Below are 57671 nucleotides of genomic sequence, written 5' to 3'. Positions count from 1 at the left end.
ATTCTCAACGTCAAAACCAGTCAGAACAACTCTCCGACCAAAACGAGCAGCTGCATCGAAGACCTGCTGAATACGAACCAAGTTGGAAGCAACCGCAGCCACAATAACGCGTCCCTGCGCTTCTTCGATGACATTATTCATCTCAACCCCAACCTCAGCCTCGCTAGCAACTTGAGCCGTACTACTTGCATTGGCAGAGTCTGACAGTAAGGCAAGGACGCCTTCACGCCCGATTTCAGCCAGACGCCCTAAATCGGTTTCATAAAATTTGCGTGCAGCCTGATCAAACTTGAAGTCGCCTGTATAGACGATATTTCCCCGATCAGTCCCCACGACAATACCCAAGCTCTCAGGGATAGAGTGAGTGGTTTTAAAGAATGAAATTGTCGCATCTTTAAACTCAATTTCAGTTGCACTGTCAACCACATGGAAATTGTTGAACTTCTTAGTTGCATTGTTATTTTTAACCATCAATTTTGCTAGTTCAATGGTCAATTCCGAACCAAAAATAGGAACCTTAACTTCTTGCAAGAGATAAGGTAAAGCTCCGATTGCATCGGCATGTCCGTGTGTCAAGAAAACGCCCTGCACACGTTCCTTATTTTCCACTAAGTATTCCAGATTTGGGATAACCACGTCAACCCCCAGTTGCTCATTTTCTGGGTATTTAAGACCAGCATCCAAAATAAAAATGGATTCGTTGACTTCAGCCAGGTAAAAGTTTTTCCCGTTTTCACGAACTCCACCTAAAGCAATAATTTTAATGTCACTCATATGTTGAGATACAAGGGAACTTTGGATTTCCTAATCTATGTTTACTACAAATGCCAAAGGTTCCCCGTTCAGTTAGAGTTACTAACTAAACTCTCCTTTCTCGTTAAATTAGTTAAATAAGTTTACAAACGTTCCTTACGTCCACGTAGAAAGTGGTTGGTAAGTCGAATTACAGTCCATTGTATTATACCATATTTAGTGATTTTTTTCTGAAAAGAGATGTAAAAAGTCTGCCAAAGACAGACCTGTTTTCTTATTCAAATATTTTGTAGTAATCAGCAATAGTCATTTGAGCTTTTTCGATTGCTGACACCTCTTTGATAATTTTTCCATCCTTCATAACCAAAACCCGATTACCATAAGTAAGAGCGTCCTCCATACGGTGGGTTATCATGAGCGCAGTCAGCTGATCTTGATTCACAAAGGTGTCAGTCAAGGCCATGAGGGAAGATGAGGTCTTGGGGTCAAGGGCAGCGGTGTGTTCATCCAGAAGCAAAAGTTCTGGGCGTTTCAATGTTGCCATCAAAAGACTGAGCGCCTGCCTTTGACCTCCAGATAGAAGACCTGCTGGCGTATTCAAATGACGCTCCAATCCGTTGCCAGTTTTAGCCAAAAGGCGTAAAAATTCCTCAGAAAAGTCGTGGATTTTTCTTGGCAAAAGGCTGCGCTTCTCACCACGATACTTGGCAATGAGAAGATTTTCAGCAACAGTCATACGAGGGGCCGTTCCCATTTTAGGATCCTGAAAAACACGTGATAGGTATTTGGCGCGCTTTTCCGCAGGCAAATTGGTCACATCCTCACCCATGATAAGGATACTTCCGCTTGTTAGCATAAGTGTCCCAGCAATCACGTTAAAGAGAGTTGACTTACCAGCGCCGTTGCCACCCAAAATGGTTAGAAAATCATGTTCGTAAATATCCAGACTAACATCATCTAAAATCGTCTTAAAGTCATCAAAACCGTTGTTGACACGGACCGTTGCATTTTTGAGTTCTACAATTTTTGTCATCGTGATAAGGTCACTCCTTTGAAAAATTTTGCTTTAAGAGTTGGGAAAATCAAGCAGAGCGCAAGTACGATGGCGCTATATATTTTAAGGTAGTTACTGTTAAAACCAAGAGCAAGAATCGTCGTAATCAAAGCCCAGTACAAGATACTTCCTACCACAATGGCAATGAGGCGTTCTAATAAGGTTAAATTGTTATAAAGAACTTCCCCAATGATAATGCTTGCTAGACCGACAACGATAATACCAATCCCCTTTTGAACGTCCGCGTAGCCATCTTGCTGAGCAATCAAAGCACCAGACAGTGCAATGATTCCATTTGAAACGACCAAACCCATCACTTCCATACCATCCGTGTTGATACCAAAGCTCTTTGCCATATCGCGGTTATCTCCCGTAGCGATATAAGCCTGTCCTAGTCGCGTGTGCAAAAAGAAAATCAAACAGGCAATCACCAGAGCAACAGAAACCAAGCCAAGCACTAGAAAATTAGCGTCTTTACTGAAAGGCAACAAATCAACCAGGGTTTTCTTTCCCAAAAGTCCCAAGTTTGCTCTACCCATCACCATAAGCATGATTGAATTAGCAGAAGTCATGACTAAAATCCCTGATAAGATTGTCGGAATTTTCCCTTTGGTATAAAGAAGCCCTGTCACCAAACCAGCCAAACACCCCACCAACATACCAGCCAGCGTCGCCAACAAAGGGTGAACCTGCTGATTTATCAGAGTGACTGTCACTGCTGCTCCAAGTGGAAAGGAGCCCTCCGTTGTCATATCTGGAAAGTTTAAAATCCTAAAAGTCAGGTAAATACCTAATCCTAAAATACCATACAGAAGCCCCTGCGATACGGCTGAAATAATCATAATGAAGATATTAGGGACAAAACTCAGTCCCCTGCCCAGCTCAGAGGAATAAGCCGAGCAATCCTTTCTGTTAAATTTTGCTTATTATTTAAAAAATGAGGAACAAACTGACCTTACTCTGACGTCTCAAGAACATCCGCTTGTTCCAGAACCTCTTTCGGAAGGCTGATCCCTAAAAGCTCGGCTGCCTTAGGATTGACAATCGGTGTCCCAGTATCAATGACATTGACTGGAACATTTTTTACCTCTTGACCCGCCAAAAGTTTGACAGCAATTTTAGCAGTTTCACGGCCAAGTTCATATTGGCTTTGAGAAATAGCAGCTAGACTGCCTTGAGCAACCATGGTATCAACGCTAGAATAAACCGGAATCTTAGCTTGGTTGGTCGCGCTGATGACAGTTGGAAAAGCTGACGCAATAGTGTTATCTTGAGGAACAAAGATGGCATCTACCTTACCTACAGCTACGCTCATGGTCGCAGCGATGTCATTACTTGATGGCACAGCAAAGTCAATAACTTCTATGCCAACTTCAGTCGCAAATTCTTTGAAAGCTTTAACTTGCGACACAGAATTATCCTCGCTACTTGCGTAAAGGACACCCACTTTTTTTACATTAGGAGTGACTTGTTTGATGAGCTCCACCCCTTGTTTGATAGGCACTTGGTTTGAGGTTCCCGTAACGTTTGCTTCCGGTTTGTCTAAATTTTTGACCAATTTTGCACCGACTGGGTCAGAAATGGCTCCCATAACTACTGGGATGTCACTGGTTGCGTTAGCTAGACCTTGTGCCGCTGGCGTCGCAATTCCGATAACTAAGTCGTTATCTTTAACCAGTTGATCTGACATCGTTTTGATTTTGCTTTGATCTGCCTCTGCATTCATCTGCGTCAGCTCAACTGTCGCTCCTTCATATCCCGCGTCAGCCAAACCATCGACGATTCCTTGGTTAATAGCATCCAGAGCATCATGGGTAACAAACTGTAAAATACCAATTTTAACCACCTGATTTTTTGACGCTTTTTCAGCTCCGCCATTTCCCTTAGAAATAAACGAAAAGCCAACCAGAAGCGCAATGGCAATAAGTGTCCCGATAAGTCCTTTATTTTTCATCCTGTTCTCCTATTTATTTTCTAAATAATCTGCAATAGCTGCAACGTCTTTGTCACCACGTCCAGAGAGGTTTACAATAATAATTTGATCCTTAGTCATCTGAGGAGCCCGTTTGATAGCTTCTGCTAGGGCATGGGAACTTTCAATAGCTGGGATTATTCCCTCCGTTTTTGAGAGCAAAAGCAGAGCTTGAACCGCTTCATCATCTGTAGCAGGTACATAAGTGACACGACCACTCTCTCTCAAAAATGCGTGCTCTGGACCAACTCCTGGATAATCCAAACCTGCTGAAATGGAGTACACAGGTGCGACAGAGCCATCCTTTTCAAAAAGGGCAATGGTCTTCATCCCATCAATGATGCCAACACTTCCCTTGGTCATGGTTGCAGCGTGTTTCTCCGTGTCAACACCGTGTCCAGCCGCTTCAACTCCAATCAAAGCTACAGTTTCATCAGCAACATATTGTGAGAAGGCTCCAATAGCATTTGAACCACCACCGACACAGGCAATGACTGCATCTGGAAGACGACCTTCCTTGTCCAAAATCTGTTGACGAGATTCTTCAGAAATGATTTTTTGGAATTCATGCACGATACTAGGGTAAGGGTGTGGTCCAACTGCAGAGCCAAGTACATAGAAGGCATCCAAATCAGCCATCCATGCAGCAAAAGCAGCATCTACTGCTTCTTTAAGAGTAGCTGTACCAGCTTCAACCGCGTGTACCCTAGCTCCCATCATTTCCATGCGGAAAACGTTGAGGCGTTGGCGTTTCACATCCTCAGCACCCATGTAGACATCACAGGCCATGCCGAATTTGGCTGCTGCTGCCGCTGTTGCTACACCATGTTGACCTGCACCTGTCTCAGCAATCACACGGGTCTTACCCATGCGTTTTGCTAGGAGAATTTGCCCTAAAACGTTATTTAACTTGTGTGAGCCTAAGTGATTTAAATCTTCACGTTTTAGATAAATTTTGGCACCACCAAGATGATTACTCAAACTTTCTGCAAAGTAGAGCGGGGTTTCTCGACCCGAATAATCCGTCAGGTAATATTGATACTCAGCTAAAAAGTCTTCATCATTTCGATACTTTTCAAATACTTCTTCTAGTTCATTAAGCAATGTTTGAATTTCTTCTGAAACAAAAGAACCACCAAATTCACCGTAAAAACCTTTTTCTGTCATAACTTTTCCTTCTTTCTTTGTTGAGACTAGGCTATCGATTAATGATAAAGGAGGTATGCAAAAAAGCGCCTAGTTTCCTATGACGCTTTTCTTTTATGGATAAACCCAAGACAAGCGGCACAGATACTTTTTTGAAGTACTCCAAAAGTCGTATCTATGCCAAAACATAAACACAACTTTACAGACGCCAGCTTTGCCAGTTTGCAGATGTGAATGTTTTCATGTCTTAGCTTCCTTTCATGTTTGATTTTCTTAATTATAACTTAATTTTTTGAAATTGCAAGCCCTTTATCATAAATTTTCTAAATTTTTTGGCAATTATGAGAAATTTTAACGCTTTATCTCTTGGTGAACCTCTCTTCGGAGACTTTCTAAGTCACTTATGCCATACTTATCCATCACCTTTGGTAGGTCAGCGATGATGTTTGGACAGGCAAACGGATCTGTGAAATTAGCAGTTCCCACCCCAATAGCTGAGGCACCTGCAATCATCATTTCAAGCGCAGCTTGAGCCGAATCCACACCTCCCATACCAATGATGGGAAGGTCGGTTGAAAGTGCAACTTGGCGGATAAGTTTGAGAGCTACAGGAAAAACTGCCGGACCGGACATCCCACCCTGACCATTGGCAATGATGGGTTTTCGCGTTTTCAAATCAAAGCGTGTGCCGACCAAGGTATTTATCATGGTTAGACCGCTTGCCCCCGCATCTTCAACAGCTCTTGCGACCGTTGTTATATCGGCAACACTTGGGGTCAGCTTAACATAGACTGGCACTTCAGACACTTCAACGGCTGCCTTGACCGCCGCGTAAGCTAATTCTGGGACTTGTCCAATTAGCAGCCCTGCATTGCCATGATCCACGTTGGGACAGGAAATATTGAGTTCAATAGCTTTGACATTTGGCGCTTTGGAAATCTGAGCAGACACATAGGCATATTCCTCATTTGAAAAACCTGCCACATTGGCGATGATGGGAAGGTCTGGAAAATGCTGCGCTAACCAAGGCAGTTTTTCAGATAGGACAGCATCAACACCTGGATTTTGAAGGCCAATAGCATTGAGCATACCAGACGGTGTCTCGGCAACTCGAGGCGTAGGATTTCCAAATCGTGGTTCACGGGTCGTTGCCTTAATCATGATAGAGCCGAGTTTGTTTAAGTCGTAATATTTGGCATACTCTTGTCCAAAACCAAAACAGCCAGAAGCTGGAATGATAGGATTTTTCAGGTCAAGTCCTGGTAGGGAAATGTTCAAACGATTGTCAGTCATAGTAAGCTCCTATAAGACGATAGTGCCTGTAGGAAAGACAGGGCCGTCCTCACAGACACGTTTATTAGCAGATTCGGTGGCATTTTTGAGTGGAACAACGCAAGCGTAACAGGCCCCCATACCGCAGGCCATGCGTTCTTCCATAGATATGAAGGCATGTGGATGCTTTTCAAATTTTTTGTCTACATAGTTGAGCATGCCTGGTGCACCGCAGGCATAAATGGCGTCCGCCACCCAATCAAAACCATCGATGATAGTGGACACATAACCTTTGATACCGTAGGAACCGTCATCAGTTGTGACAAAAACATCACCGTATTGGCGCAGCTTTTCTTCTAAAATCACAGCCTCTTTATGGGCAAAGCCGATGACTGAAGTCACTTTAACCCCTTTAGCTGCCAACTGTTTAGCCGTCTCAAGTAAAGGTGGAACACCAATGCCACCACCAATCAGGAGCGCTGTCTGATCTTTGCTGATAACCGATAAATCAAAACCATTCCCCTGAGGTCCCATGGTATCAACTCGGTCGCCAGTCGTAAGTTTTGACAAAACTTCCGTTCCAGCCCCCTCCACTCGATAGATGAGCGTCGCTCTGCCCATTTCCCTGTCAATCTCAGAGATAGAAATTGGACGGCGCAGCAATTTCGAAGGGTCTGGAACCCTCAGATGCAAAAACTGTCCTGCTCTCATCTCCTCAACCATCTTTCCTGAAAGCACCATTTCAAAAATCTTTGGAGCAATCTCTCTTTGACTGACAATAGTCATATCTTCTTTCAAAACTGATTTTTTACAAAATGCCGAACCCATCCTTACCTCACTTTCTTTATGCAAAAAAAGACCTTGTCCATGAGAACAAGGTCGCTGGCGCACAAAAACAGCCTAAAATCTTAACTGAATTTAGCGCTTTTTCTACCTTGCCGCCTCTCTGGACGTCTTAAAGGTTTATTAACGTTTGGGGTATTATACCGTAATTGTTCGAACTTGTCAAAGCAGAATTTTATGTTACTTTTTGGTATAATAGCACGTGCGACAATCTGAATTTTAGAAACACGAAAAGAAAGGAAGACCCATGTCATTCGACGGCTTTTTTCTCCATCATTTAACACAAGAACTGCGTGAACAAGTCCTTTTGGGACGGATTCAGAAGGTCAATCAACCTTTTGAGCGGGAACTGGTTTTAACCGTTCGCAATAATCGTCAAAATTATAAACTTCTCTTATCAGCTCATCCAGTCTTTGGACGGATTCAAACGACCAAAGCTGATTTTCAAAATCCGCAGAATCCCAACACCTATACTATGATAATGCGCAAGTACTTACAAGGTGCCGTTATCGAGGATATTCAACAAGTTGAAAATGATCGCATTCTTGAAATTTCGGTCTCCAACAAAAATGAAATCGGTGATGCCATCAAGGTCACTCTTATCATGGAAATCATGGGTAAACATTCTAACATCATCTTGATCGATCGGAACGAGAACAAAATCATTGAATCTATCAAGCACGTTGGTTTTTCACAGAACTCCTATCGTACCATCTTGCCTGGTTCGACCTATATTGCACCGCCAAAAACTGACGCGCAAAATCCTTTTGACATCTCAGATACAAAGCTCTTTGAACTCTTGCAGACAGAGGATCTGTCACCTAAGAATCTGCAAAAACTCTTTCAGGGGCTTGGTCGCGATACCGCCAGTCAATTAGCTGCACAGCTAGGGGAGGACAAGCTCAAAAAGTTCCGAACTTTCTTTGCTCAAAAAACTCAGCCGAGCCTGACTGAGAAAAGTTTTGCTGCTCTGCCATTTTCCGATAGCATACAGAGTTTTGAAACCCTATCTGAGCTAATGGACTTTTTCTACGGGGAAAAAGCTGAGCGGGACAGGATTGCCCAGCAGGCTAGTGACCTGCTTCACCGCGTGCAAAATGAGCTCGAGAAAAATCGTAAAAAACTTAGCAAGCAAGAGGTCGAGCTTGCAGCTACTGAAAATGCTGAAGAATTTCGCCAAAAAGGGGAGCTTCTGACCACTTATTTGAGTTTGGTGCCCAACAATAAAGACTCTGTGGTGCTGGACAACTACTACACAGGAGAAAAAATAAGGATCGCTCTTGATGTCGCACTGACGCCAAACCAGAATGCCCAGCGCTATTTTAAAAAATATCAGAAACTGAAAGAGGCGGTCAAGCACCTGACTGGCTTAATAGAAGACACCAGGCAGACTATTGAGTATTTTGAATCGGTAGACTACAATCTCTCCCAAGCTAACATGGATGAAATTGAAGACATCCGTGAGGAACTTGTTCAAGCAGGTTTTATGAAACGACGTGCTACGGACAAGCGTCATAAGCGTAAAAAACCAGAGCAATATCTGGCTTCAGACGGCAAGACCATCATCATGGTCGGTCGTAATAATCTACAAAATGAAGAATTGACTTTTAAGATGGCTAAGAAAGGAGAACTGTGGTTCCACGCCAAGGATATTCCTGGATCCCATGTCATCATTAAGGACAATCTTAATCCTTCTGATGAGGTCAAAACAGATGCTGCTGAGCTTGCGGCCTATTATTCCAAAGCACGCTTATCCAATCTCGTTCAGGTCGATATGATTGAAGCAAAAAAACTCAACAAGCCAAGTGGCGGAAAGCCTGGATTTGTAACCTATACAGGGCAAAAAACCTTGCGGGTCACACCTACTAAAGAAAAAATTGAAAGCATGAGGTTAAACTAATGCGGATTCAACAACTCCACTACATTATCAAAATCGTAGAAACTGGCTCTATGAACGAAGCGGCCAAACAACTCTACATCACCCAACCGAGTCTGTCAAATGCTGTGCGTGACTTAGAACGTGAGATGGGCATTGATATTTTCATTCGTAATCCTAAAGGCATCACCCTGACAAAAGACGGAGTGGAATTTCTCTCCTACGCTCGTCAAGTTGTAGAGCAAACATCACTTCTTGAAGAACGTTACAAAAATCCTACGGCCAATCGCGAACTCTTTTCTGTGTCATCACAGCACTATGCCTTTGTGGTCAATGCCTTTGTCTCACTCCTTAAAGGAACAGACATGAGTCGCTACGAGCTCTTTCTACGTGAGACGAGAACTTGGGAAATCATTGATGATGTGAAAAATTTTCGTTCAGAGGTAGGCGTTCTCTTTCTCAATAATTATAACCGTGATGTGCTAACTAAGATGCTGGACGATAATCGCCTAAGCTATACACCACTCTTTACAGCTCAACCTCATATTTTTGTTTCAAAAACCCATCCCTTGGCTCAAAAAGAATTAGTCAACTTAGAAGATTTGGAAGAATTCCCTTACTTCTCCTACGACCAGGGAATTCATAACTCCTTCTACTTTGCAGAAGAAATTTTATCACAGATTCCTCACAAAAAATCAATCGTTGTATCTGACCGCGCGACTCTTTTCAATCTCTTAATTGGTCTAGATGGCTATACAATCGCTACAGGTATCCTCAATAGTAACCTCAATGGCGATAATATTGCTTCCATTCCACTTAATGTTGATGACGAGATTGAGCTAGTTTACATCCAACACGAAAAGGCCAACCTCTCAAACATGGGCGAGAAATTTATTCAGTATCTTTTAGAAGAAGTCAAATTTGATTGACAGACTCTATTTGATTTTCATTAATACTCAATGAAAATCAAAAGTAGCCTAGGAAACGAAGCCGACGATAGAACTTGAGTTCATCAAGACAAGTTGACAACGGATAATTTTGATTTTCGAAGAGTATAAACACAAAAAGGAAGTCCTTGGCACTAACCTCCAATAATGGAGCTAGTGCCAAGGACTCCCTTTTATTTCTATGATAAAAGCTGAGCTTTAATCAACTGATTGACCTTATCATAGTAAAATTCTTCTGTCTCATAAATAACACCAGCCTGCTGAGCTAGGAAAATAATTTTCTCTAAAAAAATCTGAGACGAAAAATTAGCGGTTCGATGGAGTTCCTCTTCATCAAAAGGCTTAATCAGATGAGCCAGCGGATTTCGCACCGCTTTTTCCAACTGACGAAGCTGAGCAACAGTATCCTTAATCGTCTGCGGAAAGTCCGTGACATCAATCAAGTCTGCCAAACTTTTCGTGGTCACCTTACTGTCGCGACGCTCTGACACGAAAGCCTGAATGAAGATGTTATCTGAATGCTTCATCTCGTCAAATTTCCAACTGTCATACTGGTCAGATTTGGTATCGTGAATAAACTGCCTTAAATCCGGTACCTTCTGTTGAGCCAAACGCAAAAAGAGGCGATATAAAATCGGGCTAACCGCACGCACAAAGTCAATGATGTTGGCGTTTTTGACCTTGGCTTCTAAATCCATGATGTAATTAGCCAGAAGTTCTTCCTCATAGTTGTTTGGTAAAAGGCTGAGTTGGTAGATAGCTTCAATTTGGCGAATCTCACTTTCGCGCTCAAAAAGATAGGCAACATTGAGCTCGCGGCGCTCTTTTAACATTTCTAGAAGAAGCTGGCTGTCAGGAGATAACATGCTGGTCTGCTCTGCAATTTTCCAAGCCTGATGATAAGCATAGAGATCCAAAAGCAGACTTAAGGTTTCATTAGTCATTGGCAATCAGGGTCTCTAGACCCACTTTCATCATGTCTGTAAAGGTGTTTTGACGTTCTTCGGCAGTCGTATCTTCCTCTAGGTGAACAAGGCTGTCGCTGATGGTCATGATACCGAGAGCTTTGACACCGTGCTGAGCAGCCAGATAGTAGAGAGCTGCGGCCTCCATTTCAATGGCTTTAACACCAAGTTCACCCAACTTCATGTTGCGCTCTGGCATGTTTGAGTAGAAAACATCAGAGGACAGCACAGAACCAACGTGAGTCGTCATTCCCATGTCTTTAGCAATATGATAAGCTGTATCAAGAAGACCAAAGTCTGCGATTTGGGGAAAATCATATTCTGGAAAATCATTGCGGATAATATTTGAATTGGTGGCAGCAGCTTGCGCTAGAACCAACTCACGAACATGGACATTAGGATCAATGGATCCGGCAGTTCCCACACGAATCAATTTCTTCACGCCATAGTCAACAATTAATTCACGCGCATAAATGGAAATAGAGGGCATCCCCATACCCGTACCCATGACAGAAACACGGTGACCTTTATAAGTACCAGTATAGCCAAACATGTTGCGGACTTCGTTGAAGCAGACAGCATCTTCAAGGAAATTTTCTGCAATAAATTTAGCACGCAAGGGATCTCCTGGCAGCAAGATTTTATCGGCGATATCACCAGGTTTAGCAGCAATATGGATAGACATTTATTATTACCTTTCGTTTTGAAAACTGATAAAAGGAGAGTTCAAGTTCAAACGCAATGAACTTGAACAACTTCACTTTGTGTTAGTTTACAACTCCGCTAAGATAGCCTTAATAAGGCCTTTGAAGTTGCCTTTGATTTGTTGAGTGACTTCGACCACTTCTTCGTGATTAAGCTCGGATTGGAAGCCAGCCGCAAAGTTGGTAATGGCTGAGATTCCCAAGACCTTGAGCCCAGAATGGGCTGCCACAATGACTTCTGGCACAGTAGACATACCAACAGCATGGGCTCCCATAGTCTGGAAGGCACGGATTTCAGCAGGGGTTTCATAGGTCGGACCTGTCACACCAAGATAGACACCGTCGTCCAGCTTGATACCCATTTTTTCAGCAATAGCGTGGGCTTTTTCGCGGTATTCTTTGGTGTAGGCATCAGACATATCAGGGAAACGAGGGCCAAAATCTTCCAAGTTTTCACCAATCAGCGGATTTTGACCAGTCAGATTGATGTGGTCTGTAATGGCCATCAAAGTCCCTGGACCGTAGCCGATACCACCTGCAGCGTTGGTGACAATAACACCTTGACAGCCAAGGGCTTTCATGACACGGACTGGGAAGGTCACGACTTCCATTGGATTTCCTTCATAGAAATGGAAACGTCCTTGAAGAGCCAAGACCTTGCGGCCTGCCAAATCCCCATAAACCAGTTTCCCAGCATGGCCAACAACGGTTGATTTACCCCAGTTTGGAATATCTGCATAATCGATGACAATGGCATTTTCCACTTCGTCAGCCAGTTCACCCAGACCTGATCCCAAAATCAGACCAAATTCCGGCTCCTTGATTCCTTTACTTTCCAAGTAAGCCTGAGTAACGCGAATATTTTCAAGTAATGACATAATATTATTCCTCTTATTTCAATTAAAATTCATTTGGTGTTACATCTTTGGGTAATACTGTTCCATCTCCGAAATCAATTCCTTCTCTGGTAAAGGTTTTCTTAGCGAGAGATGCAATGGTCAAAGTTGTTGCAGTATCAAAGGTACCACCAATTATCCCCCCCACAACTGGAACCATTTTCCCTAAATTTATTGCGCCAGTGGTTCCGAATTTTGTAGCTAATCTGAATCCTACTGCTTGGTTAATTTTCTTTAATAAATTTCCCGGAATCTTCTTAATCACACCAATAGCTATCTTATTTCCAATATTAATACCAGCTTTTTTTGCAATCTCAGAAACAGAGGTTCCAGCTAAAGTAGCATATACAAAAGACTGAACTTGGTCACTTTTTACATCATATCCTCTTATTTGAGCAATAGCTGCTATCATTCTCATTTGAAACAATATTACTGTAGCAATATTAGCCGGTATAGCAATTGGCATAGTGATAACCCCTCCTAAACCAGCTATAAAACCTGAGGTAGCCGCCTTAGTTGTTTGAAATTGAATAAGTCTTTCTATTGCAGTATCCTCATCATACTTATTAATATAATCAGCAACAAATTCATCCAAACGTGATTGCCCAGGAATACCATTTATTGTTGAGCTATATGCCCAATCCAAAGTAGACATCATGGTTTCTTGTGAAATATTACTTACATTATTCAATTGTTTAGAAACAATATCATTGGCGCTGTTAACTAAATCGCCAGCTTGCTTTCCAAAATCATTCAAATTTTTACCCAACGATTCAAAAAAATCCATAAAACTATCCCCACTATTAGACCAATTGATCCAAGAATGATTCCCCAATCATAGCCTTATCCACTCCGAAGTTCTCTGCGATGGTCGCAGAAATGTCAGCGAAGTGACCTTGTGGGATGACTCCATTTCCTGAAAAAACAGGGCTGTAAGCCAAAAGTGGGATATACTCGCGGGTGTGATCTGTCCCAGCGTAAGTCGGATCATTGCCATGGTCAGCTGTAATCAAAAGCAAATCATCTTCACGCATAGCTGAGATAATTTCTGGTAAGCGAGCATCAAATTCATGTAAACAGTCACGGTAGCCATGTGCATCGCGACGATGACCATAGAGAGCATCAAAATCAACTAAGTTAGTAAATGAGAAACCTTTTTCAAACTCAGGCAAGCCCATGGTCTTAATCAAGGTATCGATACCATGGCTATTTGATTTGTTGTGTCCCATATCATTGGTAATACCAGAACCGTTGAAAATATCACTAATTTTACCGACAGAATAAGTCGGAACACCAGCATCTGCTAATTTATTCAAAACAGTGTCCTCAAATGGTGATACAGCGAGGTCACGGCGATTAGCAGTACGTGTGAAGTTACCAGGCTCACCCACATATGGGCGGGCAATGATACGTCCAAGTAATGCAGGTCGTTCTAGAGTGATGGAACGTGCATACTCGCAGATACGGTAAAGTTCATCAAGTGGAATGATATCTTCATGAGCTGCGATTTGAAGCACTGGATCTGCTGAAGTATAAATGATTAGCTCACCCGTTTCCATTTGGCGAGGGCCAAAGTCATCAATAACAGCGGTTCCAGAGTAAGGTTTATTAGCTTCACGAATGACTTTACGGCCAGAAAATTCTTCGATTTTAGTCAGAATTTCCTCGGGAAAACCATTCCAGAAAGTATCGAAAGGCTCAGTGATGTTGAGACCCATGATTTCCCAGTGGCCTGTCATGGTGTCCTTACCAAGGGACACTTCCTCTAGCTTAGTGACATAGCCAGTCGGATTATCAACAGCAGGAACGGTTTTCAAAGGCGTTTCGCGAGGGATATTTCCAAGACCGATCTTAGCCATGCTTGGCACATCAAGACCAACTGTTTTGGAAATATGTCCCAAAGTATCTGATGCTCCATCTGGAACACCAGCGTTTACAAAATTATTAGCATCTGGAGCCGCGCCAATTCCGACTGAATCCAAAACGACTAAGTGAATACGATTAAATTTAGACACAATGTCTCCTATCTAGGGTGGTTACGGTTGGCACCCAAAACCTATAATAATGATTTACGTTAAGATTTTCTGGTAAATTAAGCTTCTAAAATGCGAACCCCATCTTTGCCAGCTACAATAACCTTATTGACCATGCCATTGAACAATCCGTGCTCAACTACACCTGTCATGGCTTTTAGCTCATTTCCAAAAGCCACTGGATTGTCAATTTTCCCAAGATCAAGGTCAATGATGAAATTTTTCATATCAGTAATGAAGCGCACCCCGTCTTTTTCACGGAAAGAGGGATTGTAACCTTTAGCCAAAAAGTCACGGAAAAGACGCTCGGCACCGTATTGCACCACTTCAACAGGAAGTTTAAAAGCTCCTAAAGTGTCAACCATTTTTGATTCATCGACAACCCATATATAGTCTTTGGTTGGTGTAGCTACAATTTTTTCCATAAGAAGGGCTCCGCCGCCACCTTTAATGCCATTAAATTCTGAGTCAACCTCATCAGCACCATCAACGGTCACATCAATAGTGTCAATATCATCAACCGATTTAAGTGGAATGCCCAGACTTTCTGCCTGAGCCGTGGTCACACTTGACGTAGTCACACCAATGACATTAAGCCCCTCTTCTTTGATGCGGCGACCAATTTCCTCCACAAAATAATAAGCTGTTGATCCCGTTCCAAGTCCAACAATCATACCATCTTTAACATATTGGGCAGCTGTCACCCCAGCAATTTTTTTGAGCGCTTCCATTACATCCTCCTCATTTCTATACTCCTTCATTATATCATGAAAAAGGTTTCAGAGACAATATTATTACCAAAAAACGAACATTAGGCATGCGCTACTTCTAATCTTATCAATACCTCAATCAAAAAACTAGCCACATAGGCTAGTTTTGCTCAAGGATATAAGTCAAATAATAGGTTGTAACCCCTTCGAAAGGAACATTTTCTAATGCTCCATAGATATCAAAACCGTGTCGAAGGTAGAAATCTTTAGCCTGATAAGATCTAGTGGTCAGAATAATGGTCTTAATCTTATTATGGAGAGCATAACTTTTGATTTTATCTAATAATTGACTCCCCAACCCTCGTTTCTGCTGGCTGGATGCAACAGCCAAATTATTGATTTTCAAAGTTTCATAGAGTCTTTCACAAGAAGCTGCCGCTACAATCTCCTCAGCCTCTTCAAGGACAAAGTTCAACTGTTCATGGGCATCGTCAGGTCTCTTATTTTGAAAGGTTCGTTCAAACTGTTCATCAAAAACCTGAGCAAAAAAATCCGATAAGCCCTCATTATCTTGATGAATGCGAAAAATCAACTCCATCACCTACTTTCAAAGATACAATTTTTAATAATCAGTTACTTCTTTACGGTCATGAACATTACTTTTCTTTCCCTGACGGGCTTCAAGAACCGCATTGACATCATCAATGGTGACGCCCGTCTCTACCAACATGACTGCCAAGTGATAGAGAAGGTCTGCGGTTTCATTGGCAATCTCTTCCTTGTCGGCATTTTTGGCTCCAATAACAACCTCAGTCGCTTCTTCACCAACTTTTTTCAAAATCTTATCCAAGCCCTTGTCGAAAAGGTAGTTGGTATAAGACCCCTCTTTAGGGTTATTCTTACGATTTAGCGCTTCTTTATATAAAATATTCATCACCTTAGTTTTCCTCCATATTTAGACTTAGAAATAACAACGGTAAGCCAATCTCATTGTTCAAACAAGCAGTTCTGATAATCTCTTTTATTTCAATATTCTCAATTCTATCAATTAAGTTTTTCGATTGAGAATCCAGTTTAGCTCCTATCGTCTCCTTAAAATCATTTAGGTTCCTATTTTCACTGCTATTCAACATTTCATCCCCACGAGAACCTGTATTCTTTGAAACACTTTGACCATTAGTTCCCCCAGTTTTTTGATTACCTCTTGAAATTTGATTTGGATTGATGTTTGACCTATAGCAAGAATGTCTCAAATATTCTTGTAGTGTCTTGGTTGACTTACAGTCAACAATATCTGAAAATTTTGGACTAGTATTTAAAAACGGGTACAAGTCATTTGCCTCTGTAAACAAAGTTCCAAAAATTTCTTCATTATTATTTCTAAATTGGGAATCAATTGTTGAATAGTTATGCAATAGCGGACAGTTACATCCATTATTGATATGGTTACTACCGCTAAAATCAGTATTATAAAACAAATAATATGGAGAATACCCTTTTCTTTGGGCATAGTTTATCAGTACAGACCACTGATGGTTTCCGTTAACAATATGATTAAATGCTTTGTAACGATTAGCACATGGTGAGATATTTGTTCGCCTGTTATTATATAGTTTTTTTGCCTGTACCAAGTGTAGTCTTTGAAAACCACATTGACTACAATGCAACAAGAACAAAAAGTCTGCGCCACTTACCTTTTCTGGGTCACCTGTATTTTGAAATGTCAAAATTAAGGCGGTATTCTTAATACTACTTGAATTACAACTATCTACAATTTTATACAATAAATAAGAAGTTAGCCCTGTTTCCTGTGCAGTACCATGATGAATCGTTTGGGCACGATACATCCACTTCCAAATTTCTACTGAAATATTTTCCACAATACTAGCTAAAGTCATAATAGATTTCCAATACTATAAAATTTCCTCAAAAAAGCAGGAATAAGCCCCCGTATGACAGGCTGCACCTTCTTGCTCAACTGCGATAAGCAAAGTGTCTCGGTCGCAGTCAGTTTTAATAGACTTGACATGCTGGTAGTGGCCTGAGGTGGCTCCCTTGTGCCAGAGTTCATTGCGCGAGCGACTCCAATAATGCATCTGCTTGGTTTTCAACGTCAGTTCATAACTTTCTTCATTCATGTAGGCCAGCATAAGGACTTGTCCACTTTTATGGTCAGTTACGATAACAGGAACTAAACCACCTTGCTTATCAAAATCTAGTTTGATTGCTGTCATAGGCGCACCTCGATTCCCGCGTCAGCCATAGCTTTTTTAGTATCAGCGATAGCCACTTCTCCAAAATGGAAAATAGAGGCTGCCAAAGCTCCTGTGGCAGGGGTTTTCTGGAAGACTTCAACCATGTGCTCAATATTGCCAGCACCACCTGAGGCAATGATAGGAACATCCACCACAGCAGCAACGGCATTAAGCATATCAAGATCAAAGCCAGACTTAGTTCCATCCTTGTCCATGGAAGTCAGAAGGATTTCACCAGCCCCAAGACTGACTACTTCCTTAGCCCATTCAATCAGGTCCTTACCTGTGTCTTTGCGACCACCAGCCACATAGACATGCCAGCTACCATCTGCTTCCTTTCGAGCATCGATGGCTGCCACAACACACTGATTTCCAAATTTCTCAGAGCACTCCTTAATCAGTTGCGGGTTAGCAACCGCTGAAGAATTGACGGCCACCTTATCTGCGCCTGCCTTTAGCATCTTGTTCATGTCTTCAACGGAGCGGATGCCACCTCCGACAGTAAAGGGAATGAAGACCTGATCTGCCACATGACGAACCATCTCGACAGTGGTGTCACGCTCTTCATGGGTGGCTGTGATGTCTAGGAAGACCAACTCATCACAGCCAGCTTCATAGTAGGCGCGAGCTGAATTGACAGGGTCACCGACATCGGTCAAATTCACAAAATTGACCCCCTTAACGACTCGCCCATCCTTAACATCCAGGCAGGGAATAATCCGTTTTTTTAACATATCAGCCTCCGAATTCCTTGAGTTCATCAAGGGAAATGTTACCATTATAGTAGGCTTTCCCAACGATTGTTCCCGCTACGCCAATGTCTTGGAGTTTCGTCAAATCGCTGAGCTCTGCTATGCCACCTGAAGCGATGACTTTAGCAGTTGTTAATTCAGCCACCAAGCGTTCATAGTGATCAAAGTTTGGTCCAGTCAGGGTGCCATCACGGTCTACATCCGTGTAGACAAAGAGTTCCACACCCATTTTTTCCATTTCCTTAGCCAAGCTGATGTAGTCAACAGTACTGGTTTCAAGCCAGCCTTCTGTAGCAACGTATCCATCCTTGGCATCAATACCAACCACAATCTTGTCACTACCAAATTTATCCAAAGCAGCTTTAACGAAATCAGGATTTTTCACAGCCATGGAACCAATAATCACACGGTCAATGCCAACATTCAGGTAGTCCTCGATTTGTTCCAATGTTCTGATGCCGCCCCCGACCTCAACACCAAGACCAGTCGCAACCTTAAGAGCTGCGATTAAATCACGGTTGGTCGCTTTACCATCCAGGGCACCATCTAAGTCAACCACATGGATGAATTCAATACCAGCGTCTGCAAAAATGCGGGCTTGCCCCAATACATCGGGATTAACAACCGTTTCCTGGCTGAAATCACCTTTGAAAAGACGGACAGCTCTGCCGTTTTTTATATCAATTGCAGGAAGAATTTGCATAATTAAGATACCAAGAGCGTTAAGAAAGCAAGAAGAAAATAGGAGGCTACCGCAGTGACCTTGGTCACAAGGAAGTTTATCTTTTTCTCGATGCTTTTAGCTCGGGTTCAGTTCAGAAAATATCTGAACGAACCTCCCTTTCTATTTTTTAATCTCTACATATTTCCACAAATTTTTCAATAATCCCCAATCCGATGTCACCTGATTTTTCTGGGTGGAATTGGGCTCCATAGACATTGTCCTTGTGTATCATAGCTGGTACTTCAATGGAGTAGTCAGCTGTTACGTCGATATAATCGGCTGGGACATCTGTGTAATAAGAATGAACAAAATAAACAGCCTGTCCTTCGAGCCCATCGGTTAGGGCAGTTCCTTGTTTGACCTTCAAGTCATTCCACCCCATGTGGGGTACTGGTTTGTCTTTACTTGCTGGGATGTGGCGACAGACTCCTGGAATGAAACCGAGTCCCTTGGTCTCTTGGTGCTCAAGTCCAATCTCAGTCAAGACTTGCATTCCCAAACAGATACCCAAAAGGGGAACACCATTGGCAACGGCCTCCTTGATGGCAGTTACTAAGCCACGCTTCTCCAGCTCTGCCATTGCCGCAGGATAAGCCCCAACGCCCGGCAAAATCAAGCCAGAGGCTGACAAGATATCCTGCGGATTGGCTGATAGTTTAGCCTCAACTCCCAGCTTATCCAAGGCTCGTAAAACATTGGCTGTATTTCCAGCATCGTAATCAATGACAATTAGCATATTAGAGCATTCCTTTTGTTGAATTGACACCCTTAATTTCTGGGTTTAGGGTAATGGCTTCGCGCAGAGCACGTCCAGTCGCTTTGAAAAGACTTTCTGACTTGTGGTGGTTATTTTTACCGTGTAAGATTTTCAAGTGTAGGTTCATTTGGACGTTGAAAGCAAGGGCTTGGAAGAATTCTTCTACCAATTCTGTGTCAAAGTTACCCAGTTTTGGATTGTCAAATTGGCAATCAAAGACTAAATAGCTGCGCCCTGAGAGGTCAAGACTTGCCATCCCAAGGGTTTCGTCCATAGGAACAAAAGACGTTCCATAGCGGTTGATACCAGCCTTGTCCCCCAAGGCTTCTTTGATGGCCTGACCCAGCACGATACCCACATCTTCAACCGTGTGGTGGCTATCAACATGAAGGTCGCCATCTGCTTTGACCACAAGTGACATACGACTGTGGCGAGCAAAGAGGGTCAACATGTGGTCAAAAAAGCCAACGCCAGTATCAATATCAACTGGCTCTTGGGCATCCAAATTAATGGCTAGCTTGATTTTGGTTTCAAAAGTATTGCGTTCAATTTCTGCTTGTCTCATGTATGCTCCTTTTTATTTTAGGCAAGCTAATGCCTACCTATTTTTATCACTCTAATTTTTTATGAGATGGCGGGTAACTGTTTTCCGTTTTTCTGGTGCTAGTCTTGGGCATTTGACAGATGGCTGTCATGGTAGCAGCTCTTTTTAGTCTCTCCTCACCTCAATGGCTTTGGCGTGGGCTTGTAAGCCTTCAGCATAGGCTAAGGTTGTAATATCCTTCTCAGCCTTATTAACTGCTGCTTTTGAATATTGCGTGTACTGAATGCGTTTGATAAAATCATGAACACCTAAGGCTGATGAAAAGCGGCTAGTTGCTGTTGTCGGTAGGACATGGTTGGTCCCTGCATAATAGTCCCCGATAGGTTCACTTGTGTGGTGCCCAAGGAAGATAGAGCCAGCATTTTCAATGCGCCCCAGATAGTCATAGGCATTGTCCATGGCAATCTCTAGGTGTTCTGGGGCTACCAAATTCATGAGGTCGAACATGCTGTCAGCATCTTTTGTGATGATGAGTCGTCCATTATTTTCAACCGAAGGTCTTGCGATGGCTTCGCGTGGTAACTCTTTCAATTGTTTTTCAATTTCCACTTCAACAGCGTCAGCCAATTCTTCCGAATCAGTCACCAAGATGGCGCGGGCAAGAACATCGTGCTCAGCTTGTGACAAGAGGTCTGCTGCCACATATTTGGCATTGGCAGACTTATCAGCAATGACACCGATTTCTGATGGACCAGCAATCATATCAATGCCAACAATACCGAAGACCTGCTTCTTAGCAGTGGCGACGAAGATGTTACCAGGACCAGTGATTTTATCTACCTTAGGAAGAGTTTCTGTCCCGTAAGCCAGCGCAGCAATCCCTTGAGCACCTCCGACTTGGTAAATCTTATCAACACCAGCCAATTTAGCCGCCACCAAAATAGCAGGAACAAAGTGCTCTTGAGGCGGTGTAATCATGATGATTTCTTTAACTCCAGCAATTTTAGCAGGGATGACGTTCATGAGAACTGACGAAGGATAGGCTGCCGTTCCTCCTGGAACGTAGACCCCGACACGTTCGATTGGTCGAATCAGTTGACCACGGATAACGCCTTCAAAAGGGTGGTCTTCAAAACCCTCTTCAAGCTGCTGCCTATGATAGGATTCGATGTTAGACTTAGCATTTTCAAGAGCTATCAGAACGTCCCGATCAACCTCCTCAAAAGCCTTGTCAATCAAGCCTTGTCCAACTTCTAAACTGTCTAATTCTACCTTATCAAACTTGGTAGAATAGTCGCGAAGAGCTTGGTCTCCACGAGACTTCACATCCTCGATGATGCTACGGACTGTTTCTTCAACATCAAGGTTTTGCTTGGAAAGCTCTAGCTGCTCCTGATAGAGAAGCTGAGCGATTTCTTCATTTGTTCCAGTTAATCGTTTCATTGGAAGGGTACCTCCTCATTTCCTACAATACTTTCAATCTTGCGGATAAAGGGCAAGACTTGGGGATTATTTTTCAGCGCAGCTTTGTTTACAATAAGCCGAGCAGAGATGCGGCAAATGTCCTCGTAAACCTTGAGCCCGTTGGCCACCAAGGTACTTCCTGTCTCTACAATATCGACAATGGCGTCCGCTAAACCAATGACAGGAGCAATCTCAACAGATCCTTGAATAGAAATAATTTCCACATCTTCGCCCCGTTCATTAAAGAAATCCGTCGCTACCGTTGGATACTTTGTCGCAATCCGTTTGCGTTTGTGATCATTAGGCTCATAATCATCCGTGGAAGCAACCGAAAACTTACAAAGTCCGAAATTCAAATCTAGCATCTCAAGGTAACCCGTCGGGTGTTCCATGAGGACGTCCTTGCCAACCACACCAATATCAGCCACACCGTGACGCACATAAGTGGTCACATCAGGCGCCTTGACCAATAAAAATCGGAATTTCTTATCCGGACTTTCAAAAATCAAATTGCGTCCCTTATCTGCCATAAAGGCCATATCAAAACCTGCCTTTTCCAGCAAGGTCACTGTATCTTTCTCGATACGCCCCTTAGTAAGTGCAATAGTGATTTGATGATTAGTCATGGCCGACACCCCCAAATGCTAAATCTTCACGAATGGCTTGGTAAACCGAATCAATATCAATGGCCCAGCCAACCGCTGTCAATTTTTGAGCACCAAAGCGCTCGAAAAGCTTGTCATAACGCCCACCTGACACAAAGGCGTCGGGCACCTTGTCCCCAAAAACCTTAAACATAACGCCAGTATAGTAGGGCATGGTGGATAATTGCGCCAAATCTACAGTCGTTTGAGGCAAATGCTGAGTAAGGGATAAAACAAGGATTTCCAAGCTATCAAGAGCCGCTAGGATAGCTTCGTTTTGCACCAACTGACGCGCTCGATTAAGCACAGTTTGACTCTCACCAAACAAGAATGGCAACTCTTTCAACAAGTCATCAAACTCACTAGGATGACACTTGGTAAATTCATTGAGCCCCGTTATATTTTTATCACGAATCAAATTGCTCAAAAGATCACTGTCACTGGTAGATAAATCAAGTTCAGCAAAAACCACCTGTAAAATCCGAGCGTGGGAAAATTCAAACTGATAATTTTTAAGCCCAGCCACATCTAGAGCAGCTTTAGCGGTCTTAATAGCTTTAAGTAGCGCTTCTTGAGCTGGAAAACCGATAATCTCAACTCCCGCTTGCGTGTGCTCGTTAGACAGTCCCCGCATTTCTTCGTTGTAATTAAAAACCTTCCCAGAGTAAGAAAAAGTAATCGGTGTCTGAACTCTGGTCGAAGCGATGACACGGCCAATTTGACTGGTAATATCTGGACGTAAGCTCAGCAATTCCCCCTGTTTATCAAAAAGATTATAATGAGTCGTGCTAACCTCATCAGAAAAAACTTCAAAGTGCTCTAAGGTCGGTGTCTCAATACGATTAAACCCTTGAGACATCAAAAGATCCGAAATATCCCTTTCAATGGTATACATGGCACGCGCACGCTTGAAAAGCTTATCGTGCATGCCGAGCGGCAAAGTCGTCTTCTTCATTCAACCAACTCCTTTATCACATCTAAGACTCTTTCCATCTCTGCTTGAGTTCCAATGGAAATACGCAGTTTATTGCTAATACGATCAACTTTCGGGAAATAACGGACATAGATTTTATGAGCTTCTAGGTAGCTAAATAAAGCTTGCGCCGTCACCCCCTTTGGCTCAACTAAGACAAAATTAGTTTTTGATGGTAAAACATCAAAGCCAAGCGCCTGCAATTCCCCAGCAAACCAATCACGGGTCTGACAAATAGTCTGACAAGATTTCTCATAATAAGACCAATCCTTGACCGCCACTGTTGCTATTTCCTCAGCCAAGCTATCCACATTATAAGGATTGACCGAATTTTTCACCGCATTGATGATCGCAATCAACTGTGGACTGCCAATGCCATAACCTACACGCAGACCTGCTAGCGCAGCATCTTTTGAAAAAGTTCTTGTGATAAAAACATTGTCATATTTTTGGAGCAATGGCAGAGCAGACTGACCACCAAAGCTGACATAAGCCTCATCGATAACCACAACCACATCTTGGTTAGCTTTTACAATCTCCTCAATCTCTTCAAGCGGTTTGAAAATCCCGGTTGGTGCGTTAGGATTAGCTAAAATAATCCCACCATTATCCGCAAAATAATCGACTGTCTCGATTTCAAATCGGTCATTGAGTGGAATTTCGTGGTAAGGAATATGGTACAAATCAGCCCAAACCTTGTAAAAGCCATAGGTCAAATCTGGGAAGACTACAGGCTCATCACTATTGAAAAAAGCCAGAAAAGCCATGGATAGAATATCATCCGAACCATTTCCAACGATGATCTGATCAGCAGACACTCCCAACTGCCCCGCCAAAGCCTCACGTAAATCAGCTTGGTCTAAACTGGAGTATCTGGTCAAACGATTGACATCAAAAACCTTCAAAAGCTCCTGAACCTTGGGACTTGGGCCATAAGCATTTTCATTGGTGTTTAGCTTAATCATATCCTTTTCCTTTGGCTGAAAACCAGCCACATAGGGTTCAATCTGACGAAGTCCTTTTAACATATCCATTCTTCCTTTCTCTTTAGCGACAGCCATTTCCCTTAAACGATAGCAAAAACGCCCTCACAAAAACACAGGTTTTTGCAAGGACGTTTCCACGTGGTTCCACCTTTTTTCACTGTTCAGTCACCTCAACAGCCTCAATGAGTTCAAAACTCTAGTCTCTAACGGAACCACCCGTCGTGCACTACTCTCATAGATTTCGCACACGCACTCAAGAATGTGTCGTCTAAGGATTGCATGCCTTCTCACCCTTGGGCACTCTCTGTCTGTTGTCTTAGACTTTTTCTCTCATCGCTTTACTTATTGCTCAATATTTTACTTGAAAATTCAGATTATTGCAAGCATTAACAAAAATTTTTTTAAATAAGTTGGCTATCATCGATACCAAATTCAACCAGCAGAGCTAAAATCTTATCAAAACCCAACTTATAATGCTCCAACTTGTGACCATCAGACCCCACCGAATAGCGCCTGCAACCCAAATCTTGCAACAAACCAAGAGCATATCGGTAAAGGTGCTCATGCTGGTAAAGATACATACTTTTGGCGTTGAGCTCAAAGGCTAGATTTTCAGCCATCATTTTTTTGAAAATGCGGAGCAGTTGTTCCTCATAGCTTTTTAAGTCATCAACGGTCAGGTCAAACAGCCTAAAACCATAATCAAAATGCGCCAAAACATCGGCATCAACACGACCAATAGCATACTCTAAGCGATCCAAATAATCTTGAATGACCTCATCCTTGTCAAAGGTCGCCACTTCTTCATCCAAATAATCATTAACCCCGTTATGATGAACGGACAAAAGCTTCAAGTCGTAGTCCTTATCTGACAAAAAAGCAAGAATATCGGCTTCCCTAGGTTCATAATAACCAATCTCAATTCCCTTTTTAATGCGATCTCCAAATCGAGACTTAAGCTCTTCTATTTCCCGACTATAGATGTCATAATCAGGAATATCATCCTGTTTACTGTAAGGATTCGATAAGTCAAAGTGCTCAGTCGTGACAATTTCTCCAGCATCATGAGTCAAATAGTCGATAAACGTAGCCTCAGAATCATAAGAATGGTGAGTATGTAAGTGATTATCTCGCATAAGAAAGCCTCGATTCTCTAAAATTACTAATATTATACAATGGTCTCCTCAACTTGACAAACAGAAAAGTCAAGACTCCCTTAAACACCAATTTAGCCATAAAAATTTGCTTTCTGCCCTGCTTTTCTTTAAAATAAAAAGGAGTAAACACAAAGGAATTAACATGAGTATAACCAAAGAATTTGATACGATAACAGCCATCTCAACACCGCTCGGAGAAGGCGCCATTGGGATTGTCCGCCTGTCAGGGACCGACGCTATCCCTATCGCCAAAAAAGTCTTTCGAGGAAAAAATCTAGATAGTGTCCCATCTCATAGCCTAAACTACGGGCATATCGTGGAAAATGGCAGAGCCATTGATGAAGTCATGGTTGCTGTCATGCGTGCTCCCAAGACCTTTACTCGTGAAGATGTGGTCGAGATTAACACACATGGCGGTGTTGCTGTAACCAATGAAATTTTACAGCTCTTGATTCGTTCTGGTGCCAGAATGGCAGAGCCCGGTGAATTTACAAAACGCGCCTTCTTAAATGGACGTATCGACCTAACACAATCCGAAGCCGTTATGGATTTGATCCGTGCAAAAACCGACAAGGCCATGTCAAATGCCCTCTCCCAACTAGACGGTTCCTTGAAAAATCTCATCAATAACACGCGCCAAGAAATTCTAAACACTTTAGCACAAGTGGAGGTCAATATCGACTATCCAGAATATGATGATGTAGAAGAGATGACCACCGCACTGATGCGTGAAAAAACGCTTGAGTTTCAGGAACTTTTGGAAAACTTGCTCCGCACAGCCAAACGTGGCAAAATTCTTCGTGAAGGTCTTTCAACTGCTATTATCGGTCGACCAAATGTCGGAAAATCAAGCCTTCTCAATAATCTTCTCCGTGAAGACAAGGCTATCGTCACCGACATCGCCGGAACCACTCGCGACGTTATCGAAGAGTATGTCAACATCAAAGGTGTTCCTCTCAAACTCATTGATACTGCCGGTATTCGGGAAACTGATGATGTGGTTGAAAAAATCGGTGTCGAGCGCTCTAAAAAAGCCCTACAAGAAGCAGACTTAGTTCTTCTCGTCCTCAATGCTGCGGAGCCTTTGACCCATCAAGACAAGACTCTCCTTGATATTTCCGAGCAGAGCAATCGTATTATTTTGCTCAATAAAACTGATCTGCCTGAAAAAATCGAAGCTGACCAGCTTCCAACTGATGTCATCCGCATTTCAGTCCTTGAAAATCAAAATATCAATGCCATTGAAGACAAGATTAATCAACTCTTCTTTGAAAATGCAGGCATGGTCGAACACGACGCCACCTATCTTTCAAACGCTCGCCACATCAGCTTGATTGAAAAGGCAGTAGAAAGCCTCAATGCGGTTAACCAAGGGCTTGAAATGGGCATGCCCGTTGACCTCCTTCAAGTGGATATGACACGCACTTGGGAAATCCTTGGTGAAATCACAGGCGACGCAGCCCCTGACGAACTCATCACCCAACTCTTTAGCCAATTTTGCCTTGGAAAATAAGCCAAAAAAGGAGCTCAACCGAGCTCCTTTTATATATAACTTCATCTAAGGTTGATTTGAAAAGGCAACACTTTTCATTAGATCTCATTACTAGAGAAATTGTGAGCTTTAAGAGTGCCTATTCCCATTTACTCGCCATTACTATATCATTTCCATACATCTATTTCCTTTATTTTCTTTTAAAAAAACGTTCCTCTAAAAAAGAGAAACTTTCTAAATTTTTTATCTTTTTTTTGCAAACTTCAGAGGTGTTGGATTTCCTCAGGATCACTTGGATATAGAAAAAGTGAGTTTAAATCTCAAATGATTGATGTTAACCATTAGAACTTTCTTGTTTTTTACATCTCCTTCAACTCATTCAAAAACAAAGCCGACCATCAGTCGACTTTGTTTCTTCTTAGGCTAAAATGTTCAGGCACTGGATCTTCTCCACCTTCCACAAAAGGATGGCAACGCAGAATACGAGCTATTCCCATCAAAACTCCCTTGACGCCATGTTTTTCAATCGCTCCAATCATGTAGTTTGAACAAGTTGGTCTATAGCGACACGATGGAGGAAAGATCGGGGAAATAAACTTTTGATAACATCTGACAGGAGCAATTAATAAGTTTTTCATTTCTTTTTATAAGTAGCTGCGTTGTGAAGTTGGCTGATTTCTTTCTTGTTTAGGCGACGTGACTCACCTGGACGAAGTCCCGTCAAATCAAGGGTCCCAAACTGAATCCGAGACAATTTATCAACAAGAAGTCCACAAGCTTCAAACATTTTCTTAACCTGATGATTTCGACCTTCATGGATAGTCAATTCAACAACCGAACGATTTTTATCAGCTTCGACCTTGATAATATTGTAACGCGCAGGCTTTGTTTTCTTACCATCAATGACCAGACCACGTGTCAGAGGACGGAGGTTCTCCTTATTAGCTATCCCTTTAACCCTAGCCAAATAAACCTTGTCAATTTCATTTCTTGGGTGAATCATTTTATCTGTAAAATCACCATCATTAGTGAGAATGAGAACACCAGAAGTGTCCCAGTCCAAACGACCAACAGGATAAATGCGCTCTTTGACTTGAGGCAAGAGGTCAAGGACTGTCTTTCTCCCCTTGTCATCGCTGACGCTTGAAATCACACCTTTTGGCTTATTGAGCAGATAATAAACCTTTTCCTCATTGTAGATAGGGCTTCCCTCTACCTCAACCTTATCTCCAGCTTTCACAGTGGTGGCTAATTCACGTACCACTTCACCGTTGATAGTGACAAGACCTGCTTTAATCAATTCCTCCGCCTTGCGACGACTGGCAACACCCGCATGGGCAATGTATTTATTTATACGCATAAATGCTACTTAGAAGCAAGCTTGCTACCATTCTTTTGGAAATGGCAGAGCAGACTCCTTCTTTTCTCCTTTTTCTACTGACTCACGTCGGTATTTTTATTTTCTATATTGTAACACGGATCACTAAAAAAGCAAAACACAAGGGTCGCTCATATTTTGCTACTCATCTTCCATATGAAATAAGGTAACTTCTTCATTTTGCAACTGAATGGTTGACACATCTGGCAGTTCTTCCAAACGATTGACCCCCATGTAGTCCAGAAAGTAATCGGTCGTCACATAAAGATTGGGACGCCCCAGAACTTCTTTCTTACCATCTTCACGAATCAGGTCAAAAGCCTGTAGCTTGGCAAGAGCACCGCTTGAATTAACCCCACGAATCTCATCAATCTCCACCCTTGTGATGGGTTGCTTGTAAGCCACGATTGACAGCACTTCAAGGCTGGCACGGGAGAGACTTTGATTGATAGGCGTGCTGGAATAGAGGCGTAAAAGCTCAGCATGTGTCTCTTTGGTCACCAACTTGTAGGTCTTACCCGTCTCCACCAGACAGAGGGCGGAATGAATATCCGAATCATATTTTTCAGCCAATTTTTCAAGCTGTTGGGTTAAAGCTGACGCAGACAGTTGTGTCAACTCAGCCAACTGCCTTAAACTAAGCCCGTCTTCACCTGCTACAAAGAGCAGAGCCTCAATGCTAGCTAAGTGGCTCATTGACATCACCTCCAAAATCCTCAGGAGAAATAGACACCGAAGGGTAATGCGGCAGGCTACTCAAATCCACATCCAAGGGTAGCTGATAAATAGCCAGATAATCTTTCGGAAAAGCCCTCTTTAGCTCTGCCATTTTATCTAATATCGCCGTCTCATTTTCAGAGGCAAAAAGCACCTCGACTACTGCCTCTGTCGGTTCCGCAAAAGCATGCACGATGATTTTAAGCATGACTATCTCCTTTCTTTAAAATGATATCTCCAAAGTTTGCTTCTTGTGTGACGACGATTTTCTGTACCTTAATCAGCTCCAAAGTCGCTAGAAAAATGGTAATGATTTCCTGCTTATCCGTCGCCTTTTCAAAAAGTTCTGCTAAGACCAAACACTCTTTTTGCGCCAGCTCTTCCTCCACAAAAACCATCAAATCCTCAATTCGATAATCATCACGAGCGATGGTGGTGTGACTATTTCTAATGTCCGCCTGCTTTTTAGCCATAATCTGTGAAAAAGCCAGAAAAAGATCGACACTTGTTTTGTCATGTGTTAAGGTCACATCATCATAGATTAGTTCTTGTTTTGGTTTTGAAAAATGCTGCGCACGTATCTGGTGTTGAGCGGCCAATTCTTGACTGAGGAGCTTATATTTTCGATACTCCTCAATCTGACTCAGTAAGTTGAGTTCTGGGTCATCAGCTTCTGGCTCTGCTTCCACAATTTTCGGTAAAAGCTTGCGACTCTTAATCAGCATGAGCTGACTAGCCATGAGCATGTATTCGCCCGCCACCTCCAGACGCATGGTCTGAAGCGTTTCAATGTAGGCCAGGTACTGCTCAATGACCTCCACGATTGGCACATCATAAATGTCCATTTCATATTTGGAAACCAAGTGCAGAAGCAAGTCCAGCGGTCCTTCAAAATCTTTTAGTTTAATGTCCATGTTTGTAGTATTTTTCCAGAGTGGCTGTTTTTTTGAGCCCTAATGTCTTAGCCAATTCCATCATTGAAAGCCCTGCTCTTTCTTGCCGCAAGATGTATTGTTCCCGTAATTTTTGAGCGGTCATATCAGCCAATCCAATCTGTCCCAAGAAAGCAGATAGTTGCGTAAAAAACCATTGGCGCGAGTAAGGCTGACCCTCCCTATCAAAAAGGTAGGTCTGCCCTTCTTCCCAATTCAAATAAGGGAGCAATCTTTCTGAAAGGGGTAATACCCTAACTGCACCTGCTCTTTCCACGGTCATAACTTGGAAATTCTTATCAATCCTATCCACCTTCAAATTTTTAAGCTCGCTAGGTGTCAGCCCCATTTCCACAATCAAAAGGGCAATCAACTGTCCAGTTGTCTGCTCATTTTTTTCATAAATCAATGCCAAATCAAGCAAGGGATTAGGTTTTGTCTGAGCAGGTGCCTTATCAACTGCTTTAAGTTTGTAAAAGTGATCGCTGACTCCATTGTCATACAAAAAATAGAGAAATTGATTGACGCTAGAAACCTTGCGCTTTTGAGCAGATGCCTTCATCGAGCTCAGACTTTCTTGATAGAGGCGCAGGCTATAATCGTCTAGCTTATCAGCAATTTGCTGACAGAACTGTTCCAAGTCATATCGGTAAGATTTTTGAGAGTTGAGCGTCAGCTTTTTTCCAGCCAAAAAATCGGAAATATAAGCGGTAAAATCAGTCATTGGGGTGAATCGAGTAATCCTTTGTAAAGTTATGGAGGAGGTTATTGATAGCTTTTAGGATAGATTTGCGGGTGATAATGCCAACGAAGGTCTGCTGGGCATCTACCACAGGCAAGAAGGGAAAATCAACCAGCTTGTGGAGAACTTCCGTCACATCAGCATTGACAGAAATTGTAGGAATCTTGCTGTTTGCCATATGAGCAATGTCCGTTTGCACCATCTCCCAATCCTGCAGACCATTCTCCGTCTGATACTTCATAATATCAGAGATGGAGATGGTTCCCACATATTTTTTATCCTTCGTGATGACGGGAACACGGGAAAAGCCGTTGCTAGCAAGGAGCAAGAGCACATGGTCGGCGTTATGAGTGTCCACAAAAATAGCTACTTCTTCTGCAGGAGTTAAGTAGGTATCCAATTGTCCTTTTAAAAAAAGCTCAAATTCTTTTGCAATCATCGTGAAAATTCCTTTGATAGTTCCGCAAAAAGCGTGTGATTGAGTCGGTAAAAATCAACTAGGATTTTACTGTCAGTTACCGTCACCTTAGCATAGAGTTTTTCTGAAATCTCACCGCGTGGCTGTAAAACGGATCCTGGATTGATGAAAACTGTCTTACCATTCTGCCAAGCCGCAGCTCTGTGTAAGTGCCCATAGAGGCAAATATCAGCGTCCGCTTCTTGGGCAAAATAATCTAGTCTGTCCCAGCCAAAATTAATACCATAAAGGTGACCGTGAGTCTGAGCAATAGTCAGATTCGGCAAGATCATCAGACGAGAATCCTCATAACCAGAGTCGTAGTCACAGTTGCCACGAACCACAGAAATATCAGACCAAATCGGATCCTTTGAAGCCAGCTCAGAGTCACCATTGTGAAAAATCGCATCAACCTTACCAAGATAACGTGCCTTAATATCCTCTACAACCCGTCTATCGCCATGAGAATCACTCATGACAATCAAAGTGTATTCAGCCATGATGGAAAGACCTCCATGAGTTTCCTAACCGCCAAACCGCGGTGTGACATTGTATTTTTTTCTTCTGGGGAAAGCTGCGCTGCAGTCCGACCAGACTCTCCAACTAAAAAGAGAGGATCATAGCCAAAACCGTTTTCACCCTGCGGTTGCACAGCAATGTAGCCCGGCCAGTCAGCTTCGACTACCAATGATTCCTTGTCAGGACTTGCCACGACTAAGCAACAATGGAATTGGGCACTCCTATCTTTTTGCTCAAATACCATCTGCAATTCATGTAAGAGTTTGGCATTATTTTTGTCATCAGTGGCATCCGGCCCTGAAAAACGCGCTGACCAGACACCTGGCAAACCACCCAAAGCATCAACCTTGAGACCAGAATCATCTGCTAAAACCATTTTACCAGTCAACTTGGCAATAGTCTCAGCCTTGAGCCGTGCATTTGCTTCAAAGGTCATGCCAGTTTCTTCAACATCTGGCAAGTCTGGATAGTCGTTGAGATTTTCCACTGCAATGCCTAGTTTTTCAAAAATCTTGCGAAACTCCTTAGTCTTACCTTCATTTTTAGTGGCAATCAAAATCGTATCACCGATACTTGCCATACCCTTGTCATATCCGAAGAAATCAGACGTGGCCACCCCTTCTTTTGGTAAATGAACCAATAGAAGTTTGTCCCCTTCAGTCACTAAGATAGTCCCTTGGTGTTGGAGAACTTTGAACTGACGATTGTTTAACTCATTCAAAATATCACAGGCAAATTGAAAGAGGGCAAATTCAGACTGAAGCTTAATCACTTCAATGTTGACACACTGGTTGAAGTTGTCATCTTCATAATTTCCAGTAATGAGCTGATCAAATAACTGACCTATTTGATAGATTTCTTGTTCTCTATTATTGTCTCCAAATGAACCAAATAGATTGGCAAAGCTGGCCTTTGCAATAAACCAATTATGTTCATCTCTATATTCGTAAATTTTGTCTGTCATAGGTCCACATGCTCCACATGAATGTCTTGTCCCAGCCAACTTTCAGCGATGTCTCGGAAACTTGCCACACCTGCAGTGGTGTAAAAACGGTGCTCCCCAGTCGCCACTTCGCGGCTGCGATTGATTTGAAAGTAATTGAGAAGAACTGACACATCACGGATGCACTCAGCTCCGCTGTCAATCAACTTGACCCCATCCCCCATCACATTCTGAATGATGGGACGTAAAAGAGGGTAATGCGTGCAGCCCAAAACTAAAGTATCAACCTTGCCAACAAGCGGTGCCAAGGTTTCATAAACCACTTTTTTAGCCAGAGAAGAACTTGCCTCATTTGATTCCACGATTGGGACAAATTTGGGACAAGCTAGGCTAGTCACTGTCATTTGAGGGGATAGTAGGTTGATTTTCTCTCTATAAATGTCTGATTTAACCGTCATCGGTGTCCCGATAACCCCAATCTTACCTGACGTCGTCGATTTGATTGCAGCGCTTGATCCCGGTAAAATAACCCCTAAGACAGGAATGTCAAGAGCTTCCTTAACTTCTTCCCAAGCCACTGCCGTTGCCGTATTGCAGGCAAAAACAATCATTTTAACATTTTGGGTTAAAAGGAAATTGACTAGCTGCCAAGTATATTCTCTGATTTGACCAGCAGGTCTAGGCCCATACGGTGCCCGTGCTGAGTCCCCTATATAAACAATTTCTTCGTGCGGTAACTGACGCATGAGCTCTCGCACCACCGTCAATCCACCAACACCAGAATCTAAAAAACCAATTGGTCGATTATCCATGTGAATTTTTCCATTCTTTTCCCCTTATCTTGGGTGATGGGGGATATCATTGCTTTACCGCCCTTCACTAGCCATCGTTTGATCAATGAGTTCCCAAAATTCCCGATTAAAACATCTCAGTTTTTAAAGGAATAAGTAAAATTGATACTATAGCAATAAATGTCATTCAAAATCTCAAAAAGTACGACGTCTAGCTTAGAAAGTACTCAGATAAAGCTTTAAATCTGGTAACTACCCTGGATTTTCGTTAGGTAGGGCTAAAGAAAGGGAACGGGAATCCTGCTCCCACTCCCTTATCATTTATTTTTTCTTTTTGCTAGCCACTGCCGCTGCTTTTGAGTGTTTAATGATATTGCGGTAAGCTTGTTGTACCTTAGCTTCACTTGGCTTTTGACCCATCTGACTCATCATTTCACGAACAGCATTCACATCCAAACGTGGGTTTTCAGCAAATTCTTTTTCGACTTGCTTACGCAGGATGTAGGCACCCACAAACATACCACCCACAAAAGCTGCTACTACTAATAAAATCCAAAAAAATGTATCCATGATAATTCCTATTCTCTCTAAATGTTTTTACCGTCATATTATAGCATTTTTAAGAATAAATGACAATGGGAAAACGCCTACTCAAGCCCGACTTCCTGTAGGCTCTCTCTTTTCTTTCGATAGGAAAAATAAAGCTGCGCAGCCATTGGCACCCAAAGAAGAGGCTCACAAAGGATAACTCCCAGATAACCCAAGTTCGGAATAATGGCAGCCACAAAGAGGATTTTCCCAAAGAGCTCTATAAAACTAGAAACCAATGGTAGTCTCTTAAAGCCTAGCCCTTGTAAAGTATTTCTCAAGATAAAGAGCAATCCAAGAATTGGATAAAATGGTGTTGTCAACCGTAGATAAAGCTGAGAAGCTGATAGTAGCTCTGCTTCTTTTGACCCAGAAATCAATGCGGTCAAAAATTCCCCAGACACAAAAAGAAGGAGAAAGGCAAAAAACGCCCAGGCAATGACAAGACCACTAGCCTTTTTCACCCCTTCGATAATCCTTTCATATTGTCTCGCTCCAAGATTTTGCGAGGTGAAAGTGGCAATGGCCGACGCCGTAGCCGTCATTGGCATGATAAAGAAAGACTGAATCCGTCTAGCTGTCACCTGAGCACCAATGATATAAACCCCAAATCCATTGATAGCGGTTTGAAGGATAACCGTCCCGATGGAAACGATTGAAAACATAAGTCCCATTGACAAGCCTTGCCCCAACATGTCTCGATAGAGTTTTCTTTCCGCTGTAAAATGGTCCTTATCTGGGATTAAAAATGGGCGCCTACGATAAATGTAAAACCAGCAAAGAAGAGTTGATAGAGATTGAGCTATCAAAGTGGCATAGCCAGCACCACGAATGCCAAGCTGAAGTGATCCAACAAAAAGCATATCAAGCCCAATATTAATCAGGGCTGAAAACATCAAAATATAGAGAGCCATCAGACTATCTCCCACAGCCCTCAACAAAGCTGCGCCCAGATTATAAAAAACGGTTATCAAAAGCCCTGACAAGATAATAATGATGTAACTATAAGCCTGATTGAGAATGGTCTTTGGTGTTCCCAGAACTTGTAACAAAGGATACAATCCCAGCCAACCTAATATTGTGAAAATCAGGGCGATGAGAAAACTAATAGTGATAGCCACCGCTACTGATTTTTTGAGCATGTCGTCATTTTTAGCCCCATAATAACGGGCAATAACAATCCCCATACCATTTGTAATACCGATTGTAAAACCGACAATCAATTCAAAAACCGAAGCCGTTGAACCGACCGCTGCCAGAGCCTTTTCCCCAAGAAAATTTCCTACAATCATGGTGTCAGCGGTATTGTAAAGTTGCTGAAAAATATTGGAAATCATAATGGGCCAGGCAAAGACCAAAATAACCTTCAAAACTGAACCCTTGGTCAAATCAAGACCTGAATGCTTCATCTTTTCTACCACTCCTTTCTTTGTTTGAGCAAAAAGGGCACTCTAACCTCTCACCATGAGGCTCTGTGAACTTCTTTACTCCTCACAAAGAGGCTGAGACAAAAGTCCTAGCCTCTTAACATGATTGCAGATAGGCGCATCAGCGTAGTGGTTGATTGGAAATTCTCATCCCTTCCTACACAATGGATAGCGACTTCCCTAATCAACTATGCGAAGGTGGGATAACAAAATCGAAATCAGCAAAAATGCCGATTTACCGATTTTTATCCCACTCTCAAATCCTTATCATTATTTTTCAAAATCAAATCCGTAGAGAGTTGCAAAGTAGTCTTCCGGTGTTTCTGCACGGCGAATGAGTCGAGCTGTACCGTCTTCTTGATAAAGAATTTCCGCAGAACGCAGGCGAGCATTATACTGGTAACCCATCGAAAAACCATGCGCTCCGGTGTCATGGATGACGAGGGTATCGCCAAGTCGAGCCTCGGGTAACTCACGCTCTTTGGCGAATTTGTCGTTGTTTTCGCAGAGTGAACCAACCACATCTACCACCTCAATTTTCCCGTTTGGATTGGTCATATTGGTAATGTGGTGATAGGATCCGTACATAGCAGGACGCAGCAAATTCACGGCTGATGCGTCAACTCCCACATAGTCACGGTAAGTTTTCTTGCGGTGGAGAACCTTTGTCACCAAAAGACCGTGAGGGGCCAACATAAAGCGTCCCAGCTCTGTAAAAATTTTGATATCGCCAAGACCAGCCGGCACTAGAACCTCATCAAAGACCTTGTGAACACCCTCACCGATGACGGCGATATCATTAGCAGTCTCTTCTGGACGGTAGTTGACCCCGATGCCTCCTGAGAGGTTGATAAAGCTAAGTTCAACGCCCGCCTCCTCCTTGATTTGGACAGCTAGGGTAAAAAGCTGACGCGCCAATTCTGGATAATAGTCATTAGTCACAGTATTTGACGCCAGGAAAGAATGGATCCCAAATTCTTTAACGCCTTCAGCCTTCAAATCCTTAAATCCTTGAATAAGCTGGTCTCGGGTCATCCCAAATTTAGATTCCTCTGGATTGTCCATAATGTCAGTTCCAAGGGCGAAGATGCCTCCTGGGTTGTAGCGCAACGAAACTGTATCAGGAAGCCCTGCCGTTTTTTTCAAAAATTCAATCATTTCATAAGCATCAAGATTGATGGTTGCTCCTATTTCACGGGCGTATTGATACTCCCGAGCAGGGGTGTTATTCGATGAAAACATGATATCCGTAAAGCCCAGCTTGTGACTCATGAGCAGTTCCACTTCTGTCGCACAGTCCACACCACAATTTTCCTCTTTCAAGATTTTCAAAATAGCTGGGTTTGGTGTTGCCTTGACAGCAAAATACTCCTTAAATCCCTTGTTCCAGGCAAATGCTTTGTTTAAAGCACGTGCTTTTTCACGGATACCTTTTTCATCATATAGATGAAAAGGTGTAGGAAATTGTGCTGTGATTTTATCCAGCTCCTCCATTGAAATAAAAGGTGTTTTCATAATCTGTCCTCGAATTTTCAAAATATTATGACTATTGTAACACGAAAAATCACATCTGGCTAGCACCAGATACTGATTATAGCCGTATTAAGCAAGTTCAAATCTTAAGCTCACAAAAACACCCTGCATCAACAGAGTGCTCGAATCAAAGATTACTCACCTTTGTGACGGATAGTAAAGCCACTACCTGAGTTGTTTGATTTATTTGAGGTGTTAAAGTCGTTGTTGCGACGTGACTTGCGTTTAAAATCACTACGCCCGTTACCATCGTGGATGTCACGGCGTTCACGACGCTTACCTCCACGATAGTCCCCATCACGGTCATCACGACGACGGTCACGTCCACCACGACGCTCCTTATCACGATTATTGCGGTTACGTTCACGATTACCACGACCATTTTTGCCAGAATTTTTGCTACCATGTCCGCCACCGACATACTTAAACGGAAGTGGTTTTTCACGGGCAATTTCCACTTCTGGAAGTGAGTCTGGGTCCTGCACTGTTAAACTAAAAATATAGAGAGCAAGTTCTTCAGGTGTGAATTCTTGAGCTAATTTAACAGCGTCAGCTTTAAACTTGTCAAAGTTACTACGAAGATTTTCGTCTGCAAAATCGCGTTCAATCTTTTTAAGGGCAACCTTTTTCTTAGCCTGAAAAGCTTCCTCAGCGGTAGCTGGTTTCAAACCAGTCATGCGCTTTTTAGTCAGATTTTCAATGATAGTCAAATAACCCATTTCGTTTGGTGACACAAATGTGATTGACTGACCTGATTTTCCAGCACGACCAGTACGACCGATACGGTGAACATAGCTCTCTGGATCTTGCGGAATATCATAGTTGTAAACATGTGTCACACCAGAAATATCAAGTCCACGCGCAGCAACGTCTGTTGCGACAAGAATGTCAATTTGATCGTTTTTGAAATCACGGATAACACGAAGACGTTTGTTTTGGTCAAGATCCCCGTGGATGCCTTCTGCACGGAAGCCACGAATCTTAAGGCCGCGAGTCAACTCATCAACACGGCGTTTGGTGCGACCAAAAACGATTGAGAGCTCTGGCTGATCGACATCCATAAGACGAGTCATTGTATCAAACTTTTCTTGTTCTTTAACGCGAACATAAAACTGTTCAACGTTCACATTTGTCAATTCTTTAGCCTTAATTTTAACGTGTTCAGGCTCTTTCATGAATTTAATACCAATTTGTTTGATTGGTTCTGGCATAGTTGCTGAGAAAAGCAGGGTTTGACGCTCTTCTGGCACACGGCTGATAATCGCTTCGATATCTTCAAGGAAGCCCATGTTGAGCATTTCATCTGCTTCATCCAAGATTAGGGTTTCAACATGATCCAGTTTTAAAGCCTTACGTTTAATCAAATCTAAAAGACGTCCCGGTGTCCCTACAACGATGTGGGCTCCTGATTTAAGGGCTTTGATTTGCTTTTCAATAGATGACCCGCCGTAAACTGAGCGTACCTTAACGCCCTTATCGCGTCCAAAACGGAAAAGTTCTTCTTGAGATTGAACTGCAAGCTCACGCGTTGGTGCAATGACGAGGACTTGGATAGTGTTTTCTTCCGTACGGATCTTGCTAAGTGTTGGAAGTCCAAAAGCTGCTGTTTTACCAGTTCCCGTCTGCGCTTGACCGATAACATCTTTGCCTTCAAGAGCAAGTGGAATCGTCATTTCTTGGATAGGTGATGGCGTTTCAAAGCCAGCAGCAACAATAGCTGATTGAATATCAGCCGACAAATTAAGTTCAGTAAATTTCAATTGTTTCTCTTTTCTAAAAAGACGGTGCGAAGCCGTCTTATATCACTTATTTGATGCAGACCTACTCTGCATAGTTTGTCGTCTTGATTAACAACTTACCTAGTGTAACATAATCATCTGTAAAAGGACAGAAAAGACTACGATTTTCTTATAAACACGTTTTCATTGTTAGAATCTTAGACTATTTTACCTTTTCCCCCTCAAATAGCTCTGCTTTGTCTGATAAATGAAAGAGGCTAAGACAGAAGTCCTAACCTCTTAACATGATTACAAATAGGCGTTTTGGCACAGTCCTTATTTGGAAGATTTCACCTCTTGCTAGGCAATGGATAGCGACTTTCCTAATCAACTGTGCGGAGGTAGGATGACCAAATCGAAATCGGCAAGAATGCTGACTTTTCCCACTCTCTTTACCATTATTTTTTAGCGTATGCTGCTGCTTGTGTCCCAGCTTGACGACCAAAGATAACGATATCCGCAACGGCATTTCCACCCATACGGTTATTTCCATGAACACCACCAGTAACTTCACCTGCTGCGTAAAGACCTGGGATAGCTTGCCCGTCTTCTTTTAAGACTTCAGTGTTGGTGTTAATTTTCAAACCACCCATTGTATGGTGAATTCCTGGAGATACTTTAATAGCGTAATATGGAGCTTTTGACAAATCACGATCCATACCTGTTGTACGACCAAAGTCTGTGTCTTTTTTATCTGCAACATACTTGTTCCAAGATTCTACAGTCGCCTTCAAGTTTTCTTCAGAAACTCCAATAGCCTTTGCCAATTCCTCAATGCTATCTGCTTTGACAGTCATGCCTTTTTCTTCGTAAGTATCAATTGATTTTGAATGCTCACGAAGTCCTTGGTCAAAGACAACATAAGCATAGCCTTCTGGAAGAGCATTGATAGCTGCTGATACGTTATCACGTGTTTCCATTTCATTGTAAAAACGATTTCCTTGAGCATTGACAAGGATAGCACCTTCACCACGAATAGCTTCGGATACTAAGAATGGAGCTTTGCCTTCTTCTTGATAGACGGTTGGGTGAATTTGGATTTGCTCCAATTGAACAGTTGCAGCGCCCAATTTTTGTGCAAGGGCAATACCATCACCAGTTGCACCTTCATGGTTTGTGGTGACATAGCCTTTCAATTCAGGTTTCAACTCAGTAATCATATCCATATTGGCACCGAAACCACCTGCAGCATCAACAACAGCTTTAGCAGAGATTGTTTTCTTCTTACCATCAACTGTCACTTTGATACCAGATGCTGCACCATCTTTTTCAATGATTTCTGTAACATCAGCATTTACAAAGATTGGAATTTTGTTTTCCTTCAAGTTGTTGTAAAGACCATTAACAAGGTAGCCACCTACAGCTGAACCATCTGCTGGACGGTGGATACGAGCTTTAGAAAATCCACCTGAAAAGCTAACGTCACTAAGAGTGATACCAATACTGTCCAACCAGTCAATGGCTTCTGCTGAGTTATCTACCAGATAACGAAGCAGTTCTGGGTCGTTAGTTCCTTTACCACCCTTAAGGCTTTCTTCATAGAAAAGGTCGTTAGTGTCGTCGATACCTTGCTCTTTTTGGAATTTAGTCTCAGAAGCATTCATACCGCCTGATGATTTGGTTGTATTACCACCGATGACTGGCATTTTTTCAAAAATAGCTACATTTGCACCTGCTTGTTTTGCAGAGATTGCTGCTGACATCCCAGCACCTCCAGAACCGATGACAACAACGTCATAGCTATCTTTTAATTCTTTTGGATCAGTGTATTCTTTTGCAGACGCGCCTGAAACTACCTCTTCCTTTTTAGCTTCTGTGGTCGTTGTTTCAGTTGCCTTTTCAGACTTACCCCCACATGCAACCAGCACTAATATAGCAATGAAGCTCATAAAGAGCGTCAACCAAAACTTTTTCTTCATCTTTTTCCCCTTTCTTTTTATGAGATGAACATACTAATATTGTATACTTTTTCACAAATTTACTCAAGATAGTTTCTAATTTTTCAAAAGCAAAAAAGTATTCTATTGCTCTAACCTAATTCGTCATATCAATGTAGAACAGCCGCCGCTAAGGCCTGTTGAATTTCAACAACATTGCGGTCACTGTTGAATTGAAGAACTTCAGATGGCTCTGTTGCCGATGAAATCCATATTTTTAACTCCGCATCTAAATCAAAATGGCCTGATGTCTCGACTGTAAAGCGTGAAATAGAGCGATAAGGAATAGACTTATAAGAAGTCTTTTTACCCGTCATGCCCTGCTTGTCCACCAAAATCAAACGTTTCTCTGTAAAAACAATCAAATCTCGCACCAAAGCATAAGCCAAACGTACCTGCTCGTTTGGAATTAAAATATCTGCTAATTGCTCCTCAACCTTGTCACTATCTTTTTGAGAAGCATTACCAATCAAACCTGAAAACAGACCCATAACTTAGTACCCTAGGGACGAATACATCCCTTTCCTTTCCCTTTATGATGTTATGTAAAGCGTTTTCTTCATTATACCATATTTTTGATTAGCATAACAAAAGCACCTGCTCAAAAATGAACAAGTGCTTTCTTAGGAGATATGAAAAAGTTTTAGGATGCTTACATTATATAGAGCATTCCTTAAAGAATTCTTAAAGTGAATCCAAATAGGAAAGTTACATCTTCTCTTCCAACTCTACATCAGGATATTTGTCCGCGAACCAGCGGAGGGCGAAGTCGTTTTCAAAGAGGAAAACGGGTTGGTCAAAGCGGTCTTTGGCAAGAATATTACGGCTTGAAGACATCCGTTCATCCAGGTCTTCTGGCTTGATCCAACGGACTGTCTTTTTGCCCATTGGGGTCATAACTACCTCAGCATTGTACTCACCTTCCATGCGGTGTTTGAAGACTTCAAACTGGAGCTGACCAACGGCACCCAGCATATACTCGCCTGTCTGGTAGTTCTTGTAGAGCTGGATAGCTCCTTCTTGCACCAGTTGCTCGATTCCCTTGTGGAAGGATTTTTGTTTCATGACATTTTTAGCAGAAACTTTCATGAAAATTTCCGGAGTAAAGGTTGGTAGCGGTTCGAACTCAAACTTGTTCTTGCCTACGGTCAAGGTATCTCCTACCTGATAAGTCCCTGTATCGTAAACCCCGATAATGTCACCCGCCACTGCATTTTCCACATTCTCACGGGACTCGGCCATGAACTGCGTCACGTTGGACAACTTGGCTCCCTTACCTGTACGAGGCAGGTTAACCGCCATACCGCGTTCAAATTCGCCCGAAACCACACGGACAAAGGCAATGCGGTCGCGGTGACGAGGGTCCATGTTTGCTTGGATTTTGAAAACAAAACCTGAAAAATCTTTGTTGAGTGGATCAATGACATCACCAGTTGTCGTCTTGTGTCCATGTGGCTCTGGAGCAAATTCCAAGAAGGTGTCAAGGAAGGTCTGCACACCAAAGTTTGTCAGGGCGGAGCCGAAGAAAACAGGTGTCAAATCGCCGTCCAAAATCGCCTGTTCTGAAAATTCATTCCCAGCCTCCGCCAAGAGCTCGATATCGTCCAGAACTTGGGCATAGAATGGGTTGGAGCCAAAGAGCTTATCACCTTCGTCCAAGCTTGCAAACCGCTCGTCACCACGGTAGAGTTCTAAACGTTTGTTATGGAGGTCATAGAGTCCCTCGAAGGATTTCCCCATACCGATTGGCCAGTTCATTGGATAGCTGGCAATACCCAAGACTTCTTCCAACTCCTGCAATAAATCAAGTGGCTCACGACCGTCACGGTCCAACTTGTTGATAAAAGTGAAAACAGGAATGTTGCGGTGCTTAACAACCTCAAAGAGCTTTTTGGTCTGAGCCTCGATACCCTTAGCAGAGTCCACCACCATGACAGCCGCATCGACCGCCATCAAGGTCCGATAAGTGTCTTCTGAGAAGTCCTCGTGCCCTGGTGTATCTAGGATATTGACCCGCTTGCCTGCATAGTCAAACTGCATGACAGATGAGGTAACAGAGATACCACGTTGTTTCTCAATATCCATCCAGTCAGACTTAGCAAAGTTACCAGTCTTTTTCCCCTTGACTGTACCTGCTTCACGAATCTCACCCCCAAAGTAGAGCAACTGCTCGGTAATAGTGGTCTTACCCGCGTCCGGGTGAGAGATAATCGCAAAGGTGCGGCGTTTCTTAATTTCTTCTTGTAGTGACATAATGTTTCCTTTTCATTTTTTGTATTTTGATTCATAGCAGAGCTGAGCCTGATTTACTTCAATCTACATCGGATTCGTCCTTATTTTTTCGAGATAACTCTCTTATTATATCGGAAAAATAGGCTGATTTCAATCCGTAAGACGTGACGTCCTATTGCTATAACTATTGGGCACTATTTAACCTAAAAGAGCACCTAAACTTGCTTTCCCGCATCATTTGGCGTAAACTAGAGGCATGAAGATTATAAAACACCTAAACCCCGTCGCTGGGGAAAATACTTATCTTGTCGCAAATGAAGAAGCCCTGCTTGTCATCGACCCAGGCAGTGATACTCAAGGGTTGATTCAGAAGATTTCTAACCTCAAGAAGCCCGTCGCTGCTATTCTTTTGACTCATACCCACTATGACCATATTATCAGTGTGGATGTTATCCGTCAAAAATTCAATCAGCCACCAGTCTACGTTCATCCTCTGGAGGCGGATTGGCTAGGCGATCCTAGCTTAAATGGGTCAGCTCGTCATCCAGAGCTTGGAGACATTATTATTTCTCCTGCTGATGTTCTTTTTGAAAATGGCAGAGCTTACGAGCTCGCTGGTTTCCATTTTCGAGTATTACCGACACCAGGACATTCTCAAGGTAGTGTCTCCTTTGTCTTTGATGAAGAAATGGTCGTCTTCTCAGGTGATGCCCTCTTTAGAGAAACTATAGGACGTACTGATTTACCAACAGGTGATTTTGACACTCTGATTAACAGTATTAAGAGTCAGCTTCTCGTCTTACCAAGTCGCTATGATATCCATCCAGGGCACGGCTTTAGTTCCACCATTGGCCACGAAAAGACCTTTAATCCCTTTTTACGCTGAGCGAATTTCCAAAGCGTCAGCTTTTTCCATAATAAAAGTTATCGACAAACTTTATCAAAAGCACCTGAAAAAGCCTTCCATTGAGGAAAGGCTTTTTCTTTAGGCTTTGAGATAGCGTCGAATGGAGAGCACTGAACCCATAGAACCTACCAAAATACCAACTACAAACAAGGCCGCAATAGCATAGTAGCTGTATGGATTTGGATCGTACATAGATAGATGTTCGATGGAAAGGTTTTTCTGGAATCCATTGTAAGCGTATTGATATCCAAAATAGAGAATAACAGATGGGATAATGGCCCCAAGGAAGCCAACCCATGCACCTTCCATAAAGAAAGGACCTCTGATATATGAATTTTTAGCACCAACCAAACGCATGATTTGGATTTCATTGCGGCGTGAGATGATGGTGATACGAATGGTATTTGAAATCATAAATAGAGCTACAAAAGCAAGCAAAGCAATAGCCGCGAATCCCCAAACACGGATGAAAGCTGCCATTTTAAAGATTCGTTCTGTATCTGCTTTACCGTAATCGGCACGGTCAACTCCCTTGATTTTACTGATTTTTTCAGTTACTTCAGCAACTTTCTTAGGAGAGGTTGTTTGAACAACATAAACATCAAATAGAGGATTGGCATCTCCATCAAAGAGTTTCCAAGAGTCACCTAAGCGTTCTTGAAGTTTCTTCAATTCTTCTTCTTTACTTGAAAAAGTAACTGTTTCAACGCCATCAATGGCTTCGATGGCTTTTTGAATGGATTGATAGTTTTCATTAGGCACCATCTGACCAACTTCATTTTTTACTTCTGTATCTTGGTCATGACTATCCACTTGGAGAAAAACATTGATTTGAATATTTTCTTCAATGCCACGCGCTAGCTTTTCCGTATTAAAAAGCACAGCAGCAAAGATACCAACCAAGGTCAAGGTGACTGTTACTGAGAAAATAGAGGCTAGGGTCATGAGGCCATTACGCTTGAGGTTTTTGATTGCCTCCCACATGTGGCGGAAAAATCGTCTAATCATCGTATCCGTAGTCTCCTTTCTCTTCATCACGAACTACTCGGCCGCCTTCGATGGCAATAACACGATGGCGAAGGGTATTTACGATTTGACTATTGTGAGTCGCCATCAAGACGGTTGTCCCTTGAAGATTGATACGCTCCAAAAGGTTCATGATTTCCCAAGAATTTTCAGGATCAAGGTTTCCTGTTGGCTCATCAGCAATGAGGAGTTTTGGATTGTTGACAAGTGCACGGGCAATGGCTACACGCTGTTGCTCACCACCAGATAACTGATCTGGGAAGGACCGCATTTTGTGCTTCAAACCAACTAAATCGAGGACTTCTGGAACACGTTTTTTGATGTTACGTGGCTTTTCTCCAATAACTTCCATAGCGTAAGCCACATTTTCAAAAACGGTCTTACGAGGAAGAAGCTTGTAGTCCTGAAAGACTACGCCGATGGAACGACGCAAGAAAGGAACATCTTTCTGACGTAGCTTGGTCAAGTCAAATTCTCCGACTCTGATACTTCCTTTGGTCGCTTTTTCTTCGCGATAGAGCAGTTTGATAAAAGAAGATTTACCAGCCCCAGATGGGCCAACTAGATAAACAAACTCTCCCTGATCTACGCTAACCGTAATCTCACGAAGAGCCGTCGTCGAACGATGGTACTTTTTGGTAACATCGTGTAATTCAATCAATGGCATGTCTTTACTTACTGAGTTGTGAAACTCATTTCCTTTCGAAAATATTTTCTTTTGGTGCATTCAGTGACGTTGGGCGGGCACAAGCATTTCGCTATCGTCATTCTATTGCAAAATGTTGAGACCTAAATCTTACCATTTTCTTTCGATGTCATAGGATTTTCCTGATGACACCATTTTTACTGTGAATGCACCTTGTCGGCGATAACATCACCTTGTCATTTTTGCTAAGAATTTAGTCCCTAACCTAAGGAGCTACGTAGTGCTGGTATTTGTTACAACAAAAACTAGCTAGCAACGAGTTAAGGCAAAATGCTCCCTCAAGCTTAATCAATCAACCACTTAAGATAAGCATCGATAAAGCCTTCAATGTCCCCATCCATAACCTTATCCACTTGAGCAACTTCGTAGCCTGTGCGATGGTCTTTTACCATGGTATAAGGGGTGAAAACGTAAGAACGAATTTGGCTTCCCCAAGTGATTTCACGTTTATCACCTTTGAGTGCGTTGACTTCTTCTGCCTTCTTGTCCTGCTCCATTTGGTAGAGTTTAGCTTGAAGCATCTTCATGGCACGGTCACGGTTTCCGTATTGGGTACGGTCAACAGTTGAGGCAACCACGATACCTGTTGGAATATGGGTCAAACGGACACCGGTTGAGACTTTATTGACGTTTTGCCCACCAGCACCCCCTGAACGGAAAGTGTCCATTTTGATGTCGTCATCGCGAATTTCCACTTCAATCGTATCATCAAGTTCTGGCATCACTTCCACAGAAGTAAATGAGGTGTGACGACGCTTTGCTGAGTCAAATGGCGATATACGCACCAAGCGGTGAACACCCATTTCAGATTTGAGAAGTCCGTAAGCATTCGGCCCTTCAAATGACAGGGTGACAGACTTAATACCTGCCTCATCTCCTGCCTGATAATCAAGGGTTTCAACCTTGAAGCCTTTCGCATTTCCATAACGAGTGTACATACGGAAAAGCATATCGGCCCAGTCCTGCGCCTCGGTACCACCTGAACCTGGGTGAATCTCTAAGATAGCATTGTTGTGATCGTAAGATCCAGATAAGAGCAAGGTCATCTCATAGCTAGTCATGATTTGATCAAGTTTTTCCAGTGTCTCAACCAAATCATCATGAACCGACTCGTCTTCTTCTAACATTTCCAAGTAGAGTTCTGTCTCATCCGACAACTCCTCCATGTTATGAAAAGTCTCATAAGTGTTCTTGAGTTCGTTGAGTTCTTGAGACGTTTTCTGAGCCGCCAAATTATCATTCCAAAAATCAGGCTCTGTCATTCGATTCTCTAAAAGAGCAATGTCTTCCTCTAACCTATCCAGGTCAAAGAGACCTCCTGAAGCTAGTCAACTTCTCTTTATTGTCTACTATTTTCTGGCGAATTTCTGCCAATTCCATGGTTTTCTCCATTTCTTTATACAAATTCTACTTATTCTATCATATTTTTAAGCGCTCTGCCATTTTTCCAAGACCAAAGCCAGTTCTTTTTGGCTATCTTCTTCTTTTGGAGAAAGGCTACGCATAAAGTCCAACATGGTCTGTTCAGGTTTTTTTATTAGCTCACCCAAGGCCCAAATGGCTGTCGCGGTATGAATAGGATTGTTATTTTTATCGATGATTTCTAGAAGTTTTGGAATAGCGCTTCTATCGTGGGCATTGGCAAGGGCAATGATAGCGTTGCGCTGTAAAATATTTTTCCCGCGCCAACTACCTGCAATGAGACCAAACTTTTCTTTGAAAGACTTATTGGTCAATTCTAGGAAGGGAACGAGTTCCGGCTGTGCTAAGTCTGGATCAATCTCAGAAGCTAATGGATTATCGATACCTTTATTGTAAGGACAGGAAATCTGACAAATATCACAGCCGTAAATAACTGTCTTGATTTTCTTGCGAAATTCCATATCCATCATCCCCTTGTCCTGTGTCTGGAAAGACAAACAACGTCTGGCATTCATCGTGCCATCTCCGATAAGACAAGAGGTAGGACAAGCATCCAAACAGCGCCTACAATCTCCACAGTCGTAATCCACTTCCTGATCAGGCTCAATCTCCAAATTGGTAATAAGCTCACCGAGATACATATAAGAGCCGAATTCTTTGGAAATAACAAGACCATTTTTTCCGATAAATCCGATACCTGCTCGTTTGGCAACTGCTGTGTCAACCAGAGCTCCCGTATCGACCATACCCTTGTATTCAAAGTTTTCAGTTAATTGCTCAATCCCACGCGCCAAACGTTCCAGCTTATCTTGTAGAACGTAGTGATAGTCCAAGCCCCAAGAATTAGGCGTTATTTTTCCGCGCTTATAGGCTGTTTTTTGAGGCTGGACGGGTAATTTATGAGGATAAGCGACAGCGATGGAAATGATGGTTTTAGCAGAAGCCAAGGATAGCTTAGGTTTGATCCGTTCTTCAATGTTTTTATGTTCAAAACCTGTCGTTCTACCCTCTTCAACTCCCAAGCGCAGCGATTTTTCCAAATAAGCAAAGTCATCGGCCGTTGTAAAACCGATCTTTGAAATACCAATTTCCTTAGCAAGTTTCTGAATTTCTGCCTTAATGTCCATATTAGTATTTTAATGAAAATTTATGTTGGTGACAATACAGATTTATTGCTTTCTTATGACAAAAAGTATTGAAAGCGGTATAATAAAGACAACTATTCAAAGGAGAAAACTATGACCTTATCACATGAAACCATTCGTCAGATTTTCGACCTCGAGTTGCCGTCCGTGTCTATAATGACCAAAAAATTCCTCGCGAGGACTTAGAGACTATTCTTGATGCCGCTTGGCTTAGTCCCTCTTCCGTTGGACTGGAGGGGTGGCGCTTTTTGGTTTTGGAAAATGGCAAAGCTGACAGCAAGCTAGACAGCATCAAAGAGGACTTGAAAGAAGTTGCTTGGGGAGCTAAACCTCAACTGGATACCGCAAGCCACTTCATCTTCTTATTGGCAGAAAAAAATGCTCGCTATGACAGCCAAGCTATCTGCCAAAGCCTTATCCGAAGAGGTCTGGATGAGTCTGGTGTGGCCAGTCGCCTCCCACTCTACAAATCCTTCCAGGAAAGCGACATGAAAATCGCTGACAATCCTCGTGCTCTCTGGGACTGGACAGCTAAGCAGACCTACATCGCTCTAGGCAATATGATGACAGTGGCTGCTGCACTTGGTATTGACTCTTGCCCTATTGAAGGCTTTAATTATGACAAAGTTAATGCCATCCTAGCCAAGAGCGGTCTTATCAATCCCGAAAAAGAGAGCATTGCCAGCATGTTATCCCTAGGCTATCGCCTCAAAGATCCAAAACACCCGCGCTCACGCAAACCACGCGAAGAAGTCGTGACTTGGGTGGAGTAAAACGAAGAACTGAGTTGACAATCAACTCAGTTCTTTTTATCTTCTGGCAGCTCTCCAATCACTTCATAGCTGGTAAGACCTGATTTAACCTGACCTTGTTCTGTCATTTCTTGGTCAAAGGCTTGCGCTTCTTTGCTTTCATAAGCATTGATGATTTCAGCAACTACAGGATGGCGTACGACATCCTTAGCAGATAGGTAAACAAAATCAATCTGCTTAATATGTCTCAACTTTTCCGTCGCATCGATCAAACCCGACTTGACATTACGCGGCAAGTCAATCTGGCTAACATCTCCATTAACAATCATCTTGGAATTAAATCCAAGACGAGTCAGAAACATTTTCATCTGCATAATGGTCGTGTTCTGGGCCTCATCAAGGATAACAAAAGCATCCTCCAAGGTTCGTCCACGCATATAGGCCAGCGGAGCAATTTCGATAATCTCACGCTCCATCAAACGAGTCGTCTGTTCCTTGCCTAAAATCTGATAAAGAGCATCGTAAACAGGGCGCAAGTATGGATCAACCTTCTCCTTCAAATCACCCGGCAAGAAACCAAGACTCTCACCAGCCTCAACAGCAGGGCGGGTCAAAATGATTTTTTTTACCTGACCACGTTTTAGGGCAGTTACTGCCAAAGTCACCGCAAGAAAGGTCTTACCGGTACCTGCAGGCCCAATTCCAAAGACCACATCATGCTTTTTCACGCTGTCCACATAAACTTTTTGACCTAGCGTTTTGACACGGATAGGCTTACCGAAACTATCCTTGATAATTTCTTCTTCATAGAGGGCAACAAACTTATCAATATTACCACTTTGTGCCATAGAAAGAGCCGTCACCACATCAGAAGTGTTGACCATCATGCCACGACCGACCAGAACAAGCAGAGCAGAAATGGTCAATCGAGCCAACTCAACAGCCTCTTCATCATCACCCAAAATCTGCACACGCTCCGTTCTAGCGTGAATGATAACTCCTAAATTCTCCTCAATCAACTTCAAATGACGTTCATTAGTTCCAAAAAGTGCTAAGATATCATCAGGATGATTTAAGACAACTTCAACAGAATACTCTTGCAACTAGAGTACCTCTTTCTTTTCTTATTTTCTCCATTATACCAAAAAATCGCCACTAGGACGATTTCTGAGCTATTAAAGATAGACTCCTTTGATAACAAAGAATGAACCGCGGATTTCACCTGCTAGTTTGGAGCGTTGACGGGCAAACTTGAATTTTCCTTCAAACTCTTTGGGTATCTCAATCCCATTTGACAATTTGAATCCGACCGCTCGTTTTCCTCCTTCTTCTAGTGTATAAAGGACATTGTCATAAAAGACAAAGGACCAGAGAATACCGTCCACTTCAAATTGGGCCACATTGAGCGGAGTGTAGGGAAAAACCATGTCCCGCTCTGCCAAGACCTTTTCGATAAAAGGTAGGACTTCTGGTTTTTCTTCAGGTAAAAATACCTCAAATGGAATTTTGTACTTGTTCCAGAAATAGCAGGCTTCATTGGCACGCAAACCTGCCAGCACATCTGCAACTGAACTGACTTCCAAACCTGTCGTCTCCACCTCTTTAAAACTTACAATATATGACACGATATCCTCCTCTAAAAAAGCACCCGAAGGTGCTAACGTTTAGGCATTGAAACTTTCTGTTAGTTGTGGTACCACTTGTTTCTTACGTGAAACAGCACCAGCAAGGAAGGCATGGTTGTTTTCAAGTTTGAAATTGAAAGCTGCTTCAACCTTGTCCATGTTTGAACCAAGTGCCAGAATTTCTGAGTTTGAGTTCAGGATGTCTGTAATCATAAGGACAAAGTCTGAATAACCATTAGCTTCAGATGAGGCTGTCATTGCTGCTTCAATCTCTACTTGACGAGCAAGAACATCATTGATATCAACAGTATTAACCTGAGCTACACGAACATTATTTCCGTTAAGCGGGAATGTTTTAGCATCAATATCAATCAATTCTTCTGCTGACTTGCTTGCCAAATTTGTACCAGCTTTAAGGAGCTCCAAGCCATATTCTTCCAAATTAACGCCAGCAATTTCTGCCAATTCAGTAGCCACTTGTGGGTCTGAAGCATGAGTTGTTGGTGATTTCAACAGAAGAGTGTCTGAAATTAAACCTGACAAGAGAAGACCAGCTACTTCGCGTGGAAGTTCAACCCCAGCTTCTTTAGAGGCACGATAAACGATTGAAGACGCAGAACCAACTGGCTCAAGACGCATATAAAGTGGATTTGCTGTTTCAAAGTTAGCCACACGGTGATGGTCAATAACAGCCGCCACTTCAACTTCCTTGATGTCTGCGATAGACTGTTGAAATTCATTGTGATCCGTCAAGATGACTTGGTCAACACCTTCTGCTTTGGCTGATGTCACCACACGTGGAGCCTCAACACCAAAGTAATTCAGTGCAAATGCTGTTTCTTCATTCGGTGTGCCAAGCGCAACAGCTTCCGCATCACGCCCCCATGCCGTGCGCTCAAGATAAGCCCACCCGTAAGATGACGCAATAGCATCCGTATCAGGGTTTTGGTGACCAAAAACTAAAAATTTAGACATGATATACCTCTATTTTTAAAATTTCTTTCATTATACCATAAAATGAGCAAATCTAAAAAGTATAGATTGCCTTTTCCTAGCTGATCTCATAAAATAATCACAAAACTTGACCCAACCAGCGTCTTGTTTGACAGATTAAAGCCTTTCCTTGTACCAAGAACCTTTCTCACTATAAATTTCAAAAAATTTTTAAGTCGACCCACTTCACCCTCCAAAAAAGACGCCTTTCGGCGCCTTCATAACTAACAATTTTCAGCGACTGCAGTGATACCTGCAATACGTCCAAAGGTGAAGATATCCGTCAATGAGTTACCACCCAAACGGTTACCGGCATGAAGACCACCCGCAACCTCACCTGCAGCGTAAAGACCTTTGATTACCGCTCCATTTTCATTGATTACGTGAGTGCTTGTATCAATTTTCAGACCACCCATGGTGTGGTGAACGGCTGGTTTACGTGGTGTTGCGTAGAATGGTGCCACTTCGCATTTAAGGTCGAATCCACCCTTATCAAATTCAGGATCGTGTCCTGCATCTACGTACGAGTTGTAGTTTCTGATAGTTGTGACAAATGTTTCTGGATCAACTCCAATTTGCTGAGCCAAGTCTTCCAAAGTATCAGCACGGTAAAGGGTACCTGCTGCCACTTGGGCATCAATCTTTTCTTGACTGGTATTATAAGCTGTCGCTTTAATTTTATCATCAGCGATCAGGTAGAAGAGGCCACCATTATCAATAGCTGCTTGAGATAATTTATCACGACTACCATACTCATCAACGAAACGTTTACCTTCTTGGTTGACCATGATAAAGTTTGCTGGCGGTACTTGAAGACCTGAGAAAAGAGCACCTGTGACAGGGTCTGATACTGGCATCATTTGACTGAATCCCATACCAACAAGGTCCGCACCAACTGATTGACCAAGAATGATACCGTCACCTGTTACGGCTGGGGTGTTTGATGTTGCAATATTATCGTCAATTTCCGTCCAATAAGTATTGTACTGTTGAAGCATCTTAGTGTTGGCACCGAAACCACCTGATGCCATAACAACTGCTTTAGCATTGACAGTGATGGTTTGACCGTTACGCCCTTCAGCAATAACACCACGAACTGCACCGTCTTCAACGATAAGTTCTTTAACAGGTGAGTCGGTCAGAATTGTTCCACCATTTTCACGCACATATCTATCAAGGACTGAGATAAAAGCATACCCCATCGGTTGAACAGGTTTGTGACCACGACGCCAAAGAGCACCTACTGGCATGGTGACTTCATCACGGACAAATTCCACACCAATTTCTTCCAGCCAGCGAACTGAGCTGAGAGCTTTTTCAGTTAGGACTTTAACCAGATCATAGTTACCGTGGATTTCATTTCCTTTAAGGTCATGACGTTTACCGCCAAGGTAGGTTTGAATACGATAAAGCAGTGTTGAGTCAAAGAGATAGCTTGGGTCTTCAAGGTATTTTTCAACTTCCACTTTAAGGGCTTTAAAGTCTTCCAAGTATTCTGGATCAATGCTTGCTTCATCAGTGTTAATCAACTCTTGTAAATTATGAGCTTCACCTGGGTTTGCCGCAAAGGTATTTTGCCAAGCTGGATCAGGGGCATTCATCGGACCACCGGCACGGACAGTGTTACCACCAACTGCTGGGAATTTTTCAACAACGATAACATTTTTACCTTCTTGGATAACCGCTGCCGCAGCGGCAAGACCTGCGCCACCACCACCGACAATAACCACATCAGTTTCATAAGTTTTATCTTCTTTGTCCAAAGCAGAAGGCGCTTTAGGACGTTTGCGAAGAACATCAGGATTTCCTCCTGCCAATTTAATGGCGCGTGCAACCCCATCAAGGACACCATTTGAAGTGACTGAAGCTCCTGAAATAGCATCAACATTAAGTGTTTGACCTTCAATAATTTCTGACGGCACACGAGTGAATACGATATCAGCAATCCCTGATGATTCACCTGATGAATCAATATCGATTTTTTCAATTTTTTCTTCTGACAAAGTGACTTCCATCGGAAGTTTACCATTGTGACCCTCTGTCGTTACCATGTAAGTTCCTGGTTCAAAACGTACTTCTTCTGGCAAATTGAGCTGATTTGCTACTTCCACAAAACGTAAAAAGCGGAAGAAACAAGAATCCAAGAAATCAACTGTTCCTTCATTGACAAGGTTTCCTTCTTCATCAAAGGCACGATGAGCACGACTTAACAAGAACTCGCTACCTGGCATAACGGTTGCATTAACACCTGGTGCATCTAGGATTTGGCGCAAGTGCAACTGCGCACGTGAAGAGCCTTGAACATCGTAGGAAGCACCAAGAATCATAGTTGGTTTACCATCAAGGGGATGAACATTAAACGATAGCCATTCAAGCAAGCTGTTCAAACTTGATGGAATGGTGTGATTATGCTCAGGTGTAGAGATGATAACACCGTCTGCTTCCGTGATTTTTGTGTTAAAGTTTTGGATAACAGGTGTATGTGTTTGATCGCCTGTTTCGTTAAACATTGGAACATCAGTGATTTCCAAAATTTCGATATCAGCTTTTTTAGCAAAATGTTTTTGCATAAATTGTAAGAGCATGCGATTATAAGATGTTTTCGCATTAGTACCGACAATAGCAACTAATTTCATGTGATTTTTTCCTCCTATATCTGATTACGCTTTCAACCATTCTTCCCAGATGAAAGATTTCTTACGATTAGTATCTTCTGGTTTTACCAGCTGATTTGTCAAAGTTACAAATTCTACAAATTCTGAGAAGTGTTCTTCAAGCTCTGCTACTTTTTCTGGGTTATTAAGGTTAAAGTCATCATCTAAAACTTGTTCTGAATGACCGAGGAAAAATTCTGTACCCGGCATCACTCGAGCTTTCAACTCTGGCGCATCTAAAATTTGACGTAAATGTGCCTGCGCACGCGATGTTCCTAAAAGACCAAGTGAGCAACCAACAATCATGGTTGGTTTGTTAATCAGGGCGCGGCTTGTATAAGCAATCCATTCCAAGGCTGATGCCAATGGGGCGGGAATAGTGTGGTCGTATTCAGGAGTTGAGATGATAACACCGTCAGCCGCTAAGATTTTTTCAGAAAAGGCGGCAACTGCTTCTGGTGCTTTCTTGTCTTCTGGTTCATTAAAAGCTGGTAAATCCTTGATTTCTAAGACTTCAATATCGGCTTTTTGTGCAAAATGTTTTTGTATAAATTTCAATAATTTACGGTTTGTTGAACGGTCTGAATTGGTTCCGACGATAGCAACGAGTTTCATCTATGTTACCTCTTTCACATTTTTATAGTACCATTATACTATTTTGTTGCTTTTTGTAAACGCTATCCTTTATAAATTCGTGTTATTATATCATTTTATCGTGTTTTTGTATAATTTTATGAAATAAATTGGGAATTTTAGACAAAAGATATTGACAGCGTTTTCTGAAATATGATATATTTTTCGTGAAAAAACAAACAAAGTTTCTTTTAGAAAGGAATACTTATGACAAAATCTTTAAATCGTTGGCAGGTTATTGCAGCCTCTACAGCTATCCTACTTTGTACTGGAGCCGTTTACGCCTTCTCCGTCTTTGCAGGTCCACTCAGTGCCCAAACAGGTTGGTCCATGCCTGAAATTATGATGGCCTTTGCCATTAATTCTGCTATTGGACCTATTCCTATGATTTTAGGCGGCTACCTCGTTGACAAAGGTTATGTTAAATGGACCATTGCACTTGGAGCTCTGCTATTTGCCCTTGGCTTTTTCTTAACCGGTTATGCTACTTCACCAGCTATTCTCTACCTGACCTACGGTCTCATGGCTGGTTTGGGACAAGGCTTTGCTTACTCAGGTGCCCTATCTAATACCCTGCGTCTCTTCCCAGATAAACGTGGTCTCGCTTCTGGTATCCTAACAGGAGGAATGGGATTTGCAGCGGTGATAGCTTCACCAATCGCTTCAAGTCTTATCCAAAGTCACGATGCTAAATTTGCATTCCGAACCATTGGACTGGCCTATATTGCCATCGCCATTATCGCTAGTTTCTTTATCAAAGCTGCCCCAGCTGGCTACAAGCCAGAAGGATGGAAGCCCCCAGTACAAGCTGGCAAAGGTATGGTCAATAAATCTTGGACTGACATGCTCAAAACCCCGATTTTCTACGTGATTATCTCAATGTTCTTCCTCGGTGCCTTCTCTGGTCTCATGATTGCTTCTCAAGCTTCACCTATCGGTCAATCTATGTTTGGACTATCAGCTGGCACCGCTGCACTTTACGTTTCTCTCTATTCAATCGCTAACTCTAGCGGCCGCCTCATTTGGGGGTCAGTTTCTGACAAAATTGGCCGTAGCAAAACACTCCTTATCATCTATTCAGTGGTAGCCACAGCCCTCTTCACACTAACAGTTGTTCCTGGGCAAGTCGGCTTTACTATCGGTATTATCGGTCTTGGAATCTGCTTTGGTGGGGTTATGGGGGTGTTTCCATCAATCGTTATGGAAAACTACGGTCCAGCTAACCAAGGTGTCAACTATGGTATCGTCTTTACAGGATATTCACTGGCTGCCTTCTTCGCTCCACGTGTTGCCGTACAAATGGCGGCTGCAAATAATGGCAACTACAACCACGCCTTCTACATCGCTATCGTTCTGGCTCTTGTTGGCCTAGCCCTAAACCTGATTTACATGAAGATGCACAAAAAAGCCTAATTCACTAGAGAGGGGACAAAAATCGGAATCGGCAAAAATGCCGATTTCGATTTTGTCGTCCCACCTCCGCACAGTTGATTAGGAAGTTCTTAGCCATTGTCTAGCAAGGGATGAGAACTTCCGATTAAACACTATGACCAAGCGCCTATCTGCAATAAGTTTAAGAGACTAAAATTTTCCCAGCTTCTTAAACTTAAGACGACCTACCCATCTCTCATTTGCTAAATAGCTCTGCTAAATGATACTATGGGAATGAATTCTACCATTAAGAGTGAAACAATCCTTACCACCACTTCCATCCAATAGGTTAAAATCCGCAGCAACTAGACCTTATGCGGTTCGGAAGTTTTGAAACTTTGGCTCACAATTTAGCCATGGTATTCTGATAAGAACTCGCTACCGTCCGGTATCGCCTAAGAAAGTGGCAAAATAGAGTTTGTCCACCTCCTAAAAACATGAAAAGGAAGTAACATGCCCAAATACAGTCGCTATTTGAAAGATAATCCTTCTGGTTTTCCTTATGATTATGAAAAAGGTCACATCCAAAATGGCTACCCCGATGTCATGTACCATTGGCATCCTGAATTGGAAATAATTTTTGTCCATAAGGGCACAGCTTCTTACCATATCAATGACAATCAGCTAGTCAGTCAAGCTGGGGATATTATTTTCATTCAGCCAGCAGCCTTGCACGCTATCCATCCTATTGGCGACGAAGAGGAAATCACCACAACTTTTCGGATTCATTTAGACAATTTGGGACGCCATAACATCGAGAGCTTTAGTCAACGCTACATCCAACCCTTGCATTCTGGACATTTTCATCTCACACAGCGTCTTAATGCTAACGACTCTGGCTATGAATCTATTAAAAACTGCCTGCTCAGCCTTTTTGCCACCATAGAGGAGCAAGGACTCTACTACGATATGTTGCTAAAGGCCAAACTGCACGAGCTTCTCTATCTTCTCTTTAAACATCGCCATGTCAATCGTCACTACACAGACGACACTTATCAGAAATACCAGAAACTTAAAGATCTCATTTCCTTTTTGCAAGAGCATTATGCCAAGGACATTACTATCAGCCAATTGGCTCAAGATTTTGGTTATAGTAAAAACCACTTTATGAGTATTTTTAAAACCCATACCGGTAGCTCTTGCATGGATTTTTTGATTCAACTGCGACTGAACAAAGCCTGTGAGGCCTTGATTCAAAGCACAGCTCCTATTTCAGAAATCGCCAAGGAAGTCGGCTTTACCAACCTCTCTAATTTCAATCGCCAATTCAAGCAGCGCTTTCATATGACACCAAATAACTACCGAAGACAAGCAAAAGACAGATCCTAAGAAAATCTGTCTTTTTTCATATAAAAATTTCTGATTTAGGATAAATATAGTCGAATAAATTAGCTTTCAGACAAGAAGCTGAGGTGCAGACAGTACTAGAGTAGGGCAAACCGAAAGTGACGATGTCTCAAGGCTAATAATGACTATATCCTACT

The 57671-nt window shown here is 42.5% G+C and carries 59 protein-coding genes and 1 pseudogene (2 of these 60 only partly in view); 7 read left to right on the top strand and 53 right to left on the bottom strand.

Annotation, left to right across the window (positions count from 1 at the left end):
* From G576_RS0110290 to G576_RS0110260, 7 genes are all read right to left on the bottom strand, one after another.
* Positions 1–774, bottom strand: partial view of a ribonuclease J gene (locus tag G576_RS0110290; protein ID WP_027974529.1) — the 5' end (the start) only. Its footprint begins 888 nt before the window's first position; only the first 774 of its 1662 coding nucleotides appear in the window; its start codon is at positions 772–774; its stop codon lies beyond the left edge, outside the window.
* Between the two features lie 253 nt (positions 775–1027).
* Positions 1028–1786, bottom strand: coding sequence for an ABC transporter ATP-binding protein (locus G576_RS0110285; protein WP_027974528.1), 759 nt, complete (start codon positions 1784–1786; stop codon positions 1028–1030).
* Positions 1783–2649, bottom strand: coding sequence for an ABC transporter permease (locus G576_RS0110280; protein WP_027974527.1), 867 nt, complete (start codon positions 2647–2649; stop codon positions 1783–1785). Before G576_RS0110280 ends, G576_RS0110285 begins: the two co-directional genes overlap by 4 nt.
* A gap of 113 nt (positions 2650–2762) precedes the next feature.
* Positions 2763–3761, bottom strand: a complete 999-nt coding sequence (gene trpX, locus G576_RS0110275) for a tryptophan ABC transporter substrate-binding protein (RefSeq protein WP_027974526.1) — start codon at positions 3759–3761, stop codon at positions 2763–2765.
* A gap of 9 nt (positions 3762–3770) precedes the next feature.
* Positions 3771–4946 carry a tryptophan synthase subunit beta gene (gene trpB, locus G576_RS0110270; RefSeq protein ID WP_027974525.1) on the bottom strand — a complete coding sequence of 392 codons (1176 nt, stop codon included), beginning with the start codon at positions 4944–4946 and terminating at the stop codon, positions 3771–3773.
* A 330-nt stretch (positions 4947–5276) separates the two neighbouring features.
* On the bottom strand, positions 5277–6218 hold the full coding sequence (locus G576_RS0110265) for a dihydroorotate dehydrogenase (RefSeq protein WP_027974524.1): 942 nt from the start codon (positions 6216–6218) through the stop codon (positions 5277–5279).
* 9 nt (positions 6219–6227) lie between these two features.
* Complete coding sequence (locus G576_RS0110260) at positions 6228–7025, bottom strand: dihydroorotate dehydrogenase electron transfer subunit (protein ID WP_027974523.1); 798 nt, start codon at positions 7023–7025, stop codon at positions 6228–6230.
* A 262-nt stretch (positions 7026–7287) separates the two neighbouring features.
* Between G576_RS0110260 and G576_RS0110250 the strand changes: the two genes are divergently transcribed.
* Together G576_RS0110250 and G576_RS0110245 are read left to right on the top strand one after the other, a co-directional pair.
* Positions 7288–8940 carry an Rqc2 family fibronectin-binding protein gene (locus G576_RS0110250; protein ID WP_027974521.1) on the top strand — a complete coding sequence of 551 codons (1653 nt, stop codon included), beginning with the start codon at positions 7288–7290 and terminating at the stop codon, positions 8938–8940.
* Complete coding sequence (locus tag G576_RS0110245; protein WP_027974520.1) at positions 8940–9845, top strand: LysR family transcriptional regulator; 906 nt, start codon at positions 8940–8942, stop codon at positions 9843–9845. Before G576_RS0110250 ends, G576_RS0110245 begins: the two co-directional genes overlap by 1 nt.
* A 197-nt stretch (positions 9846–10042) precedes the next feature.
* On the opposite strand, the gene G576_RS0110240 is transcribed toward G576_RS0110245, so the two are convergent.
* The 19 genes from G576_RS0110240 to G576_RS0110150 all read right to left on the bottom strand — a co-directional run bounded on the left by G576_RS0110240 (position 10043) and on the right by G576_RS0110150 (position 25406).
* Positions 10043–10807 (bottom strand): hypothetical protein, encoded by a 765-nt coding sequence (locus G576_RS0110240; protein WP_027974519.1) that lies wholly within the window; start codon positions 10805–10807, stop codon positions 10043–10045.
* Positions 10800–11513, bottom strand: a complete 714-nt coding sequence (gene deoD, locus G576_RS0110235) for a purine-nucleoside phosphorylase (RefSeq protein WP_027974518.1) — start codon at positions 11511–11513, stop codon at positions 10800–10802. Before deoD ends, G576_RS0110240 begins: the two co-directional genes overlap by 8 nt.
* An 87-nt stretch (positions 11514–11600) precedes the next feature.
* Entirely contained in the window at positions 11601–12410 is an 810-nt protein-coding gene (locus G576_RS0110230; RefSeq protein WP_027974517.1) for a purine-nucleoside phosphorylase, read from the bottom strand.
* 22 nt (positions 12411–12432) lie between these two features.
* The gene (locus G576_RS0110225; RefSeq protein WP_051178099.1) at positions 12433–13215 is read right to left on the bottom strand and encodes an EcsC family protein; all 783 of its coding nucleotides are present in this window, start codon (positions 13213–13215) and stop codon (positions 12433–12435) included.
* 16 nt (positions 13216–13231) lie between these two features.
* A complete protein-coding gene (locus G576_RS0110220; RefSeq protein ID WP_027974515.1) occupies positions 13232–14443 on the bottom strand; it encodes a phosphopentomutase in 1212 nt (403 codons plus the stop codon).
* A 77-nt stretch (positions 14444–14520) separates the two neighbouring features.
* Positions 14521–15192 (bottom strand): ribose-5-phosphate isomerase RpiA, encoded by a 672-nt coding sequence (gene rpiA, locus G576_RS0110215; protein ID WP_027974514.1) that lies wholly within the window; start codon positions 15190–15192, stop codon positions 14521–14523.
* A 139-nt stretch (positions 15193–15331) separates the two neighbouring features.
* Positions 15332–15763 carry a GNAT family N-acetyltransferase gene (locus tag G576_RS0110210; protein ID WP_245563035.1) on the bottom strand — a complete coding sequence of 144 codons (432 nt, stop codon included), beginning with the start codon at positions 15761–15763 and terminating at the stop codon, positions 15332–15334.
* 30 nt (positions 15764–15793) lie between these two features.
* Entirely contained in the window at positions 15794–16108 is a 315-nt protein-coding gene (gene hisE / locus G576_RS0110205; protein ID WP_027974512.1) for a phosphoribosyl-ATP diphosphatase, read from the bottom strand.
* Position 16109: 1 nt separating this feature from the next.
* Positions 16110–17069 (bottom strand): DUF6615 family protein, encoded by a 960-nt coding sequence (locus G576_RS0110200; protein WP_027974511.1) that lies wholly within the window; start codon positions 17067–17069, stop codon positions 16110–16112.
* Positions 17070–17084: 15 nt separating this feature from the next.
* On the bottom strand, positions 17085–17405 hold the full coding sequence (gene hisI, locus G576_RS0110195) for a phosphoribosyl-AMP cyclohydrolase (protein ID WP_027974510.1): 321 nt from the start codon (positions 17403–17405) through the stop codon (positions 17085–17087).
* Positions 17402–18160 carry an imidazole glycerol phosphate synthase subunit HisF gene (hisF, locus tag G576_RS0110190; protein ID WP_027974509.1) on the bottom strand — a complete coding sequence of 253 codons (759 nt, stop codon included), beginning with the start codon at positions 18158–18160 and terminating at the stop codon, positions 17402–17404. The genes hisI and hisF overlap by 4 nt, the downstream gene beginning before the upstream one ends.
* Before the next feature lies 1 nt (position 18161).
* Entirely contained in the window at positions 18162–18881 is a 720-nt protein-coding gene (gene hisA, locus G576_RS0110185; RefSeq protein WP_027974508.1) for a 1-(5-phosphoribosyl)-5-[(5-phosphoribosylamino)methylideneamino]imidazole-4-carboxamide isomerase, read from the bottom strand.
* 148 nt (positions 18882–19029) lie between these two features.
* Positions 19030–19638, bottom strand: coding sequence for an imidazole glycerol phosphate synthase subunit HisH (hisH, locus tag G576_RS0110180; protein WP_027974507.1), 609 nt, complete (start codon positions 19636–19638; stop codon positions 19030–19032).
* Between the two features lies 1 nt (position 19639).
* Positions 19640–20224, bottom strand: coding sequence for an imidazoleglycerol-phosphate dehydratase HisB (hisB, locus tag G576_RS0110175; RefSeq protein WP_027974506.1), 585 nt, complete (start codon positions 20222–20224; stop codon positions 19640–19642).
* 144 nt (positions 20225–20368) lie between these two features.
* Positions 20369–21646, bottom strand: coding sequence for a histidinol dehydrogenase (gene hisD / locus G576_RS0110170; RefSeq protein WP_027974505.1), 1278 nt, complete (start codon positions 21644–21646; stop codon positions 20369–20371).
* Complete coding sequence (gene hisG, locus G576_RS0110165) at positions 21643–22293, bottom strand: ATP phosphoribosyltransferase (protein WP_027974504.1); 651 nt, start codon at positions 22291–22293, stop codon at positions 21643–21645. The genes hisD and hisG overlap by 4 nt, the downstream gene beginning before the upstream one ends.
* A complete protein-coding gene (locus G576_RS0110160) occupies positions 22286–23266 on the bottom strand; it encodes an ATP phosphoribosyltransferase regulatory subunit (RefSeq protein WP_027974503.1) in 981 nt (326 codons plus the stop codon). Before G576_RS0110160 ends, hisG begins: the two co-directional genes overlap by 8 nt.
* Positions 23263–24312: a histidinol-phosphate transaminase gene (hisC, locus tag G576_RS0110155; RefSeq protein ID WP_425423381.1), complete on the bottom strand. Its 1050-nt coding sequence runs from the start codon at positions 24310–24312 to the stop codon at positions 23263–23265. The genes G576_RS0110160 and hisC overlap by 4 nt, the downstream gene beginning before the upstream one ends.
* 359 nt (positions 24313–24671) lie before the next feature.
* Positions 24672–25406: a PHP domain-containing protein gene (locus G576_RS0110150; RefSeq protein WP_027974501.1), complete on the bottom strand. Its 735-nt coding sequence runs from the start codon at positions 25404–25406 to the stop codon at positions 24672–24674.
* Positions 25407–25569: 163 nt separating this feature from the next.
* Between G576_RS0110150 and mnmE the strand changes: the two genes are divergently transcribed.
* Positions 25570–26940, top strand: a complete 1371-nt coding sequence (gene mnmE / locus G576_RS0110145; protein WP_027974500.1) for a tRNA uridine-5-carboxymethylaminomethyl(34) synthesis GTPase MnmE — start codon at positions 25570–25572, stop codon at positions 26938–26940.
* Between the two features lie 377 nt (positions 26941–27317).
* On the opposite strand, the gene yidD is transcribed toward mnmE, so the two are convergent.
* The 17 genes from yidD to G576_RS0110065 all read right to left on the bottom strand — a co-directional run bounded on the left by yidD (position 27318) and on the right by G576_RS0110065 (position 42914).
* Positions 27318–27557: a membrane protein insertion efficiency factor YidD gene (yidD, locus tag G576_RS13420; protein ID WP_083960020.1), complete on the bottom strand. Its 240-nt coding sequence runs from the start codon at positions 27555–27557 to the stop codon at positions 27318–27320.
* A complete protein-coding gene (locus G576_RS0110140; protein WP_027974499.1) occupies positions 27554–28279 on the bottom strand; it encodes a pseudouridine synthase in 726 nt (241 codons plus the stop codon). The genes yidD and G576_RS0110140 overlap by 4 nt, the downstream gene beginning before the upstream one ends.
* A 159-nt stretch (positions 28280–28438) precedes the next feature.
* Positions 28439–28993 carry an SMC-Scp complex subunit ScpB gene (gene scpB, locus G576_RS0110135; RefSeq protein ID WP_027974498.1) on the bottom strand — a complete coding sequence of 185 codons (555 nt, stop codon included), beginning with the start codon at positions 28991–28993 and terminating at the stop codon, positions 28439–28441.
* The gene (locus tag G576_RS0110130) at positions 28977–29222 is read right to left on the bottom strand and encodes a hypothetical protein (protein WP_027974497.1); all 246 of its coding nucleotides are present in this window, start codon (positions 29220–29222) and stop codon (positions 28977–28979) included. The genes scpB and G576_RS0110130 overlap by 17 nt, the downstream gene beginning before the upstream one ends.
* Positions 29215–29928, bottom strand: a complete 714-nt coding sequence (locus G576_RS0110125) for a segregation/condensation protein A (protein WP_027974496.1) — start codon at positions 29926–29928, stop codon at positions 29215–29217. The genes G576_RS0110130 and G576_RS0110125 overlap by 8 nt, the downstream gene beginning before the upstream one ends.
* On the bottom strand, positions 29918–30670 hold the full coding sequence (gene xerD / locus G576_RS0110120) for a site-specific tyrosine recombinase XerD (protein ID WP_027974495.1): 753 nt from the start codon (positions 30668–30670) through the stop codon (positions 29918–29920). Before xerD ends, G576_RS0110125 begins: the two co-directional genes overlap by 11 nt.
* A complete protein-coding gene (gene cbpB / locus G576_RS0110115; RefSeq protein WP_027974494.1) occupies positions 30663–31127 on the bottom strand; it encodes a cyclic-di-AMP-binding protein CbpB in 465 nt (154 codons plus the stop codon). The genes xerD and cbpB overlap by 8 nt, the downstream gene beginning before the upstream one ends.
* Positions 31124–31645, bottom strand: a complete 522-nt coding sequence (locus G576_RS0110110; protein ID WP_027974650.1) for a metallophosphoesterase — start codon at positions 31643–31645, stop codon at positions 31124–31126. Before G576_RS0110110 ends, cbpB begins: the two co-directional genes overlap by 4 nt.
* Positions 31627–32628 (bottom strand): nucleoside-triphosphate diphosphatase, encoded by a 1002-nt coding sequence (locus G576_RS0110105; protein ID WP_027974493.1) that lies wholly within the window; start codon positions 32626–32628, stop codon positions 31627–31629. The genes G576_RS0110110 and G576_RS0110105 overlap by 19 nt, the downstream gene beginning before the upstream one ends.
* Positions 32625–33419 (bottom strand): glutamate racemase, encoded by a 795-nt coding sequence (racE, locus tag G576_RS0110100; protein ID WP_027974492.1) that lies wholly within the window; start codon positions 33417–33419, stop codon positions 32625–32627. Before racE ends, G576_RS0110105 begins: the two co-directional genes overlap by 4 nt.
* A gap of 300 nt (positions 33420–33719) precedes the next feature.
* Positions 33720–33968 (bottom strand): YneF family protein, encoded by a 249-nt coding sequence (locus G576_RS0110095; RefSeq protein ID WP_027974491.1) that lies wholly within the window; start codon positions 33966–33968, stop codon positions 33720–33722.
* 77 nt (positions 33969–34045) lie between these two features.
* Positions 34046–35395 carry an MATE family efflux transporter gene (locus G576_RS0110090; protein WP_027974490.1) on the bottom strand — a complete coding sequence of 450 codons (1350 nt, stop codon included), beginning with the start codon at positions 35393–35395 and terminating at the stop codon, positions 34046–34048.
* A 288-nt stretch (positions 35396–35683) separates the two neighbouring features.
* The gene (locus tag G576_RS0110085) at positions 35684–36928 is read right to left on the bottom strand and encodes a diaminopimelate decarboxylase (RefSeq protein ID WP_027974489.1); all 1245 of its coding nucleotides are present in this window, start codon (positions 36926–36928) and stop codon (positions 35684–35686) included.
* 152 nt (positions 36929–37080) lie between these two features.
* A complete protein-coding gene (gene cshA / locus G576_RS0110080; RefSeq protein ID WP_027974488.1) occupies positions 37081–38706 on the bottom strand; it encodes a degradosome RNA helicase CshA in 1626 nt (541 codons plus the stop codon).
* Between the two features lie 416 nt (positions 38707–39122).
* A complete protein-coding gene (locus G576_RS0110075; RefSeq protein WP_027974487.1) occupies positions 39123–40643 on the bottom strand; it encodes a flavocytochrome c in 1521 nt (506 codons plus the stop codon).
* 128 nt (positions 40644–40771) lie between these two features.
* The gene (locus tag G576_RS0110070; protein ID WP_027974486.1) at positions 40772–41152 is read right to left on the bottom strand and encodes a PH domain-containing protein; all 381 of its coding nucleotides are present in this window, start codon (positions 41150–41152) and stop codon (positions 40772–40774) included.
* Positions 41153–41369: 217 nt separating this feature from the next.
* The gene (locus G576_RS0110065; RefSeq protein WP_002935863.1) at positions 41370–42914 is read right to left on the bottom strand and encodes a peptide chain release factor 3; all 1545 of its coding nucleotides are present in this window, start codon (positions 42912–42914) and stop codon (positions 41370–41372) included.
* A 235-nt stretch (positions 42915–43149) separates the two neighbouring features.
* Between G576_RS0110065 and G576_RS0110060 the strand changes: the two genes are divergently transcribed.
* Complete coding sequence (locus tag G576_RS0110060) at positions 43150–43779, top strand: MBL fold metallo-hydrolase (protein ID WP_027974485.1); 630 nt, start codon at positions 43150–43152, stop codon at positions 43777–43779.
* 99 nt (positions 43780–43878) lie between these two features.
* Here the strand turns inward: G576_RS0110060 and ftsX are convergent, their stop codons facing one another.
* From ftsX to queG, 4 genes are all read right to left on the bottom strand, one after another.
* A complete protein-coding gene (ftsX, locus tag G576_RS0110055; protein ID WP_027974484.1) occupies positions 43879–44808 on the bottom strand; it encodes a permease-like cell division protein FtsX in 930 nt (309 codons plus the stop codon).
* Entirely contained in the window at positions 44801–45493 is a 693-nt protein-coding gene (gene ftsE, locus G576_RS12750; RefSeq protein WP_037618933.1) for a cell division ATP-binding protein FtsE, read from the bottom strand. The genes ftsX and ftsE overlap by 8 nt, the downstream gene beginning before the upstream one ends.
* A 323-nt stretch (positions 45494–45816) precedes the next feature.
* Positions 45817–46912, bottom strand: a protein-coding gene (gene prfB / locus G576_RS0110045; RefSeq protein ID WP_156875140.1) for a peptide chain release factor 2 whose coding sequence is annotated in 2 segments (ribosomal slippage) — positions 45817–46839 and positions 46841–46912 — 1095 coding nt in all. Because the reading frame shifts where the segments join, the coding sequence is not laid out codon by codon here.
* A gap of 47 nt (positions 46913–46959) precedes the next feature.
* Positions 46960–48081 (bottom strand): tRNA epoxyqueuosine(34) reductase QueG, encoded by a 1122-nt coding sequence (gene queG, locus G576_RS0110040; protein ID WP_027974482.1) that lies wholly within the window; start codon positions 48079–48081, stop codon positions 46960–46962.
* Positions 48082–48224: 143 nt separating this feature from the next.
* Here queG and G576_RS12745 point away from each other — a divergent pair.
* Positions 48225–48872: pseudogene (locus G576_RS12745) on the top strand (NAD(P)H-dependent oxidoreductase); the annotation flags it as partial.
* 26 nt (positions 48873–48898) lie between these two features.
* Here G576_RS12745 and G576_RS0110025 read toward each other — a convergent pair.
* The 5 genes from G576_RS0110025 to G576_RS0110005 form a co-directional block, all read right to left on the bottom strand.
* A complete protein-coding gene (locus G576_RS0110025; protein WP_027974481.1) occupies positions 48899–49954 on the bottom strand; it encodes a PhoH family protein in 1056 nt (351 codons plus the stop codon).
* A 72-nt stretch (positions 49955–50026) separates the two neighbouring features.
* Entirely contained in the window at positions 50027–50476 is a 450-nt protein-coding gene (locus tag G576_RS0110020; RefSeq protein ID WP_027974480.1) for a hypothetical protein, read from the bottom strand.
* 39 nt (positions 50477–50515) lie between these two features.
* Entirely contained in the window at positions 50516–51451 is a 936-nt protein-coding gene (locus tag G576_RS0110015; RefSeq protein WP_027974479.1) for a manganese-dependent inorganic pyrophosphatase, read from the bottom strand.
* 242 nt (positions 51452–51693) lie between these two features.
* Positions 51694–54105, bottom strand: coding sequence for a flavocytochrome c (locus G576_RS0110010; protein WP_027974478.1), 2412 nt, complete (start codon positions 54103–54105; stop codon positions 51694–51696).
* Positions 54106–54129: 24 nt separating this feature from the next.
* The gene (locus G576_RS0110005; RefSeq protein WP_027974477.1) at positions 54130–54738 is read right to left on the bottom strand and encodes an NADPH-dependent FMN reductase; all 609 of its coding nucleotides are present in this window, start codon (positions 54736–54738) and stop codon (positions 54130–54132) included.
* Between the two features lie 225 nt (positions 54739–54963).
* Here G576_RS0110005 and G576_RS0110000 point away from each other — a divergent pair, with 225 nt between their 5' ends.
* Together G576_RS0110000 and G576_RS0109995 are read left to right on the top strand one after the other, a co-directional pair.
* Positions 54964–56169 carry an L-lactate MFS transporter gene (locus tag G576_RS0110000; protein WP_027974476.1) on the top strand — a complete coding sequence of 402 codons (1206 nt, stop codon included), beginning with the start codon at positions 54964–54966 and terminating at the stop codon, positions 56167–56169.
* Positions 56170–56640: 471 nt separating this feature from the next.
* A complete protein-coding gene (locus G576_RS0109995) occupies positions 56641–57516 on the top strand; it encodes an AraC family transcriptional regulator (RefSeq protein WP_027974475.1) in 876 nt (291 codons plus the stop codon).
* Positions 57517–57666: 150 nt separating this feature from the next.
* On the opposite strand, the gene G576_RS0109990 is transcribed toward G576_RS0109995, so the two are convergent.
* A protein-coding gene (locus G576_RS0109990) for an ABC1 kinase family protein (protein WP_027974474.1) crosses the window boundary here: on the bottom strand, positions 57667–57671 show its 3' portion. Its footprint extends 1564 nt past the window's final position; 5 of the gene's 1569 nt are visible here — the last part of the coding sequence; the start codon falls outside the window, past its right edge; the stop codon is at positions 57667–57669.

It is taken from the genome of Streptococcus porci DSM 23759, assembly GCF_000423765.1.
GTDB lineage: Bacteria > Bacillota > Bacilli > Lactobacillales > Streptococcaceae > Streptococcus > Streptococcus porci.
This window is presented reverse-complemented; position numbering and strand designations above follow the sequence as displayed.

Excerpts from the sequence above, each read along its gene's own strand:
- G576_RS0110285 (WP_027974528.1), bottom strand. The coding sequence starts at position 1,786 with ATGACAAAAATTGTAGAACTCAAAAATGCAACGGTCCGTGTCAACAAC.
- G576_RS0110280 (WP_027974527.1), bottom strand. The coding sequence starts at position 2,649 with ATGATTATTTCAGCCGTATCGCAGGGGCTTCTGTATGGTATTTTAGGA.
- trpX (WP_027974526.1), bottom strand. The coding sequence starts at position 3,761 with ATGAAAAATAAAGGACTTATCGGGACACTTATTGCCATTGCGCTTCTG.
- trpB (WP_027974525.1), bottom strand. The coding sequence starts at position 4,946 with ATGACAGAAAAAGGTTTTTACGGTGAATTTGGTGGTTCTTTTGTTTCA.
- G576_RS0110265 (WP_027974524.1), bottom strand. The coding sequence starts at position 6,218 with ATGACTGACAATCGTTTGAACATTTCCCTACCAGGACTTGACCTGAAA.
- G576_RS0110260 (WP_027974523.1), bottom strand. The coding sequence starts at position 7,025 with ATGGGTTCGGCATTTTGTAAAAAATCAGTTTTGAAAGAAGATATGACT.
- G576_RS0110250 (WP_027974521.1), top strand. The coding sequence starts at position 7,288 with ATGTCATTCGACGGCTTTTTTCTCCATCATTTAACACAAGAACTGCGT.
- G576_RS0110245 (WP_027974520.1), top strand. The coding sequence starts at position 8,940 with ATGCGGATTCAACAACTCCACTACATTATCAAAATCGTAGAAACTGGC.
- G576_RS0110240 (WP_027974519.1), bottom strand. The coding sequence starts at position 10,807 with ATGACTAATGAAACCTTAAGTCTGCTTTTGGATCTCTATGCTTATCAT.
- deoD (WP_027974518.1), bottom strand. The coding sequence starts at position 11,513 with ATGTCTATCCATATTGCTGCTAAACCTGGTGATATCGCCGATAAAATC.
- G576_RS0110230 (WP_027974517.1), bottom strand. The coding sequence starts at position 12,410 with ATGTCATTACTTGAAAATATTCGCGTTACTCAGGCTTACTTGGAAAGT.
- G576_RS0110225 (WP_051178099.1), bottom strand. The coding sequence starts at position 13,215 with ATGGATTTTTTTGAATCGTTGGGTAAAAATTTGAATGATTTTGGAAAG.
- rpiA (WP_027974514.1), bottom strand. The coding sequence starts at position 15,192 with ATGGAAGCGCTCAAAAAAATTGCTGGGGTGACAGCTGCCCAATATGTT.
- G576_RS0110200 (WP_027974511.1), bottom strand. The coding sequence starts at position 17,069 with ATGACTTTAGCTAGTATTGTGGAAAATATTTCAGTAGAAATTTGGAAG.
- hisI (WP_027974510.1), bottom strand. The coding sequence starts at position 17,405 with ATGACAGCAATCAAACTAGATTTTGATAAGCAAGGTGGTTTAGTTCCT.
- hisF (WP_027974509.1), bottom strand. The coding sequence starts at position 18,160 with ATGTTAAAAAAACGGATTATTCCCTGCCTGGATGTTAAGGATGGGCGA.
- hisA (WP_027974508.1), bottom strand. The coding sequence starts at position 18,881 with ATGCAAATTCTTCCTGCAATTGATATAAAAAACGGCAGAGCTGTCCGT.
- hisH (WP_027974507.1), bottom strand. The coding sequence starts at position 19,638 with ATGCTAATTGTCATTGATTACGATGCTGGAAATACAGCCAATGTTTTA.
- hisB (WP_027974506.1), bottom strand. The coding sequence starts at position 20,224 with ATGAGACAAGCAGAAATTGAACGCAATACTTTTGAAACCAAAATCAAG.
- hisD (WP_027974505.1), bottom strand. The coding sequence starts at position 21,646 with ATGAAACGATTAACTGGAACAAATGAAGAAATCGCTCAGCTTCTCTAT.
- hisG (WP_027974504.1), bottom strand. The coding sequence starts at position 22,293 with ATGACTAATCATCAAATCACTATTGCACTTACTAAGGGGCGTATCGAG.
- G576_RS0110160 (WP_027974503.1), bottom strand. The coding sequence starts at position 23,266 with ATGAAGAAGACGACTTTGCCGCTCGGCATGCACGATAAGCTTTTCAAG.
- hisC (WP_425423381.1), bottom strand. The coding sequence starts at position 24,312 with ATGTTAAAAGGACTTCGTCAGATTGAACCCTATGTGGCTGGTTTTCAG.
- G576_RS0110150 (WP_027974501.1), bottom strand. The coding sequence starts at position 25,406 with ATGCGAGATAATCACTTACATACTCACCATTCTTATGATTCTGAGGCT.
- mnmE (WP_027974500.1), top strand. The coding sequence starts at position 25,570 with ATGAGTATAACCAAAGAATTTGATACGATAACAGCCATCTCAACACCG.
- yidD (WP_083960020.1), bottom strand. The coding sequence starts at position 27,557 with ATGAAAAACTTATTAATTGCTCCTGTCAGATGTTATCAAAAGTTTATT.
- G576_RS0110140 (WP_027974499.1), bottom strand. The coding sequence starts at position 28,279 with ATGCGTATAAATAAATACATTGCCCATGCGGGTGTTGCCAGTCGTCGC.
- scpB (WP_027974498.1), bottom strand. The coding sequence starts at position 28,993 with ATGAGCCACTTAGCTAGCATTGAGGCTCTGCTCTTTGTAGCAGGTGAA.
- G576_RS0110130 (WP_027974497.1), bottom strand. The coding sequence starts at position 29,222 with ATGCTTAAAATCATCGTGCATGCTTTTGCGGAACCGACAGAGGCAGTA.
- G576_RS0110125 (WP_027974496.1), bottom strand. The coding sequence starts at position 29,928 with ATGGACATTAAACTAAAAGATTTTGAAGGACCGCTGGACTTGCTTCTG.
- xerD (WP_027974495.1), bottom strand. The coding sequence starts at position 30,670 with ATGACTGATTTTACCGCTTATATTTCCGATTTTTTGGCTGGAAAAAAG.
- cbpB (WP_027974494.1), bottom strand. The coding sequence starts at position 31,127 with ATGATTGCAAAAGAATTTGAGCTTTTTTTAAAAGGACAATTGGATACC.
- G576_RS0110110 (WP_027974650.1), bottom strand. The coding sequence starts at position 31,645 with ATGGCTGAATACACTTTGATTGTCATGAGTGATTCTCATGGCGATAGA.
- G576_RS0110105 (WP_027974493.1), bottom strand. The coding sequence starts at position 32,628 with ATGACAGACAAAATTTACGAATATAGAGATGAACATAATTGGTTTATT.
- racE (WP_027974492.1), bottom strand. The coding sequence starts at position 33,419 with ATGGATAATCGACCAATTGGTTTTTTAGATTCTGGTGTTGGTGGATTG.
- G576_RS0110095 (WP_027974491.1), bottom strand. The coding sequence starts at position 33,968 with ATGGATACATTTTTTTGGATTTTATTAGTAGTAGCAGCTTTTGTGGGT.
- G576_RS0110090 (WP_027974490.1), bottom strand. The coding sequence starts at position 35,395 with ATGAAGCATTCAGGTCTTGATTTGACCAAGGGTTCAGTTTTGAAGGTT.
- G576_RS0110085 (WP_027974489.1), bottom strand. The coding sequence starts at position 36,928 with ATGAAAACACCTTTTATTTCAATGGAGGAGCTGGATAAAATCACAGCA.
- G576_RS0110075 (WP_027974487.1), bottom strand. The coding sequence starts at position 40,643 with ATGAAGAAAAAGTTTTGGTTGACGCTCTTTATGAGCTTCATTGCTATA.
- G576_RS0110070 (WP_027974486.1), bottom strand. The coding sequence starts at position 41,152 with ATGGGTCTGTTTTCAGGTTTGATTGGTAATGCTTCTCAAAAAGATAGT.
- G576_RS0110065 (WP_002935863.1), bottom strand. The coding sequence starts at position 42,914 with ATGTCACTACAAGAAGAAATTAAGAAACGCCGCACCTTTGCGATTATC.
- G576_RS0110060 (WP_027974485.1), top strand. The coding sequence starts at position 43,150 with ATGAAGATTATAAAACACCTAAACCCCGTCGCTGGGGAAAATACTTAT.
- ftsX (WP_027974484.1), bottom strand. The coding sequence starts at position 44,808 with ATGATTAGACGATTTTTCCGCCACATGTGGGAGGCAATCAAAAACCTC.
- ftsE (WP_037618933.1), bottom strand. The coding sequence starts at position 45,493 with ATGCCATTGATTGAATTACACGATGTTACCAAAAAGTACCATCGTTCG.
- queG (WP_027974482.1), bottom strand. The coding sequence starts at position 48,081 with ATGGACATTAAGGCAGAAATTCAGAAACTTGCTAAGGAAATTGGTATT.
- G576_RS0110015 (WP_027974479.1), bottom strand. The coding sequence starts at position 51,451 with ATGTCTAAATTTTTAGTTTTTGGTCACCAAAACCCTGATACGGATGCT.
- G576_RS0110010 (WP_027974478.1), bottom strand. The coding sequence starts at position 54,105 with ATGAAATTAGTTGCTATTGTCGGTACTAATGCGAAAACATCTTATAAT.
- G576_RS0110005 (WP_027974477.1), bottom strand. The coding sequence starts at position 54,738 with ATGAAACTCGTTGCTATCGTCGGAACCAATTCAGACCGTTCAACAAAC.
- G576_RS0110000 (WP_027974476.1), top strand. The coding sequence starts at position 54,964 with ATGACAAAATCTTTAAATCGTTGGCAGGTTATTGCAGCCTCTACAGCT.
- G576_RS0109995 (WP_027974475.1), top strand. The coding sequence starts at position 56,641 with ATGCCCAAATACAGTCGCTATTTGAAAGATAATCCTTCTGGTTTTCCT.